The sequence below is a fragment of the uncultured Roseivirga sp. genome (genome assembly GCF_963973945.1).
GTDB lineage: Bacteria > Bacteroidota > Bacteroidia > Cytophagales > Cyclobacteriaceae > Roseivirga.
The window spans coordinates 1-57,671 of the sequence record NZ_CAXBBV010000016.1; the positions used below are offsets into that span (position 1 = coordinate 1).

Consider the following 57,671-nt stretch of genomic DNA (forward strand, 5'->3'; position numbering starts at 1 on the left):
TTGCGATTGGCTTAAGTAGAAAGGCCAAAAGTATCATTAAACAAAACCTTTGGGTGAGCTTAGGAATAGTCGCCATCCTCATTCCATCTACAATTTTAGGACTGGCCAATATCGGCATTGCGGTATTAATCCATGAAGGGTCTACCTTGGTTGTTGTTTTTAATGCGTTGAGATTATTGGCTTATAAAGAATAAAAAATTTGAAAAAAAGCACATTCATAATCAGCAGGATGGACTGCCCTTCAGAGGAGCAGATGATCCGCATGAAGCTGGAAGGCTTTAGTCAAGTAAAGCAGTTAGGTTTTGATATCCCAAATCGAAAACTGGAAGTATATCATACAGAAGAAATCTTGCCTGTGCATCAGGCTATTTCCGAATTGGGGTTAAGCGATAAGTTGAGAAAAACAGAAGAAACCGAGCTACCATTGGCCTCAGATGAATCACAGCAACGAAAAATACTCTGGTGGGTGCTGGGGATTAACTTCGGCTTTTTTATAGTGGAGATGACTACTGGATGGATTTCTCGATCTATGGGACTGGTGGCAGACTCACTGGATATGCTGGCAGACTCCATTGTCTATGGGCTCAGCTTATTTGCAGTTGGTGCAGCTATTTCACGAAAGAAAAAGGTAGCTAAAATGAGTGGCTATTTCCAAATGGGGCTTGCGTTACTGGGCTTTACTGAAGTGCTTCGTAGGTTTTTCTCTGAAGGTGAAACACCACTGTTTCAATGGATGGTCATAATCTCAATACTGGCCCTCATTGGAAACTTGGTCTCCCTCTGGCTGATTAACAAAGCCAAGAGTGAGGAAGCCCACATGCAGGCCAGTGCCATCTTTACCTCCAATGACATCATCGTTAATGGAGGAGTGATTCTGGCTGGGGTATTGGTTTATTTTCTGGATAGCAAATGGCCGGATCTGGCGATTGGAGGCATTGTTTTCGCCTTTGTGATGCGAGGGGCAATTAGGATATTGAAATTGGCGAGGTAAAAAAGTAGGTGTATCGGAAGAAAAAGTCAAAATCCCCCTTGAGTCCCCATTTTAATTTTTATCCTTATTAAGGCCGAATCGTTTAACATTTTTTAAAATCACCTTTGCTCCGTATATTTGATACAATGATCAATACCCTGCATAGAAAAAAGTTTGGCCTGAGCTACTCCCTGATGTTTACCATCTTGGGGGTTTTCCTGTTGAACCTATTCTGTGAAATTGGAATCGAACCAACATCTCTTAAAGCAAGTGCTTCTACTCATCATTCTGATGAGCATAGCCATGATGACGGTGGGCATTCTGGAGATCATAGCCATGGAACACATGGGGATGATAACTGTTGTGGTGATGTAACGTCTCAATTTTTTTCGCAACTAATAAAAGAGAAAGTACCTAGTTATACTTTCCAATCGGCAACGAAGGTGTTGTTATTTCATGCAGCTATTTTTTACACAGAAAGGCAACTGGAAAGGAGTTCTAACCAGTTAAGATATTATCATAATTTACCCCCTCCATTTCAGGATCATAATAAACAGATCTTGTTTCAAACTTTTCTTATTTAGAATACCCTAGCGGCATTGTCATGTAGGGGTCAATATTGGCCTATACCGTTATGCCCATGTCTTATTATGCTCTTTGGTCTAATTTCAGGCCTTCTGATCACTCAGTTCTATGATGGATTTCAGAAAATAGAGCCACAATACATTACATGTAAAATGTAGAAACGCAGCACTCAGAAAACGGGTGGTATGCGAAATTAATTTGATTCGAGACGCTGCTTTTTCGAAAAGAAAAGGAGCGCGATAAAATCATTAGATATCAAACATTAGTAACCACTAAAAACAAAACCATGAGAACGAAATTATTCATATTCATCGCTCTATTATTAATAGGAGCAGTATCTGTTAACGCGCAAAGTAATAACGATACAAAAGCTGTAGAAAAAGTAATGAAAGCCTATAAAGATGGTGTGGAAAGCTTGAGCACTAAAGGCTTGACAAACCTTTTTACCAAGGATTCAGAGGTGTTCGAATCAGGGGGAGTAGAAGGCACATTTGACCATTACCTAGAACATCATTTAGGGCCAGAGCTCGGCAATTTTAAGTCTTTCAAATTCTCAGATTATAAAATTGAGACCAAGTTGGATTTGCCTTATGCCTTTACCACTGAAACTTACATCTATACCATAGTATTACCAGAAGGTGACAGAACGATCAAAAAATCGGGTATAGCCACATCTGTGCTTAAGAAGGTGAATGGTGAGTGGAAGATCATGAAAACTCATACTTCATCAAGAAATGCCAAGTAACCCAAAATTGTAGGCTATGGATATTTTACCAGATTGGGCACCCAACATACACCCCATGATCATTCACTTTCCAATTGTACTTTGGTTGGTGGCTGTTTTCTTCGACTTGTTTTTTCTTATTAAACCGAATGAGTGGTTAAGAAAAACAACAATGATCATGTATGTATTGGGGGCGTTGGCAGCTTTTGCCGCATACCTCAGTGGAGACCAAGCCATCGATATGGTTTCGGTACCTATGCAAGGAGAGGTTAGTGCAGGCAAGCATTCCGACTGGGGGCATTACACCCTCTACTATTTCGCGACTTACGCAGCTATTCGCATACTGTTATTCTGGAAGAACTGGGATAAGAAAAAGTGGGTGGTTATCCTCATGTTTCTGCTTGGGGCAACTGGCGTGGGCTTAGTTGCGAAGACTGCCGATATGGGCGGTAAGTTAGTCTACAAGTACGGAGTAGGCACAAAAAAGTAAATTTTCACAACGAGATTTTAAGAAAAACACAATGAAAAAATTATCAATATTATTATATGTCATGCTTTTTATGGTAGGCTCAATTGCTCTTACTTCCTGTTCGGGAGAAAAGAAAACTGAGAAATCGGAATCGGCAGAGCATGAAGGTGCTGAAGAACACGAGCATGCAGAAGCTGCCGAAGAGCATGAGCACGAAGAAGGTGGTGAAGAGCACAATATGGCAGATATGGGAGAAGAATCAGCAAGCCATGAACATAACGAAGCGGCAGGTACTGAAGGTGGGTCTACCATGTGGATACCCAAGGGAGATGCTGCAAAGCTTATGTCATCCGACTTTCATTACATAACTGGGGCAACCTCAAATATTGCTCCTAAACTCACTAAAAACGGAAGTGACAATGTGCTTGAACTTACTGCCGATGGTACAACAACAGCCTTTGTTTTTCATAAATCCTATGGAAATATAGGCATGATTGCCTCCTTAGACGCGAGTGCGTTTAAGGGCACTGTAAGATTGATTCACCATGCGCAAAATACTGACAACTATGAGTTTGTGGCCATTAACGGCAACCATATGAAGCTTGGTAGAATTGTAAATGGCAAAGAAACGATTTTCAACGAAAGCGATTTCGATGGTGCTTCAGGCTGGCTCAACCTTAGAGTCTCTGCAGCTGGAACTCATTTCAAAGGTTATATCAACGATAAGACCATAACTCATGGTCATGGTGATAAAATGAAAAATGGCTTTGTAGGGATAATGCTTGAAGGTGCTGGTACACTGTTGCTTAAATCGATAGAGCTTGCAGAGCTCGAAGACGAGTAATTTACTAGGCGGAAAGGTGAGGTTATGAAAGTAACCTTGCCTTTTTCTATTGACCTCTTTACCAACAATTATTCTATCACTACTGTTGCTATTAACAGTAATAAGTGAAAAAAATGAATCAGTATACTTTTATCATATATCATATGAAACGTCATATATATCTCTACATCATCGCATTTATGTTCTCGGGCTTTACTTCTGCCCATGCTCAAACGGATACCGCTACCTATCACCTAACCATTCAAAAAGAGATGGTAAATAAGGCAGGAAAGGAGGTAATGGGAATGACACTCAACGGTGGTATTCCGGGGCCAACCCTTACGTTTACCGAGGGGGGCTACGCGGTTATTTATGTAAAAAATGAAATGGATGTTGAAACTTCCATCCATTGGCATGGTTTACTATTGCCCAACTTTTATGACGGAGTCCCTTATTTAACTACTCCGCCTATTGAACCAGGTCATACTCAGAAATACGAATTCCCACTTCGTCAATCAGGTACATACTGGTACCATTCGCATACCATGTTGCAAGAGCAGGCGGGTGTATATGGGTCTATCGTGATTCAGCCAAAGGAGAAAACACTCGAATACGATAAAGAACTGGTGGTTGTATTGTCAGACTGGACCAATGAAAAGCCGAATAATGTTCTGCGCTTTTTAAGAGGTGGAACAGAATGGTACAACATTAAGAAGGGAACAGCCACACCGCTCAATCAGGTGATTGCCCGTGGTGGTTTGGGAGCACAAATGAATTTCTGGAGACAGCGCATGGAAGGTGCTGATATTGCGGATATTTATTACCCTGCGTTCCTTACCAATGGTGGCGAAGTGCAGGAATACCCCGATTTTAATCCTGGTGAAAAAGTAAGACTAAGAGTAATTAATGGGGCCGCCTCTACTTCTTTTTGGATGACATTTGGTGGTGAAGACCCTATTTTGGTTTCAGCGGATGGCTTGGATGTAGTGCCTGTTGTACACAATAAGACTTTTATTGGTGTAGCCGAAACCTATGATTTTATAGTGACCATCCCTCAAAGTGGTAAAATGGAATTTAGGTCTACTGCGCAAGATGGCTCTGGCCAAACTTCAGCGTTTTTAGGAAAAGGTAGTGTAGTTTCAGCACCTGATGTTCCAAAGCCTGATAAAATTGGGATGATGATGCAAATGGCTAAAATGGACATGAAAATGGGTGCGCCTGCGCTTAAGTTCAACCCTAAAAAAGATGAGCCCTATAAAATGATGGAGAAGTGGGGAATGAAAATGAAAGGCGATATGGAAGGTATGGCCGATATGAGTAAAATGGATGACATGAAGGAAATGCAGCATGGTGAACATAGCACTCCTCCAAAAAAAGAAATGGGGGCTATGGACATGGGCAAAGATACAGCTATGGCAAATCACAACATGGCCGACATGAACATGTCGGGAGCAGAAGATATGAAAATGGAAGGTATGCAAGGCATGTCCATGTTTTCGGAATACAATTATGATTACCTGAGATCTCCAGAAAAAACGAATTACTCAAAGGATCTTCCAGTAAAGGAAGTACTCCTCAATCTTACAGGGAATATGCAAAGGTACATCTGGAGCATGAATGGTATTCCATTATCAGAAACAGACAAGATCAAGATCAATAGTGGGGAGGTGACTAGAATGACATTTAATAACCTCACCATGATGCATCACCCGATGCATTTGCATGGTCATTTCTTTAGGGTAATTAATGAAAATGGTGAATATTCTCCATTAAAGCACACTGTAAACGTGCCGCCAATGCAAAAAATCACCATTGAATTTTATGGTAGTGAAGAGACAGGGGATTGGTTTTTCCATTGTCATATTTTATATCATATGATGTCCGGAATGGCACGTATTGTAAGTTACGATACACCACGCGACCCAAGATTGGATGAATACCCTGTGTCAAAGATAATCGAAGAGACTAATCATTATTACTCCTTCAATATGTTGGATGTGGCCTCTCACATGTCAACATTGAACTTAATGACGGCCAATATTCGAAATCAATTTAACCTAACAGCTGAGTTTGGTTGGAACAGTAATTTGGAAGCTGAATTTACCTATGAGCGATACCTTTATGATTACCTCACCGTATTTGCTGGGGTGAATATAGAAAACTCTGTACCTGAAAGTTTGGATGAAATGAGTACAACAGCGGTGGCTGGTATTCGGTTTTTAACACCCTATTTGTTTAGTTTAGATGCGCGGATAGATAATGAACTGAGACCAAGAATAAGCTTAGGCAGGTCGATCATGGTCTTTCCAAAAGTTTCCGTATTTGGTTACTATGAATACCAAGCCGACTTAGGTTTTGTGAACGATTTCCAAGGGAGCACAAATTATTCAGACGAAGTAGTTTGGAGCGCGGGGGCAGAGTATATCCTCTCTAGAAATTTCTCTATTATGGGTAGTTATGATAATCGTTTTGGAGCTGGGGGAGGCTTGTCAGTAAGATTTTAGAGCAAATAGGAATGGATCAATACAAAAAAAATAGCTTATCCTTGACTGGAGCGGTCGCATTAGGCACGGGCGTGATGATTGGGGCTGGTATATTTGCTTTGTTAGGCCAAGTAGCAGAGCTATCGGGAGCCTTATTTCCGATAGCCTTTATTGTAGGCGCAATAATTTCTGGTTTCAGTGCTTACTCTTATATAAAAGTATCGAATAAATATCCTTCAGCTGGTGGAATTGCAATGATTTTGAAAAAGGCCTACGGAAAAACAACAGTAACAGCTGCCGCTTCTTTACTTATGGCATTTTCAATGATCATTAATGAAAGTCTTGTTGCTCGAACATTTGGTACTTACACCTTACAATTATTTGATGTTGAAAATACAACACTTCTAGTACCAATACTTGCAGTTGTGTTGATAGTCATTGCCTTTTTGGTCAATATTTCAGGCAATAATTTTATTGGAAAGTCTTCGCTTGCAATGGCAATCCTAAAGATTGGTGGAATAGTCATTTTTGCCCTTGGGGGGCTTTGGGCTACAGGGTTTTCTTTGGATGAAGCAATGCCAACGCAGCAAGCAGAAGACTACTCAATCACTAGTTACTTAGGGGCTTTGGCACTTTCCATTCTCGCTTTCAAAGGATTTACGACAATTACCAATAGCGGAGGAGAAATAACGAATCCAAATAAAAATGTAGGGAGAGCTATTATCATTTCGTTGGCAATCTGTTTGGTCATATATATACTTGTTGCACTCGCAGTTTCAGTCAACTTAACCATCCCTGAAATAATAGAAGCAAAGGATTATGCACTAGCTGAAGCCTCGCGCCCCGCATTTGGTAAATACGGAGTGTGGTTTACTGTTGGTATCGCAATTATAGCCACCGTTTCGGGTATCATTGCCAGTATTTTCGCAGTTTCAAGAATGACAGCAATGCTGACAGATATGAAATTGATTCCACATAATCATTTTGGAATGCCTGGGGGAATCCAGAAGCATATGCTTGTTTATATTGCTGTAATCGCTATAGTCCTAGCAGTGTTTTTTGACCTCAGTAGGATAGCGAGTTTAGGAGCCATTTTCTACCTAACAATGGATATTATTATTCAGTGGGGAGTACTAAAATTTCTACGAGAGGAGGTGAATGCCAAAGCTCCAATAGTCATTACTGCAATTATACTAGATAGTGTCGTACTCGGAGCTTTCCTGTGGCTAAAAGCAACATCAGACCCATTAATTATTTATGTGGCCCTTATTTCAATGGTCTTAATATTCATTGGAGAAAAATGGTTTTTGAAGGTGAAAAATATTGAAGCTTAATCATGAAGCAATCTCTCCATATCAAAAACATGGTTTGCCCCCGCTGCATACTTGTAGTCAGGCAGATTTTTGACGACTTAGAAATCGGATTTCGCCAGATCAGCTTGGGTGAAGTTGAACTTAATCAATCTCTTTCCGATGAAACCAAAACTGAATTGTTAAAACGCCTCGAAGAAGTGGGCTTCTCCTTGATTGATGACCGCAGAAGCAGAATGATTGATCAAATCAAACAGTTGGTCATTGATCAAGTACATCACCCATCAGAGGAGGGGCAGGTCAAATGGGCAGACTTAATACCCGAAAAACTCCATTATGATTACAAGTACCTCAGTACATTATTTTCTTCAGTGGAGGGTATCACTCTGGAGCAATATATTATTCGGCAGAAAATTGAGCGAGTAAAGGAATTGATGGTCTATGATGAGCTAACCCTAAGTCAAATTGCTGATCAGTTGGGGTATAGCAGTGTTGCGCATTTGAGTGCACAGTTTAAAAAGGTTATAGGTATGAATCCCTCTCAATTTAAAACAGCCTTTAGCCACACTAGAAAGGGTCTGGACGATATTGATTAGCTCCGATGTTTTCAGAGCACTGTATAATTTATTCAGCGTATTCTGTAATAAGGGTTTACAACGGAGTTCGGATTTTTGTTAAAGATTTATACCCATAAAATAAAAGATTGAAGCCATGAAACATACCTATCAAGTTTCCGGAATGACCTGCAATGGTTGTAGAAGTCATGTAGAGCAAACCCTCAAAGAAGTACAGGGTATTTCTGATGTTTCTGTTGATTTAGAAAAAAGAGAAGCCACGGTACACATGGAGCAACATGTGCCTATTGAGACACTCAAAGAAGCACTCAAAAATGATGGAGGTCGTTACGATATCCACCTTCCAGGGACACTTGAAAATCATCCCCAGCGAATGCCTGAAATCAAAAAACAAGATAAAGGAGGGGCTGGAAAATATTATTGCCCTATGCTCTGCGAGGGGGATAAAAAATACGATAAACCAGGTGATTGCCCTAAATGTGGGATGGATTTGGAAAAGGAGACCTCAGGATCAAATACGGTTGAATATACTTGTCCAATGCATCCAGAAGTCGTTCAAAATGGCCCAGGAAGCTGTCCTAAATGTGGAATGGACTTAGAGCCTAAAAAAACCACGGGCAATGAAGGTTCAGAAGAACAGAAGGCGTACAAAACCATGCTTAATAAGTTCTGGATTTCTGTGGTATTTACCCTGCCAGTACTATTCATTGCTATGAGTGAAATGATTGGTGTTTCCCTTTCAAATATTGCCAGCAATGAAACTTGGGGATGGATTCAGTTTGCACTTAGCACTCCTGTTATTTTTTATTCCTGCCGGAGCTTCTTTGTTCGAGGGTACAAATCCATTATCAATCGTTCCCCAAACATGTGGACACTGATTACTTTAGGGGCTGGTTCCGCTTATATTTTCAGTATTGTCGCGTTACTTTTTCCAGATGTATTCCCCGACCAATTCAAATCCGAAGGTGGGGCTGTTCATCTGTATTTTGAAGCAGCAGTAGTCATTCTTACCTTGATTTTATTAGGACAACTAATGGAAGCAAAAGCGAGGAGTCAGACGAACTCTGCCATTAAAGAATTACTCAATTTGGTACCACCTGAAGCTACTGTTATTCGAGGTGGTGAGGAAACGACCATTCCCCTTGAGCATGTCAAACTTAATGACATTATTAAAATCAAACCAGGCGAAAAAATACCTGTTGATGGAGAAATTACGGAAGGCAAAAGCACCATAGATGAATCCATGCTTACGGGTGAGCCCGTTCCCGTGGAGAGGGCCGTAGGCGATAATGTGATTGGTGGAACCATCAATGGCACCAGTACTTTCCAAATGAAAGCACTCAAAGTGGGAAGCGATACGCTGCTTTCACAAATCATTGATATGGTGAATAAGGCAAGCAGAACGAAAGCACCTATTCAGAATTTGGCGGATAAAGTGTCTAGCTACTTTGTGCCTATCGTGGTGACAATCGCCCTAATTTCTTTTGCAGTTTGGGCCATATGGGGGCCTGATCCAAGGTTGGTATATGCCTTCACAAGTGCAGTGACAGTCTTAATTATTGCTTGTCCTTGTGCACTAGGCCTGGCCACACCTATGGCCATTATGGTTGGAACGGGGAAGGGGGCGAAGCAAGGAATCCTGGTCAAGGATGCCCGAGCTATTGAGGAAATGCACAAAGTAACAACCTTGGTTATTGACAAAACGGGCACCATCACCCAAGGCAAGCCATCTTTACAAGAGGTTCAGTCAATTACAGAAAAACATACTAAAGACAATATCTTAAAGCTCGTTGCTTCTTTGGAGTCCAGCAGTGAACACCCTTTGGCCCATGCTATTGTGGTGGCCGCAGAAGAAAAGGGATTGAAGCTTCAAAAAGTCGATGACTTTAATTCCATCACTGGAAAAGGAATCACTGGGAAAGTGGAGGGAAAACAGGTAGCTATCGGTAACAAAAAGTTGTTGGAAGAATTTGACCTAAAACTGGCGTCTGAATATGAAGAAGACGTAGAGAAGAGACAACTGGAGGGCGAAACCGTCATGTTTGTCGTTATTGATAAAGATGTTGCAGGATTCATTAGCGTGTCTGATCCAATCAAAAAAACATCAGCTTCTGCAATCAAACATTTACAAGAACAGGGATTAGAGGTGATCATGCTCACAGGCGATAATAAAAACACAGCCAAAGCAGTAGCCGATAAACTTGGTTTAGATGGGTATGAAGCTGATCTGTTGCCTGAAGATAAATATGAAAAAGTAAAAGCCCTTCAAGCTGCCGGAAAGATTGTTGCCATGGCTGGTGATGGAATCAATGATGCTCCGGCACTGGCACAAGCCAATGTGGGAATTGCTATGGGGACTGGTACAGACGTTGCAATTGAAAGTTCCAGCCTGACCTTAGTGAAAGGAGAACTTGATGGAATCGTCCGGGCTCGTAAGTTGAGTACAGATGTTATGCGCAACATCAAACAGAATTTATTCTTCGCTTTTGCCTATAACGTTTTGGGAGTGCCTATTGCAGCAGGTGTCCTTTTCCCTGTATTTGGCCTTTTATTGAGCCCTATGCTTGCGGCCTTGGCTATGAGTTTAAGCTCAGTAAGTGTAATTGGGAACAGTTTGAGACTACGGTCAAATTGAAAAAGCACGGTCAGTTGTGCGGTGAGTAATTTTCCGTCTTCTGAAATGCGAGGGCAGTTTCAATGTTACTATTTATTAAAACGGAATATTTTCAAATCTGTGGGCTTTATCCCTCAGATTTGAGGTTTATTTTCCACATGCTTTTTAAAACTTGATGGCTAATCCGCTTGGTGATTCGTCTTTTAGGTCTTATTGATTTCGGCATGATCTTTTGGTTTAATGAGTTGAGGGTTAGTCGTTTTGACCCGCTTTTTAATTAAACCACACTATTATGAATAATCAGAATCAAAAGCCATCACCCTACTTGAAGTTTTCGATCATGATGCTCGTCTCATTTATGATGATGTACGGGATCATGTTTTTAAACGTGGCTGAAATTGACCACATTTTGCTGAGCACCACCCGAACTTACATGAGTTTACTGATGGTAGCTCCAATGGCTATTAGCATGATGTTATTCATGTGGGGAATGTATGAGAATAAAAGACTTAATACGGTGATTATTTCAGGGGCTGCAATCGTGTTTATTGTTGTATTAACTGCATTGAGAACGCAAACTCCAATTAAGGACGTACAGTACATGAAAGCCATGATTCCGCATCATTCTTCGGCCATTATGGTAAGCGAAAATGCAACGTTTGAAGATCCTGAAACTGCTGAGTTGGCAAAGCAAATTATTGAGGCGCAAGAGAAAGAAATTGCTCAAATGAAAAGAATCATTGAGCGGTTGGAAAAGTAACGTGGTAATTTCGGGATAAAGTAGAGAAATCCACTTTATCCCGAATTTTTGAGATTGATTTTACTGATTGATAGTTTCTTGAACGCTTCCACAATGAAGCATTCTATCACCGAAGTATGGATTATTTACTTGCTCTTCGGCTGCTAACCAATAGGCTCCTTTGTTGTTAAAGGCCATTGGACAATACTGCTTGTAGAGCACAGTTTCTGAACCAACTGCCTTTACGATTGAATACATGTTTGCAGATAGACCTTCAAATGCAATGCGTTGAGTAGCCACATCAGTGCTACCAGCTATGGCTTTCAAGTCTGCTGTTAAAGCATCGTTGTTGTTTACTTTAAGAAAATCGTTGGCGGCTTTTTGAGCTTTAGCACCATCGGTTGCTACTAAGGCATCTTTTAGCGCCAAGTAGTTTTCTACCAAGTTTACTTTCGCTGTTGATTTTTCTTCTTTGTTTCCTCCGCAGGCAACCACTGTGGCTACCAATGCGATTAATATAATTGCTCTTTTCATTATCGTTTTATGTTTGTTTCGTTTTTCTCTATTGACTATTGACTATTGACTATTGACTATTGACTATTGACTATTGACTATTGACCAATCACCGACTCCACGCTTCCGCAGGTCAGCATCATGTCTCCAAAATATGGGTTAATAATGTTCTCGTCTTTGCTTATCCAAGTCGCTCCTTTGTTGTCGTTTGCCATAGGGCAAAACTGAACGTAGAGCGGGTTATTAATATCGGTACCGAACGATTGAACCGCATTGACTAAGGCTTTAGAAAGGTTAATGAATTCTAGCCTTTGTTGGTCTCTGTCGCTACTTCCTTCTATTTTCTTAAGGCTTTCATCCATTGGGTTCAGCATGGCCATCCAGTGCATATGAGCTTCACCTTTGGTCAGGCTCATATCTACTTTAGACAGCAGTTCCTTCACTTTTACAGCTGCAGTTTTAATGCTATTGGCCTCACCTTTTACCATTTTATCCTTTAAGTCGATATAGGCTGTGGCTACTGCTCCGAGCTGTTTCTGGAATGGGGCCACTACAAGACTTTTGAAATCTTTTGATTCGGGTAAAGTGACTACAGGAAAACCAGCGTTAGAGGCTTGTGCTGTATTTTTTCTAGGATTCATCATGCTTATTTTGCCTTTGAGCTGCGACTCAGAGTCTAGCGTAAATGCACCATTGGTAACTACTTCGTCACCATCCGACAGACCAGATTTTACTTGATAATAATCTCCTGAAGCATCGCCCAAGGTTACTTCATTCAACATAAAGTATTCGTTGCCTTCTTCATTCACTTTGGTGTAAACCACAGAGCGCTCTCCAGTCCATAATACAGCCGACTTAGGCACCAATATGCCATTGCTTTGTGAATTGATGTCTACTTTTCCTTTTAAGAAAATGTCTGGTTTTAGTGCTCCATTCGCGTTATTAACATCTACACGAACTTCTACAACTCTGCTGCTTGCATTTAAAACGGGTTCGATAAAAGCTATTTTTCCAGAAAACTGCTGACTTGAAATTGATCTGGCAGTGAAGTCAATTTGCTGACCGACACTTAAGTTTTTTAAGTCTCTTTCATATACTTCAAAAACAGCCCAAACTTTAGATAGGTCAGTGATTTCTAGTAATACACCGCCTTCTTTAAGGTGATCTCCATTGCTCACCATTTTCTTGCTTATAACGCCATCATAATCAGCAAGTAAATCAAAGGTGCGCATGGGGTTATTTGAGCTTTCAATTTTCTGAATTTGCTCCATGCTCAACTTCCAATGGTGAAGCTTTTTACGCGCAGCTTCGAGCAAAATAGGGTTGGTGTTTTCTACCTTTTTGGCTTCAATGAGTTCTTCTTGCGCAGTAACCAATTCGGGAGAGTAGAGTTCGGCTATTTTGTCGCCTTTGCGTACGGTTTCACCCTCAAAATTTTTGTACAACTTTTCAATTCTGGCAGCAAAATGAGTGGTTTGTACATTCACCCTGCGTTCGTCTGCTTTTACTTTTCCGTTCAATGTTAACCCTGCTTCAACATTCCCGCTTCCAATGATGGAGGTTTGAATATTAGCCAATTGAATTGCCGCATTCGACATCTTCAATATTTTTGGGTCATCGCTTTCATTGTCGGCTGTCATAGGAATTAAATCCATACCACAGAAGGGGCAATCGCCTGGTTCGGACTGCCTTACTTGTGGGTGCATAGAGCAAGTCCAAAGGCCAGAAGCGGTTTGCTCTAACTCATGACCTTCACCTTCATGCCCATCAAGTTGAGCGGTGGGGTTGGGGCTTCCTCCTAAAAACAGTGCTCCAATAAGTAGCCCTAAACCGAGGGTTACTAAGCCTGTTATTACTATTGATCTGTTTGTTTTCATCGGCTTATAAATTAACTTTTGCTGTTCTCACCATTGAAGTCTCACCAATTTCTGTCCACGAAACATAAACATCTTCCTTGTTGCTTGTAAGCACAGGAAATCCGCTGCTTCTTGATGAGGATGATTTGGCTACTTCCATTTTTTGAAGCAACTCTCCTTTTTGATTGTATTGTGCTAACATGATTTGTGCTGCGTCATTCTTGGTTTCCATATAGCTTACCAATACCGTTTGGTCTGGCAGCATAGTAGCACCTACTCTTCCGCTTGTTATTTTCTCACTCACTACAATTGGGGCTGAGAATGTAGCGCCTGCATCGGTTGAAATGGCAAGTTTAACAGTAGGAACGCCTCCGCTGGCGGTAAACCAAGCTACCGCAGTGTTTTGACCACTTGAGGTAATGGATGGGCCATTTACTGGGCAGCCTGCTATTTTCCAATCGTCTGCATTAATGATTTGCGGTGCTGTCCATTCGCCATTTACATAGCGTACAATGGCCATATCTCTAATTTCTTCTTCGGAACGATTTCTATAAACTACTACAGGGCCGTTGTCTGTCATGGTAACAGATGTTTGGCAGCAGTCGCATACACGATTGTCTAACTCCCATTCTTCTAAAATCTCTCCTGTTTTATCAAAAATAGCGGCCCTTAGCGTCATGGCTCCACCTCCCATTGAATGGCCATCTGCACTTTCGTGTCCTTCACCTTTGGTAAATCTTCCGTCAAGCCAAGTCGCTATCATTCTGTCCTTATCAATAGGCATCATGCTCACGAATCCATGTTCTGCGGCTATGTTGTCTTTGTGTGGAATAAACGATTCCATCCAGTTATTTCCAGAATTACTAGCTGTGGTGATATGCACATCGTAATCGTAAGTGCTCTCGGTTCTTTTTTGTAGCCAGTGTGCGGCCATCCAGTCTTCATTGACAGCAATGGAAGGGAAATCTGCCCAATTCAAAAACCAGTTGTCTCCTTCTGAAATTTTTGTTGCAGCCGACCATTTTCCATTTTCTAGTTTTGAAAAAGATAGGATTGCTTTTTTCTCCTTTTTTTCAACCCACGACAAATAAACGTTCCCCTTTTTATCGGTAAAGAGGTTTGGCTCTTGGCTTCCTTCTGCGGCAGGACTATCAATATTAGTAACTGTTGGTGCGGCTTCTTTTGCTGGTTGGCATGAAGTGACGGCAACAATTGCAATGATTAAAATTGAGTAAATCTTTTTCATGGTTTAATTTTTAAGGTGGGATTTGAACAATGAAATATTTTCTGGGCTGTCCCATTCTTTGGCGCCCATGTGTTCGTAAACGAGATTACCTTCTCCATCTATAATGTATGAGGCTGGAAGAGAGTATATATTGAGCGCTTCAAGCCCCATTCCTAACTTGGCAAAATCGAACGTATAGTCATTTTTTGCAATAAAGTTTTCTATTTTATCATGCTCCTCATTAGAAACGGCAATGAATACATATCCTTCACTTTCAAGTTTTGCCTTAGCCCTTTCTATTGAAGGCATTTCTTTCAAACATGGGCCACACCAAGTTGCCCAAACGTTTACAAAGGCCATTTTCCCTTTCAAGTCTGCCACGGTCAGTGCTTTACCGTCCATGGTTTTTAAATCGAGCTTATCGAAAAATGGTTTTTCTTCTTTAGCGTTATTGCAGCCTACAAGTAGTCCGATAAGACCAAAACTCACTATATATCGAATGTAGATCATGATGTAGCTATTTTGAATGATACTTTTATTTCAGCCCAACTGATTGAAATTTCTCCGGTATTGTTATCTACAGAATTAACCTCGTAGAGTAAATGTTCCTGAATAGTTTCTAGTTTTTCAGGCACCAGCTGTAGTCTTAAAACATCCTTAGCTTGGTCATAGTTGTCGGCCAAATGCTGGTTGTAATCGGTGTTTATGATCAGTGTCCATTCAGTTTTACCCGGTATGGTAAACAAGGCGTATTTGCCTTTGCTTATCTTATTTCCATTAAGTTCTACATCGGTAGAAAATTCTATAGAAGTGGCACTGTGGGCTCCTGTTACCCATACTTCATTATAGGCCACCAAGCCTCCATAAATGTTTCTTCCTCTTACTCCTGGTGAATAATAGTCTATTTGTACCTGAGTGTTTCCAATTGTGTTTTTGGCAGAGGCTGCTGGGCTTTTGGGCTTAGCTACTTCTTCAGTGGCTGTAGGCTCTTTGAGTTCTTCAACCTGTTTCTTTTCTCCAGCGCATGCATAAAGCATAAAGCTTAGCGCAATGCTAAAAAGTAAGGTTATAGTTTTCGGTTTCATTTGAATTGGTTTAAGGTTGAACCAGTGAGGTACTCTCTCTTGTAAAGCGCCTCTCTGTGTTTGATTTTAGATTTGATTTTGGTTAGCTGTAACTGCAATAGCTTTTGTTGCGTGGCCAATAGGTCTTCGAAATTACGGTTGTCATTAGTGTATTCACTGATCAGAATACTCAGTAAAGTCTGTGTTTTATTTACCTCACTATCAATTTGATTTAGCTCTTTAAGTGCAGCCTGAATATCGAATTCAGTAGTGTTCCATGTGTTTCGTAGCTGATTTTGTAAGCCGTAGTACTGTCCTGTGATTACTTCTTTTTTAAGCTCGGCTTCTTTAATAACAGATTGATTTTTTTTGCCAAAAATGGGTAAGCTAACGGTTACCATGGGCATTAATACATCTTTACCGTTATCGGCCATGGTCATGTCTTTGCGCTTGTTTACCATCACATAATCTAAGCCTACACCTATATTGGGCTTTCTTTTAAGCTGAGCAAGAATAACCTCGCTGTCTACTGCTTCTAAATTTGCTTGAACAGCCTTAATTCCTGGTTGATTAACCAATACTGAGTCTAATGAGGCATCATGCTCGTTATTAATTTCCAACGACTCGTTGATAATTACCTCGGTAGTTAAGTCGCGATTCAGTAGGGTATTGAAATCTCCAAGTAGGCTGGCTTTTTTAAGCTCAAGTAATTCTAGTTTTGTTTGCGATTGCTCAATGGTAATCTGCACTCTTACCAAATCTGTTAATGAGACTAAACTGGCTTCGTACTTAGTTTTGGTTATGGGTTCATAGGAGCGCAGAATCCTTAGATTTTCTGTAGTAATCCTTATTTCTTCTTGAACCTCAAAAAGAAGCAACCATTTGGTTTTCACGTTAAGAAAAAGAAGGTTTTTAGCTTCTTCAAATTCTTCGAACCGAGCTTTGGCAATCATTGTTGCTGCTTGCTCTTTGGTTTTGAGCGTACCCATCCACGGAAACATCTGTGAAATAGACAACTTAAGTTGTTGAGCGCCTACACGGGTTTCTACTGGCGAAATGAAATAACCAAAACTAAGATTTGGGTCTGGTAAAACGCCTTGCTGATTTACATTTTCTAAGGCAACTAAATATTGATTGTACTTAGTTTTTAAAGAGGGGTTTTGTTCTGCAGCAATTTTAAGATAACCATTAAGATGGGTTTGGGCACTAAGACCCATTCCCATCAATATCCATACACCACAGATAAAAAAAATCTTACTCCAAGAGAAGTACCTACTTTGTTTCCTCAGTAGAGCACAAAACAATTGAATGATTAAATTTAAATATGATTTATTGCCATTCCTATTGCCAATAATAGGAACGGTGTAAAAGCTAACCTGATTTATCGAATTTGGTGACAATTGGCTCATATTGATTTCATTTTTGATGATGATCGGAACTGCGCATCCTTGTAGTAGGAGTAAAGCACAGGAACAACAAACAGTGTAATCAAGGCAATCAGCATTCCTCCAAAGGATGGAATTGCCATTGGAATCATTACATCAGAACCTCTTCCTGAAGAAGTTAAAACAGGCAATAGTGCGAGTAAAGTAGTGGCGGTTGTCATTAAACAAGGTCGAACTCTTCTTTTGCCTGCCTCAATCACCAAGGCCCTTGTTTCTTCCTTGTTTAGGTTTTCCTTTCCTTCAAAAGATTGAGAGAGGTAAGTAGCAATCAAAACGCCATCATCTGTGGCAATTCCAAACAGAGCAATAAAGCCTACCCAAACCGCTACACTTAAATTGATTGGGCTGATCTGGAAAAGGTCGCGCATATTAGTGCCGAACAAACTGAAGTCGAGAAAGCCATCCCAACCGTAGAGCCCCAACATAAGAAAACCTCCGCCAAAGGCCACTGCAATTCCGGAAAATACCATCATTGTAACCGATACCGATTTGAACTGGAAATAGAGAATCAAGAAAATAACGGCCAGTACAATTGGAATTACAATGGCAAGCCGAGCCTCAGCTCTTTGTTGGTTTTGATAATTCCCTGCAAACTTGAATGATACTCCAGCTGGAACTTTCAATTCACCCGCTGCTATTTTTTGATCAATCAATTTTTGAGATTGCTCCACCACATCAGTTTCGGCATATCCCGTCTTTTTATCGAAGATCACATAACCAACAAGGAAGGTGTCTTCACTTTTAATCATTTGCGCGCCTTGGGTGTACTCTATGCTGGCCAATTGCCCAAGCGGAATTTGCCCATTAGATGGTGTTGGAATCAGAATGCTTTTGAGCGCTTCTGGGTCATCTCTTAACTCTCTAGGGTAGCGAACTCTGATAGGATATCGCTCTCTGCCTTCAACCGTTTTGGAGAGTTCCATACCACCAACCGCTACTTGTAAATACTGCTGAACTTGTACAACGCTTAAGCCATATAAGGCCAATGCTTCACGGTCTAAATTGATGAGCAGATAAGGTTTGCCTACAATTCGTTCAGCAAAAACCGATTGAGTTTTTACCGAAGGCACTTCTTTCAGAATATCTTCAAGCTGTAGGCCGAACGCTTCAATGGTAGCCAAATCTGGTCCTTTTACTTTTATGCCCATGGGCGCCCTCATGCCAGTTTGCAACATCACAAGACGAGTTTCTATGGGTTGTAATTTTGGAGCTGAAGTAACACCCGGTAAACGAGTAGCTTCTACAATTTCATTCCAAATATCATCTGGAGAAGAAATATGGTCTCGCCACTGACGAAAGTAAGAACCATCTTCATCGGGAATTAAGTTGCCTTTTTCATCACGTACAAATTCTCCATCTTCCTTCTTAAAGCGAAGCCTTCTTCCGTTTTCATCGGTGAGGTATTCGCTTTTGTAGTTGATTACATTTTCATACATCGAGATGGGCGCAGGGTCTAGAGCACTTTCGGTTCTTCCTAATTTCCCCACCACAGATTCAATTTCAGGAATAGCGGTTACCGCCATGTCTAAATTTTTGAGCACCTCGAGATTTTGAGCCATTCCTGCGTGTGGCATACTAGTAGGCATTAGTAGGAAAGAGCCCTCGTCTAATGAAGGCATAAACTCTTTACCGATACCTGGGAAAGTGTGGTTCAGGTTTGAATAGGTTTTGTTCGTACGAACTGAGTCACCGAAAGTGGCAGGAATAAAGCCAAATACTTTATCGAAACCCTGCCAAATGGTAATTCCTAATAAAACAATGAAAGTCGGGACAAGTAAAAATTTCAATCGGTTTTGTAAACACCAGTCCAGAATTCTTGGATAGAAATGAATAAACAGATTAAAAAAGCCTAAGGTAATTCCGATAATGAGTGCAACGAAAATAAAGTTGACCAAACCACTTACTTGAGCTCCTAATGGCATCCATTCTTGACTTAGTAGTATGGTAATGGCTAATAAAGAGATAGCAATAGCCCCGTATTTCAAGAAGCTAAGAGAGGGAATGAAATGGCGAACGATATTTAAAATACCGAATGCTATCAATACCCATCCAGCAAAGGAATAGGAGAGGGTTAAGGCCCAAATTCCAAAAACAATAAGCCCAATGTTGAGTGCTAACTTTAGATTTTTGCCTTTAGGTTTAAAACCAAAGCACCAATAAGCCATTGTTGGCAGAATGATTAACGCAACAATGATGGCTGCAATCAGAGCAAAACTCTTAGTGTAAGCCAAAGGAGAAAATAATTTACCCTCGGCAGCTTGCAAAGTGAAGACAGGGATAAAACTGACAATTGTAGTTAGAACAGCTGTGATAATGGCCGATGCAATTTCTTGACTAGCCTCTAAAATTGTTTTCAAAAGCGGCTGATCCTTCTTCTCATCCAAGTGTTGCGTAATGTTCTCCGTGAGTACAATCCCCACATCTACCATAGTGCCAATGGCGATGGCAATTCCAGACAAGGCCACAATATTGGCATCTACGCCAAAATAGCGCATGGCAATAAAACACATCAGTACTGCAATCGGCAGCAAGCTGGAAATCAGAATGGAGGCCCTTAGGTTAAAGAGCATTACCAATACCACCACAACCGTAATTAGAATTTCTAGCGTTAGTGCTTCTTCCAAAGTGCCGATGGTTTCCTTAATCAACTTGGTACGGTCATAAAAAGGCACAATAGTAAGTTTAGAAACTGTACCATCTTCCAATGTTTTAGAAGGTAAGCCTTGGCTGATTTCTTCAATTTTTAGCTTCACATTATCAATTACGGCCATTGGGTTAGCTCCATAACGAGAGACTACCACACCGCCCACAGCTTCTGCTCCCGATTTATCCAAAGCACCTCTTCTGGCCATTGGCCCTAAAGAAACATGAGCCACATCTTTGACGAGAATTGGTGTATTGGAATTTGACTTTACAACCGCATTTTCTAAATCAGCAAGACTTTTAACATAGCCTAAACCCCTTACTAGATACTCTGCTCGGTTAATTTCTAAAGTTTTTGCTCCAATATCTTGGTTCGATTCCTTGACGGCTTTAACCACTTGATCTAAAGAAACACCATAACCTTCCATGGCATTTGGATCAATATCCACTTGATACTCCTTTACAAAACCACCTACAGAGGCAACCTCCGATACACCTTCAGCTGAGGCCAAAGCATACCTAACCGTGTAGTCCTGAACCGTTCTAATTTCTTGGGGATCCCAACCGCCAGAAGGGTTTCCGTTTTCATCTCTTCCTTCAATTGTGTACCAGAAAATTTGGCCTAACCCAGTAGCATCTGGGCCTAAGGCCGGTTGTGTGCCTTCGGGAAGAAGCCCTTTTGGGAGTGAATTCAATTTTTCCAGAATTCTACTTCTGCTCCAATAGAACTCTATGTCCTCATTGAAAATAATGTAGATAGAAGAAACTCCGAAAATGGAAGAGCTTCGAATGGTTTTCACCCCAGGAATTCCTAATAGGGAAGAGGTAAGCGGATAAGTGATTTGATCATCAATATCTTGTGGTGACCTTCCAGCCCATTCGGTAAAAACGATTTGTTGGTTCTCACCAATATCAGGAATAGCGTCTACAGGTACAGGGTCTTTGGGTAGGCTGATATCCCAATCGAATGGAGCGGTTACTAAGCCCCACCCCACAAAGGCCACCATAAAAAGAAAGGTGACAAGTCGGTTTTCTAAAAAGAATTTAATTAGTCTATTGATCATTGAAGTATGTGTTACAATCAGAAAATGACGGTTTTGCCTAAGAGATAGGCAGATCAGCACAAATCAATTCAATTAGATTTTATTCCAGATTAAAAATGGAATAAGATGACTTTCTAAAAAGGCACAGTTAAACCTAACCTATGATAAGGCCGATTAAGACTGTAATGCAGCAGGGATTTTAAGGGAATGGTATGCGATATAGAGGTCAAGTTTGGGGACATCGGGTGGGCCTGTGTTCTTAACTTCTACTTTTTCTTCTTGTTCGTCCATAACCACCAAGAATGTGCTGTACGGAACTTCATAAAGAAGATGATAATTGGCGTTAGGAATGTCGTTAAGTACAGAGGCCTGTTGTGTGTCTTCGATTTTGGTTAAAGACCACTCATCCTCACAACAGTCTTTCATGCTTTTATGCATTTCAGCAGACATGTTGCACTTTTTTTCCTGTTGCTTGAATAGTGCAGTCTCCTTTACTCTACCCATACAAACATGCTGACCAACCAATATTCCTGTGCTGGCTAGCAAGTAAAGTGTAGTGAATAATATGGTAACTGATTTTTTCAAGTTGGCCAAATATACGGAAGTTTTAGAATATGGTTTAAGAAAAGGTGAATCCCCTTCTATCCGATACTGTTTCCATTCTATAGTAGCGCTTACTATTTTTCCATTGATCAACCATATTAGTATATCATGAATAAGAAAATTTTACTTACACTAATGGTCTTTATAGGGCTGTTAGGCTCTGTTTCGGCTCAAAAAATCGACATGTCACTTTTGGAAGACATGAAGCCAAGGAGCATTGGCCCAGCTGGAGCAAGTGGTAGGATAACCGCCTTTGATGTAGAGCTTAATAACCCCGATATAATTTACGCTGGTACCGCTGCTGGCGGTTTATGGGTGTCTGAAAACGGAGGCTCCACTTGGGATGTTCTGTTTGATGATGGTAAATCAGCTTCAATAGGTTCTATTGCCATTAATCAAAATAATCCGAATGAAATTTGGGTAGGAACTGGCGAAGGAAACCCACGAAATAGCATGAACAATGGTGCTGGAATTTATAAGACCATTGATAAAGGAAGAACTTGGGAGTTTTTAGGATTAGAAAAAACGAACGGTATTCACAGAATTATCCTCAACCCGAATGATCCAAAAATAGCAGTAGTTGCAGCTACAGGTACACCTTGGGGCGAAAATCCAGAGCGAGGTATTTATAAAACTATAGATGGAGGAAAAACCTGGACTAAGACCTTATACATAGATGTAAAAACTGGAGCTGCCGATCTGGTAGTTGATCCTTCAAACCCAAACAAACTCATTGCAGCCATGTGGGAACACAGAAGATGGCCTTGGTTTTTTAATTCAGGCGGAACAGGCTCTGGCATATTTGTGAGTTTAGATGGCGGAGACACTTGGGATAGAATAACAGCCGAAGATGGTTTGCCAAAAGGTGATTTAGGCCGAATCGGTTTGGCTTTTGCCCCTTCTGATCCCAACAGGGTTTACGCTTATGTAGAGTCAAAATCGAATGCTATTTTCCGTTCAGATGATGGCGGCTTTAACTGGCAGCAGGTTTCAAAAGATGGGGACAGGAATATAGGCGGAAGACCTTTTTATTATGCTGATATTTATGTTGATCCAATCAATGAAAATCGAATTTACAGTATCCATTCCACTGTAACTGTTTCTGAAGATGGAGGAAAAACTTGGAGCAGTTTTGTGTCTGGTGGAAGAGTACATACCGATCACCACGCTTGGTGGATTCACCCAGAAGACCCTTCTTATATTTTAGATGGACACGATGGCGGACTTACTTATACCAGAGATCGCGGTAAGAACTGGCATTTTGTAGAGAGCCTTCCGCTTACACAGTTTTACCATGTTCGAGTAGATAATGACATCCCTTATAACATTTATGGTGGAGCGCAAGATAATGGTTCATGGCGTGGGCCAAGCCAATCTTGGTTCAGAGGCGGAATTCGTAATTTTTACTGGCAACGACTGAGTACTGGCGATGGTTTTGACATGGCACCCGATCCAAGAGATAATCGCTACGGCTGGTCAATGGGGCAGGGCGGAAATCTAAATTATTATGATAGAGTAACGGGCTTAATGAACAAAGTTCGTCCAGTTCATCCAGAAGGAGCTGCTTTACGCTTTAATTGGAATGCGGCTTTAGAAGTAGACAAGATTGATAAATCTGTAGCCTATTACGGCAGTCAGTTCTTACATAAAACCAACGACCGTGGAGCTTCATGGGAAATCATTTCACCTGATTTGACAACCAATGACCCCGCTAAACAAGATTACAAATCGGGTGGGCTTACTTACGATAATACTGATGCTGAAAATCACACTACCATTACTGCAATCGGGCCAAGTCCGAAGCAAGCAGGTGTAATTTGGGTAGGTACAGATGATGGCAATGTTCAAGTGACCCAAGATGGAGGTAAAACTTGGAACAATGTAGTGAGCAACATGAAAGGACTTCCTGCCAATGCTTGGATTACGCAAGTTCAACCTTCTGAATACGATGCCGCAGAGGCTTTTGTGGTCATAGATAACCACAGAATGCACGATTGGACGCCTTATGTTTATCATACCAAGAATTTTGGCCGCACATGGACAAGGCTTGTGGATGATACCGATATGAGAGGTGCAACCTTGAGTTTTGTACAAGACCCAATTGAACCAAAATTGATGTTTACAGGAACTGAATTTGGTCTTTGGGTAAGTATAGATGCAGGTACCACTTGGTCGCAATGGACCAATGGTTACGGTACACTTCCAACCCAAGACATGGTAATTCACCCAAGAGAACACGATTTGGTGATTGCTACTTTCGGCAGGTCTTTTTGGGTGTTGGATGATATTCGTCCGCTACGGGCAATGGCTGCCATGGGAATGAAAAATTTGTTAGATAAGCAGGTACAGGCTTTCGATGCGCCAGATGCATATAAAGCCTTTATTGGTGAATCTTTTGGCTACCGCGCCAACTTGGTAGGTGACGCCATTTTTGAAGGTGATAATCGCTCTCCAAACGCCATGATCTCTTTCTATTTTAAAGGGAAGGATGACAAAACAGAACGTGTTAAGGTTGAAATTCTTGATGACAAAGGAGTCGTTGTGAAAACCATAAATCAAAATGCAAAGAATGGTTTGAACCGTTTGGAATGGAGGCTAGATTCTGATGGAGCAGATCCATCGGCTGGCCGTTTTTCTCGTGGGCCAGATGTTTTCCCTGGTAAGTACACCATTCGCGTGAGCTATAAAAACGAGCAAAGTGAAGCCAAAGTGAATGTTTTTGCAGATCCACGAATTGAAGTGAATATGCAAGATATGGTTGCCAAAAGAGCATTTATGGAGAAGTATAATCAGTTACAGAGTAAGGTAAACTCTATGACAACTGATTTGCGAAATGCAAAAGCTGCTATTGAAAAAGTGAATGCAAGGGTGAGAGAAGAAGAAAAATCGGTGGAAGACCCAGTAATCAAACGTGGACAAGAAATGATTAAAGCCATTGACGAATTGTATTACCAGATTAACAGCAAGCCTGCACCTCAAGGGAGTTACAGTGACGGAACAGTGCTGTCAGCTAAATTAGGCTTGGTAAGAGGAGCAATGCAATCGGTTCAGTTGCCAATCACTAAAAATGATGAAACGGCAATGTGGCTCATCGAAGCAGCTATTCCTCCAATGGAAGCTAAGGTAAAGGCCCTTTTAGCAAATGACTTTGCGGCTTACAAAAGCTATGTTAATGGTTTAGGACTAAAGTTGATTTCTGATAAGTAGCTTTCATTTCAATAATACCGAGAACGGAAAAGGCCAGACTTTCTTGAAAGCCTGACCTTTTTGTTTGAGATTTTTAAGTACTACCTAATGTAGAAACTCGCTCCTAAAGTGATGTTCGACATATTGAGAGTTAAGCCATAGTTTTCTGTTCCTCCTGAGTCTTTGTTATAACCTATCATTCCATAGTTCATGTCTAGGGCGAATTTTGGTGACATAAAGTAGGTCATTCCTGGAGATAACTTAATATCTACTGCATCGTTACTGGCATTTGATCCTGCAAAGCCGTAAATGAAAGATGGCTCAAGGTATAAGTAAAAGTTTTCCACTACAGATTTATGGAAACGAGCGTAGGCGCCAACGTTAAATAGATCAGTAGTTGTTGTTCCCGAAAATTTAACATTTGTATAGCCTAATACTCCACCTAAACTTGTTGTTTCTGAAAGAAAGACACCAGCTTTCGGTGAAATCGTTACTCTTGAAACGTCCGTTCCTCCAGATGTCTCTGTTTTATTGAATCCAACATTTCCTGTAATCTGCACATCCCCTTTTTGAATCTGGGCAAAAGCCATGGTGCTCACCATTAGAATTGCCATTGTAAAAATTAACTTTTTCATGATAATGTTTTTGAGTTTTAAAAATGATTTAACCTTTAGACGGAATAGAAGGTTTTAGAACCTTCTATTTAGTACCGCAGGAAAAATAATTATTTTAACGGAAATAATAGGCTGTTAGTAATAAGCTTGAATGAAAATAGATCAATTTGAAAGTTTAATACGTCTATAATTAAAGCCTATATTTTTAGTTGTCAAAGTATTTTCGCCTTAAGAAAGTCATCTTCATTCACTGTAGCATCCTCGCTTGTATCAACATCCATATAGATTTTCCAGGTGCCATCTACTCTTTTTAAAGTCACACTGAATTTACCGTAGAGGTGTTCAGACTTGAAGCCTGCGTAGCGCGTTAGCCTATATATACCTGTTTCATAAGCCCAGTCTCCTTTTTGTATTCGATTCGTAAAACTAAACTGAATTCGCTGTTTGATTTTATGCTCGTTCCAAAGGTTAAACATATTGAGGTTGGAATCTTTGTATTCTCTACCTACCAATATTTGATTTTGATCGATGGGTATTCGGAGTACATCGTCTGTATGGATGTAATTGAAAAGACTGGCGTTTAAATCTTGATAGGCTTGCATAAAGTTATACCAAACATCCCTATTGATTTTTTCTTGTTCCGATTGCGCAAATGTGCTTGAGGAGAACATGACAAGCATAGCTCCGAGTAAAAGTTTTTTCATAATTAATGACCTTATAAAAGCAACGGGAGTAAAACTGAAATCTTGCTTTGATTGTCGGGTTTTAGGAAATAAAAAGCCAGAGTCACTTTAGTAACCCTGGCTTGAAATTCATTTTATAAAATGCTTAGCGCTTCTGAAGCAATAAACTATTCGATTTATTTTGAAGCAAATCAGGATTATTAAAGAGCGCTAATGCCTGAACATAAATCTCATTGGTCTGGTTGTAAATCTTATAGAAAGCGTTGTCGTCATAAGTATCTCTTGCCAATTGAGCTTTGATCAGATACACCAAAAAATGCTTTGACTTGCGATACTCCCTTTCCCTGAATTTAACACCATTTGCTTTTCCAATCTCAATCACCTGATTAAGCATAGCCTCGGTTACCTCAAATTCTTCATTGAATTTCTCAAAGTCCCAGTCATTCAAGTACTTGTTGTTGTCTCTGTAGTCTAGCGTAAATTCTTTCACCGAATTGCTAGAGAAAAGTCGATTTACATAAGCTGTTGCATAGGTAGTATCTAGCGGCACAAAATAGTCGGGCATGATTCCGCCACCTCCATAAACAGTTCTACCTGAAGCTGTTTCATAAGCTAAGTCTTTATTGAAATGTACACTGTCTTGGGTGAAAAGTTCACCAGAAACAAAACGTTGGTAATAATCAGAAGCATAAGCCTCTTCACCGTCATCATATGGCTTTTGAATAGAGCGGCCGCTTGGGGTGTAATAGCGAGCAATAGTCATTCGCAGTTCCGAACCATCTTTTAAGTCAAAAGGCAATTGAACCAAGCCCTTGCCAAATGACCTTCTTCCAATAATCAAAGCTCTGTCGTTGTCTTGCAAAGCACCGGCAACAATTTCTGAAGCAGAAGCACTTCCTTCATTCATTAAAACGGTAACAGCACCCTCTTCAAAAATTCCGCGTTTCGTAGCCCTAGCCTCAGTATCATATTTTGAGCCTTGTCCTTTCTGGCTTACAATCAACTGACCATCAGAAAGCAATTCATCAGAGATGTTAATAGCAGCACTCATATAACCACCTCCATTGTTTTGCAAATCCAAAATCAGTTTGGTCATACCTTGCTCTTTTAGGCTTTCTAGGGCAGATTTAAATTCAGCATAAGTGTTTTCGGCAAACTTATTTACTTTAATATAGCCTACCTCATCGTCTACCATATAGCCAGCATCTACAGAATATTGAGGAATAGCATTACGCTTTAATTTAAAATCAATCAATTCATCATTGCCTTTTCTTACAACAGAAATGGCCACTTCAGTACCCCTTGGGCCTCTTAATAGGTCGAAAACCTGACGATTGTCCATTCCAATTCCAGCAATGTTTTCGCCATCTACTTTCACTATTTTGTCTCCTGCCAAAATACCAGCTTTTTCAGAAGGGCCACCAGCCAAGGGTGTTACTACATATAGGGTGTCTCTAAGCAAGTTGAATTCAACCCCTATACCATCGAAACTTGCACGTAGCTGACTTTCGGCTATTTCTCTGTCTTGTGGAGGAATGTAAATTGTGTGAGGGTCTAGTTTATCAAGCATCTGACTGATTGACTCCTCCAATAAATCTTCTGTGTCTACCGAATCCACATAATCATGCTCTATATAATCCATCAATTGAGTGAATTTTTGTATAGAAGCACTGTATTTGCTACTTCCACTTGGGGTAGAAAAGTTTGAACCAATCCAGATGCCTACAATAAGGACAGCGGAAAGCAGTAAAGGTAAACGGATTTGTTTTTGAGAATTATTGGGTTCACTCACGGTATTGCAAAATTTTGAATTCGGTAAAATTAACTATTTCGCTCAAACAAAATATTCTGTTTGAGCATAGTAACATAGAAACGAAATGCGTTGGTTTGTGTTTAAATTAAAATTTAAGACTGTCAATCGAGATACAGATCGCTTAAAATTTATTATTTTAGCTGAATAGTCAAATTCGAATGCAAGGTATACAAGAACGGACGATCAATGATTTAGTAGCGGAAAACTATGTTAGGGCTTCGGTACTCTATTATTTTGGAGTGAATTTTTATGATAACCAAGAACGGACTTTGAAAGAGGTTTGTACCTCTTGTGGCTTAAATATCAAAACTGTAATCAGGAGTTTGGAGTCTGAAAATAAGACAAAAGAGGTGAATGAACTTAGGTTAATGGCTTACCCAATCGACCTTGTGGTAGAGTATCTTAAGCATTCTCATTCTGTATTTGTTAAAAAGCGTTTGGCTTATATTGCCCAATTAATCGATAGTTTGGGAGTGGTAAATTATCGTTACCAAAGTTTGGCGCATGATCTAAAAATGGTTTTTCCATTGTTTGTAGAAGATTTCATTCATCATATTCACGAAGAGGAAGATTCTCTTTTTGTCTACATTCAACAGCTTAGAGATTTCCTTTCGGGAGAAAATCATGGTACCAAGCTTTTCTACACCATGGAAAAAACATCCATCCATGAATTTGCTGTAGACCACGAAGAGCATGAGCACGAAATGGATGGTTTACGAAAAATCACCAATAACTATACGTATTGCGAAGAAGCAGACTTACACATCAAAGTGCTTTATGAAGAGCTGAAAGCCTTTGAAGAAGATTTGCTTATGCATGCTAAAATTGAAGATGATATTCTTTTGCCAAAGGCACTTCAGTTAGAAAAACTGGTCAAACTTCGTTTTTACGATATTATCAAACAGAATTAATGGGCAGAATCCTCGCCATAGATTATGGCAGAAAACGCGTTGGCTTGGCCGTTACCGATCCACTTCAAATTATAGCTTCCCCCTTAGATACCATTCATAGTAAGGATGTAATCCAGTATTTGAAAGATTACGATAAGGCAGAAAATATTGAAGCTTTTGTACTTGGAATGCCAATGAATTTGAATAATCAGCCTACTGACGCAACTTTGGGCGCTCAGCAATTTGAGAACCTACTTAAAAAGCAATTTCCAGAAAAACCCGTTTATTTGCAGGACGAAAGATTTACCTCCAAAATGGCCATGGACGCAATGATAGCCGGAGGGATGAAAAAAAAGGATAGAAGAGAAAAAGGAAACATAGATAAAATAAGCGCAACAATTATTTTACAGTCCTTTTTAGAAAGCAAATAGCATGATTTACCCAATAGTAGCTTACGGAGACACTGTTTTAAGGAAAGAAGCCAAGGAGTTTCATCGAGATTCTGAAGATCTTACAAAGTTAGTCGAGGCAATGTACGACACCATGAATAATGCCAATGGTGTTGGTTTGGCAGCTCCGCAAATAGGAATGTCCAAAAGGCTTTTTGTGATCGATTCCACCAAAATGGAAGAGGAAGAAGGAAAAGGTATCAAACGCGTTTTTATTAATCCTGAGATTTTAGACGAATACGGTGAAGAATGGAGTTTTGAAGAAGGATGCTTGAGTATTCCAGATGTACATGGCGATATCCTTCGTCCTGAAAAACTTACTATTCGCTATTTCGATGAGCTTTGGAATGAGCACGAAGAGGAGTTCGATGAAATGACTGCCCGAGTGATTCAGCATGAATACGATCACCTCAATGGGGTTCTTTTTACGGACTATATCAAAGGCTTAAAAAAGCAGATGCTTCGAGCAAAATTGCTTAATATCTCAAAAGGATCGATAAAAACAGACTACCGAATGCGATTCCCAAGCAAGAAGTAGTCAAGAGTGTAAAGAGAAAACTTTTATGGTTTTAACTAAAGTCGGACGGCACGTCAGACTTGGGGATTACGAATACTTCTGCGAAAAATTTGAGGCTTTAAATATTCTAAATTAAGGTCGGCACCGAAGGTCAGACCTTAATTTAGAATTAGATCAAATTCGGACGGTACGTCAGACTTGCGTACTAGTTATGGCTAAACAATGTATTCCTCAACCCTTCTTCAATCACTACTCCGTAGGAATCTTCTAAAAAGGTTTGTTCATTCACATCAATGAGATTAAAGGCAATCTCCTTTTTACAAAGCGAGCCGTTTCTCATGAGTGAATAATCCCTGAAAGATGAAAACTCCCAATCTTCTATTTTATCGACTAAGCCAGCTTTCCACGGGTTTTGGTGGATGTATTGAAAACAGATAAAAGCTTGATTCGAATCAACCATTAATTTGGATTTAGTTTTTTGCCGAAATAATGATCCTGAACGATCATGCTTTTTATTAAAATCTAAAGCATATTGACTCAGTAGTAACCTAAAGCTATTACTAAGTCGGGTAACTTCTATATTTCCTTGCTTAACAAGCTCAGTTGACTTTTCTGTTACATTAAGAAGAAAATGGAAATGGTTTGGCATCAGGCAATAGGCCAAAATATCGCAATGGGGTTTTACAAATTGTCTCACCTTTTTTAAGAACATTAGATAATCATTGTAACCTTCAAAAATAGCTTGCCTATTGTTTCCTTGGTTGTAGACATGATAGATGTTGTCTGATTGTAATTCCATAATTCTTCAAATTATGAATATTCCTTAAAAGACATAGGCCTTTATATTTCAGATCATTCGGCCTGACCTTCGGTGCCGACCTTAATTCAGAATTAGATCAAAGTCTGAATGGCACGTCAAACTGGAGGCTAGGCCAGGAAGTGCGAGTATTTCTCGAAAAAATCAGGCTTGAAACACTATAGCATCAGGCCTGACCTTTGGTGCTGGTCTGGTAGCAGGTGGCAATACTATTACTAACTAAAAGCTCCCCCCGTTCGAACCAAGGATTGTCACTAATACAATTACAAGCTTTGTTCAGAAGCATTAATCCCTATTTTTGTGGATTCCTTAAAAACCATAAAACCGAATTATGCAGCAACTCAACGATTTTCTTTCCCTGATAGATAGCTATATAGGTAGTGCAGGATGGTTCCCATTTGCTTTGTTAGGCGTGGGTCTGTTTTTCACTATTTATCTTAAATTTCCTCAAATAAGATATTTTGGCTTCGCCTTTAAAGTAGTACGTGGAAAATTTGACAGGGCTGGAGATCAGGGAGATACATCGCATTTTCAAGCTTTAACTACAGCGCTTTCAGGTACGGTTGGTACTGGAAATATTGCAGGTGTTGCACTTGCTGTTCATTTAGGAGGTCCTGCAGCATTATTTTGGATGGTAGTTACTGCCGCCATTGGTATGTGTACCAAATTTGTGGAGGTTACGCTTTCTCATAAGTACCGTGAAGTAGCCGAAGACGGTACAATGGCCGGAGGGCCTATGTACTACATGAAAAATAAGTTGAATATGAAGTGGCTTGCGGTGGTATTCGCAATTGCTACTGTTCTTTCTTCTTTCGGAACGGGCAACATGCCTCAGATCAATAGTATATCCTCAGCATTAAAATCAACCTTCGCCATTGAACCTTGGATGACAGGAGCTGTTTTGTCTCTCATTTTGGCATTTGTGATTATTGGGGGAATCAAAAGAATTGCATCAGTTACTGAAAAGTTAGTGCCAGCAATGGCTATCGTTTACTTCTTAGGTTGCTTCTCTGTTATTTTCGCAAACCTCGGAAACCTAATTCCATCCATCACTTCAATTTTCACAAGCTTGTTTACTACCACAGCGGCAACTGGAGGGTTCTTAGGAGCAACCATAATGTACGCCTTCAATGTTGGGGTAGGTAGAGGATTATTTTCAAATGAAGCAGGTCAAGGTTCTGCACCAATTGCCCACGCATCGGCCAAAGGGCATGAGCCAGTATCTGAAGGAATGGTGGCTATTTTAGAGCCGTTTATTGACACCATCATTATCTGTTCTATTACAGGTCTAACCCTTCTTTCTTCAGGTGTTTGGCAAGAAAAACATTTAAATGATTTTGCAGTAACCGACATGTCGATTTTGGCTGGGCATGATTATACAGACGACAACAAGGCTGGAAGAGTAGCCTTGAAAGAGCATTTATCTGGTGAAAACCCATTACCTGTTTTTGACGGAATGCTTCAGGTAGAAAATGGAAAAATAACGAGTAATGTAACCGTGATTCATGCGCGATCTCTGGCTGAAGACATTACTGTAAATGAATATTTTGGAGGAGGGCCTCTCACAGGAGAGGTTGCCATTTCAAATGGAAAACCAGTTGATGGAAGGATCTCTTTTTACGGAAAGTCCTTGATCCATAGTGTTCCACTTACGGCAATTGCCTTTACAAAAGGTTGGTTTGGAGAATACGGCCAGTACATAGTATCCATTGGCATTCTACTGTTTGCTTTTAGTACAGCAATTTCATGGTCTTATTATGGAGATAGAGCAATGACATTCTTGTGGGGCTCGGGCTCAGTTAAATATTATAGAATTGTATATGTAGCCGGCTTCTTTATTGCCGCCATTGCCGATACTACTATAATTTGGACTGTAGCCGCAATTGCCATTGCGGTAATGACCTTGCCAAACCTTTTGGGTATTTTCTTACTGAGAAAGGATATGAAGAGTACAATTGCTGATTATTGGAAAGGGATGAAGGAGGAATATCCTGATGAGAAAACCCCTGAATAATACTTTGGTTTAAGAATATTTTGAGCCGCCTTAAATAAACTTGAGGCGGCTCTTTTGTTTTCATTCAACTAAATTGCGCCATGAAAATTTGCTTCGCAACTAATAATAAAAACAAGCTTGAAGAAATCTCTCAGATTTTAGGAGATCAGTTTGAACTAGTGTCTTTAAAACAAATTGGTTGTTCGGAAGAACTAGAAGAAACGCAGGATACACTGGAAGGAAACTCATTGCAAAAAGCTGCCTATGTTTTTGAACATTATGGCATTCCTGTTTTTGCTGACGATACAGGGTTAGAGATAAATGCCTTAAATGGTGAGCCAGGAGTTTATTCAGCCCGATATGCTGGGCCAGAAAGAGATTCTAGTATGAACATGGCAAAGGTATTGGAAGGACTAAAATTCGCTAACGATCGCTCCGCAAAATTCAGAACGGTGATTACCTATATAGAAAACGGTGAGCCTATTCAGTTTGAAGGTATTGTTGAGGGTGACATTACAAGTAAAGTAATGGGTGAAGGTGGTTTTGGCTATGACCCAATTTTTCAACCTAAAGACTACGATAAAACTTTTGGAGAACTATCTTCAGAAATAAAGAATACGATTAGCCATAGAAAAAGAGCATTTGATAAACTTATCAAATTTTTAAAAGGCAGAGAAGGTAAATCGGTTTAGGTTACTATTTTTGCAAAATGTCTGAAAATAAGCCTTATATCATTGGAATCACAGGAGGGAGTGGATCAGGGAAAACGCGTTTTCTTCGTTCACTAATGCAGAGCTTTGATTCAGGAGTAGCCAGTATTTCTCAAGATGATTACTATAGACCAAGAGAACATCAACTGGTAGATAAAAATGGAGAGTTTAATTTCGACAGGCCAGAATCCATTGACTACGAACATTTTGCTAGCGATCTTTTGGCTTTGAGCAATTGGAAGGATGTAGAAAAGCAAGAGTACACTTTCAATAACCCTAATGTTCAACCCAAAAACATAGTAATAAAAACTGCGCCCGTAATTTTAGTGGAAGGAATCTTCATTTTCCATTATCAAAAAATTTCTGAGCTCATTGATATGAAAATTTTTGTGGACGCGAAGGATTATATCAAACTTCAGAGAAGGCTAACAAGAGATAGAGTAGAAAGAGGCTATGATGCTGATGATGTGCTGTACAAATATGAGAACCATATTATGCCGTCATATCAGAAATATATTGAGCCGCATAAGGAGCAAGCAGACATTGTAGTGCCTAATAATACTGATTTTGGAGTGGCATTGGATGTAGTAAAATCATTTATTCAATCGAAAATAAATGAGCATACTGTATGATTCTAAACTCTATTCTATAAATTTGATCCGCTAAATGAAAATAACACCGAAAATATCAGGCATAAAAAGAACCCTCTTCTACGTGTTGGGAGTGCTTGTGGCTGTATTTGTGGTGGCTCAAGAACTTATCGATTACCAGAGTTTAAGAATTAACTTGGCCTCAGAGTCAACCGATCAGCAAGAAAAGGATGATCAAGGTGATAAAAAGGAAACTGTATATGAATACACTTGTGAACTGGCATTACCATCTACGGTAGTTCAGCTTCAAGCCTTTATCCCCGTTTTCATTGGTACAGTAATTAGAGAATCTGAAGAAAAGCAGATTCGATACCCTAGTGTTCCATTGTACGATTCACCTCATTACAAGAATCTTTTCCGAAAGAAAATATCTCCGAATGCCCCATAGGCTTTCTTTTTTATTGCCTCTTATGATGCAATAAGTCCTCGCGAATAAAATAAACTTTATTATATCAATTCAGGAGTATTTGAAGGCAGTTGTCATTCATTTGCTAACTAATTTTCAAAAAAGCTCCAAACGATTAACTAACCATAAACCAAAATGAAAAATAAGAATACCATAGTCTTTTTGACAGTGATCATTACGGCTCTGTGTCTTTATTACCTCGGGATCACTTTTTTCTCTAGAGGAATCCAGCAAGACGCAGTGAACTATGCTAAAAATGAGGCAGGAGTAATAGACCAGCAAAAGAAACAATCATACCTTGACTCTATTTGGAGAGAGCCTGTACTTAATATTTTAGGCGCGGATTTTACGTACCAAGAAATCAAAGAATATGAATTGAACCTTGGTCTCGATTTACAAGGCGGAATGCATGTTACTTTGGAGGTTTCTCCAGTGGCTATTATTGAAGGGCTTGCAGGAAATAGCAAGGATCCGCAATTTAGAGAAGCATTAGCCAAAGCAGAGGAAGCGCATAAAACAAACACGCAAACACCATATGCTCAATTGTTTCAAACAGCTTATGCTGATGTAACATCTGGCGGACAGTTAAGTAGAATTTTTGCAAACGCAGCCAACAAAGGACGGATTGAATTTGGTTCAACCAATGCTGAGGTAATGAAGGTAATTAACGAAGAAGTGGATAATGCCATCGATCGTGCTTTCCAAATTCTGAGAACCAGGATCGATAGATTTGGTACATCACAACCCAACATCCAAAGACTTCAAGGAACAGGTAGAATTCAAATTGAATTGCCAGGAGTTGACAATCCTCAAAGAGTTAGAAAACTATTACAAGGTGTTGCTAAGTTAGAGTTTTGGGAAGTATATGCTCCAAGTGAAGTTGCTCCTACACTTTCTGCCATTAACGATGCGCTTTTAAAAATCGAAGCAGCAGATAAAACAATAAAGCCTACAACCGATTTGGCTTCTGAATTGAAAGCTGAAAGCACTGACGGACAAGAAAACTCTCTTGAAGAGCAATTGTCAGGTGATACTACCAAAACTGCTGAAGAAGAATTGGCTACTCCAGGTCAATCAAAATTCTTCTCTTTAATGAAGCAAGGTCCTTCTGAGGGTTTTTTCTACTCTTTAGCTGATACTTCGCAGATCAACAGAGTACTTAAAAACCCAAGTATCACAAAGCTATTCCCAAGCACATTAAAGTTCTTATGGGGAGTAAAACCTGTTGAGGGAACTGAATTACTTGAGCTTTATCCCATTAAAATGGGCAGAGGAGGTGAATCTCCTTTAACTGGTGAAGTAATTACAGATGCTCGTCAATCTTTAGACGAATATATGAGGCCAGCTGTAAGCATGCAAATGAATGCATTGGGAGCGAAAAAATGGAGAAACATTACTGGGGCGAACATTCAAAGAAGTATTGCAATTGCGCTTGATAACTATGTATATACTGCGCCAAATGTGCCAGAAGAGATTCAAAACGGGAATTCTCAAATTAGTGGAAACTTTACAATAGAGGAGGCAGACGATCTTGCAAACATTCTTAAAGCAGGTTCACTTCCAGCGCCAACAAAAATTGTTGAAGAAGCTGTGATTGGACCAACATTGGGTAAAGAGGCTCAAAGACAAGGGGTAACCTCAATTTTGGCAGGTTTGGCCATTGTGGTCATTTTTATGATTTTCTATTATGCAAAAGGTGGAATCGTGGCTAACGTAGCTTTGCTTTTCAACATCTTCTTTATTCTTGGTATTCTTGCCAACTTAGGTGCAGCGCTAACCTTACCTGGAATCGCAGGTATCGTGCTGACGATTGGTATGTCCATTGATGCGAACGTACTTATTTTCGAAAGAATCAGGGAAGAGATGCGAAACGGTATTCCGATTTTGCAAGCCATATCATCAGGTTATCAAAAAGCATACAGCTCTATTATTGATGCCAATGTAACTACCTTTCTTACCGGGGTGATCCTTTATGTTTTAGGCCAAGGTCCATTAAAGGGATTTGCTGTAACCTTAATGATCGGTATTATATGTTCTTTCTTTTCTGCAGTATTTATTACTAGGGTAATCATTACCTACATGACCAAGAAAGGAAATGACAGCAAACTTAGCTTCGACACTCCAATGTCAAAAGGTTGGTTGAACAATGTTCATTTCGACTTCTTGGGCAAAAGAAGATTGGCTTACTTAATGTCAGGTATTGTAATTGCAGTCGGTATCATATTGATGGCTACTAATGGCTTGAGACTTGGTGTAGACTTTAAAGGTGGACGTTCTTATGTAGTGAATTTTGATGAAGCTATGACAGCTTCTGATATCAAAACATCGCTCTCTGGAATGGAGACTTTTGCAAATTCTGGTATTGAAGTGAAAACTTATAATACTGCAAATATGCTTAAAATCACAACATCCTACTTGATCGAGGATGAATCAGTTGAAGCGGATGCTGCTGTAAAAGGGGCATTAACAAGTGCTTTGAGTCAGATCACTAATAAGACGTTTGTGGATGGAACAGTTGATAATGTAGAAGCAGGTCAATTTATAATTGGTGGTTCATCTAAAGTATCTCCGACCATTGCAGATGATATTAAAGACTCGTCACTTGAGTCGTTTGGTTTGGCTATACTAGCCATATTCTTCTATATCCTTATTAGATTCCGAAGATGGCAATTCTCACTGGGTGCAATTATTGCGTTGGTACATGACTCTTTAATTGTACTATCTGCATTTGCTATTGCGGGCTTATTTGGAGTTAATTTTGAGGTGGATCAAGTGTTTATAGGAGCCTTGCTAACTATAATAGGGTACTCTATAAACGATACCGTGGTAGTGTTCGATAGGATTCGTGAGAACTTACAGCTTAAGGGTTCAAAAGACTTAGTGGGTACATTTAACGAATCTATTAACAGCACCATTAGTCGTACGTTGATTACTTCAATGACCACTTTGATTGTGGTTGTGGTCTTATTTATTTTTGGTGGAGAAGTACTTAGAGGATTCTCTTTTGCTTTCTTGGTAGGTATTATTGTAGGTACATATTCTTCAATATTTATTGCATCACCAATTGTAGTTGATTTGTCTAAGAAAACATTAAGCAAAGCAGCGGATAAGGAACAAGAATATTCAAGAGCAAAGGCAAGTGCTAAAGCAGCAGCTTCTGCAAATCAGGCTTAAATTTTATAAATATTATTTTAATGAAGAGGCCGTCCCAAAAGTAATATTCAGACGGCCTCTTCATTTGAATTATCTTCTGCTATAATCCAGTTCCCTCTCGGCTATAACGCAGTACGGGATTGAAAAGCGGAGCTTTACTGGAACAGAAGTACCGCCCATCAGATATCAAGATTTCTTAAGTTATCTCCCCACTTACCTTTATATGGGTCATAGCTGCATTTGAGAGGTTTAGAGTAAATATTAGAATCACTTTCCCTAAAGGCTCTGCAATCGGTACAGATATAACGAAATTCGCAGTCTTTACAAACTTCAATCTGATCCTTTGTGATGTCCCAATATTTATGAAGAACATCATTTTTTAAATTAAGTATTTCAGCTAGGCCAGATTTATAAATATTCCCTAAAATTTCAGGCATCGAAGGGCAATTTTTTATATCGCCATTTTCGAGTAAGGAAAGCTTTTTATTTAAACAGGAATTAAATTTTTGGCTTTCCGTAAATAACTCTAGATTCACTTGAAATGAACTATGGCAAATAATTCCGCAGTTTTCGTTATTTACTATTGTATTCTTAACTACAGATATCTTATCGTAATTTTTATAATTTTTATATTCTGAGTCTGCGACATTTGCTAGCATGATATGCATAATTCTCTGGTTTACTGCGAAAAACTTGTCAATATCGTTACAGGGAAAATTTTGAAGTACTAAATAAACTCCAGCAATCTTGGTTTCTCGTATTTTTTGAAGTATTGTACATAATTTCTCATAACTCACCTGTGAATAGAATCTCAATTCAAGATATTGCACACCTAATTTAATGAGGTCGTTTACTATTTCTTCTTCCTTTTCTTCAAAATAATCACCGTACTCAATAATCATATTTGTAATTATTGAGGGGCTCTCCCAGGTGAGGTCTAATTCAGGAAATAAATGTGGCTCACCAGTAATATGTATAAGATCTTCTTTCAAAAGTTGCTCTAACTGATTGATAATTTCATCTTCATATTGTTGGCCATACACCTCGATTATTTCTTCAATTGTTTTATTAGAGTGCTCCATAAGAATCTGGTGGAGGACCTCGTCTATTTCGAAGTATACACCACGTTGTAAATCACAAACAATTACATTCTTTGCTCCCTTAACAGGAATACAATTGGCAAAAAGATTTATGTAATGAGACTTATTCATTGATGAAATGTATTTTTGAAATTGGCTTATAGGATTGTTGACAACTTGAAGATTTTGAATTGTAAACTGGAAATTCGTCTAAACCAGTAAAATTAGAAGACCCTTTTACCGAATGTTCTTTCGTCTTTGGGTTTTTAAAAAAAAGAGGCAACTCATTTTCTAAGATTTCAAACGATTCTTTTAGTGTTCCTTTTTTGTTTGTTCTTTTCATTCTGGCCTATTAAGTGTTCTGCAAGTTTTTTTTCTAAATAATAATTACATGGATAGGATACCATCCCAAATTGACCAATGGGATTGATTTCCAAGAAGTAATAATTGCCATCTGTTGACTTTATGAGATCTAAAGAACCCATGGTGTATCCAGCTTTTCTGCAAAATTTTTTCACATTGTATTCAACTTCCTTTGGAAGGTTAAAAGGCACCGTTCTATTGGGTTTTTCATCATTATAGTTTCTGAAATCTAGCTGAGTCTGTTTATCATTTTGAGAAAAGATAGCCATTGAGTAACAGGTATCACATAAATAAAAAACTCGAATTTCAAATTCTTTTAGAATTTCTTGTTGAAAAAGAGATTTAAAGAAAGAACTAGGGATATCTTCTATTTCATCGACCGTAAACCCTTTTGTATATAGAATTATACTCTCAACAATATTATTGTCAATTGAACTTGTAAAATGAGGCGTTTCAGAGATAGGTTTACAGATAATTCTTTCGTGCCTTTTTGCAAATTGACTTAGGGTTAACTTGCAAGATGTAATCACGTATTCTGGCACTGATAAATTACAAGACTTTGCTATCTCTAAATTCTCTATTTTGTTTGCTGACATTTTTTCTGGGCGCGTTGTCCAAACTTTATTATCTAGATTTAAATTTAAGAATGATCTCAAAACTCCAGTTTCTCGTCTGAGTGATGATAGTAGTGCGCTCGCATTTTGGGCTCCTAAAGCATCATAATACACCTCATTTCCTTTGTTAATTAGTTTACTAGAGGACCATCTACGATTCCAGATAATGTTAATAGCTTCAGGGTCAAAGTCTTCAAACTGTATCTGTCCATTAATAATATCTGTTTTCTCAATGAAATCATCACCATTGAGTCTGTAGTAATCTCCATTAAGTCCATCAAGCCAATTCATAACCATATCTGTTGTGTCTTCCATCTTAGACATGCTGATTATTAATATCATATCTCTTTAAGTATTTTAAAAAAAAATTAAAAAAAAGTGTTTTTAATACAACATCTAATTCTGTTTTGCTTTAGGAATAATTACTGTTTTGAAACAAGTGATGTACGGTTATTTGATAGATTCATTGAATTAATTAGAACGGAAAGATTATAAGGAGAATAAAAGCTTACTCTCCTTAATTTGTTCTCAAACAGGTTCATCCGTATCATAATCCTGATGATCATCAGCAAACTCTGAGTCAGGTACCATACCCCAAGGAATAACATAACGAGATGTATCCTTCATCCCAATGGTGTTATTTCCAGTACCAGTACGTCCGAAACCTCCGACTATTTTACCGGCCTCTTTCCTTGTAATTTCATTTTTTTTAAACAATGACTTTTTCATAAAATTTTACTTTTAAGTTCACCTACTCTATTTATTTAATCTCTCTGGAAAGTTTTCAGCTTCCCTTTTCCAGAAATTATATGCTGATATATCATTTTAAAAGTATGAAGGTTTGATTAATTATACTAGTTTATTAATAAAAAATAATCCTCACTTTAGAAATTATTAGGAGTAAATTAACTTACAGTTCAAAAGAGGTGTTAGAACAAAAGTGAGTATCAGTATATTATAAGGTGTTGTATATCTTATTGCTTATTGCGTATTTTTCAGTTTTCTTTACTCAAATATTCTATACTAAAAGTTTTAAATGAGATCATTAAACTTCCCATTTTACAAGCAACAAGAACAAAAAGATTGTGGTCCGACTAGCCTTAGAATTATAGCCAAGTATTACAACAAAACAATTCCCCTACAGCAACTACGTAAGCTCTGTGAAACCACCCGTGGGGGAAGTAGCATGATGGGGTTAAGTGATGCAGCGGAGGCCATTGGCTTTCGAACAATAGGTGTTAAACTCAATTTTAATGATTTTAAAAAGGATGCGCCATTGCCCTGCGTTGTGCATTGGAACAAGAATCATTTTGCAGTCGTTTATAAAATCAAAAAAGATCAAGTATATATATCAGACCCCGCAATTGGTTTGCTTCAATATAGCAAAGATGAATTCATAGCACACTGGATTGGCAACAACGCGGATGCCACAACCCAAGAAGGGATTGCCCTTTTAATAGAGCCCACTCCTAAATTCTATCAGGAGGACTATGAGGAGGAAAAATATTATGATATCAAGTTTATTTCTAAATACCTCTTTCAGTATAAAAAGTTATTAGTGCAACTATTTATAGGTCTGTTGGCTGCAAGTTTATTGCAGTTGGTATTTCCATTTTTAACGCAAAGTGTTGTAGATGTCGGTATTCAAAATCAAGATATTGAGTTCATATATCTGATCTTGATTGCTCAACTTTTTTTGTTTTTTGGTAGGACAGCCATAGAATTAATTAGAAGTTGGATATTACTTCATATCAGTGCTCGAATAAATATTTCTTTGATTTCTGATTTCTTTATCAAATTGATGAACCTGCCTATTTCGTACTTTGATGTTCGGCTGACTGGAGATATTCTACAACGTATCAACGATCACAAAAGGATAGAGCGAATTTTAACTACCTCTTCCTTAAATGTGCTTTTTTCATTTCTTAACCTTATCATTTTTGGAATTGTACTTTCCTTATATAATATTCAGATTTTTGGTGTATTTTTAATAGGTAGTGTGCTCTATTTTTTGTGGGTAGTAATTTTTTTAAAGAAAAGAAAAGACCTTGATTACAAACGGTTCAGCCAAGTAAGTATAGAACAGAGCAAGGTAATCGAGTTAATCAATGGTATACAGGAAATCAAGCTGCACAATGCCGAGAAGAAAAAACGTTGGGCATGGGAACATTTACAAGCTAGGCTTTTTAAACTATCAATAAAAGGGTTGGCCCTTGAACAGTACCAAAGCGTTGGTTCTTCTTTTATTAATGAGTTGAAGAACATATTGATTGTGGCGCTTTCCGCTACGCTTGTCATTAAAGGCGAAATCACTTTGGGTATGATGATGGCCATATCCTATATAGTGGGGCAGTTAAATTCTCCTGTAGTTCAATTAATAAATTTTGTCAGAGAATTTCAAGATGCCAAAATAGCACTCGATCGTTTGGCGGAAATTCATAACAAGGAAGATGAAAAGCAACATGACTTTGAAAAAAATACAGAAGTAGCTATTGATAAAGATATCATTCTTGAAAAGGTTACTTTTCGATACACCGGTTCTGATGTTGAAGTTTTAAAGGACTTGGATCTAACAATTCCAGTTAATAAAGTTACCGCTATAGTGGGCGTAAGTGGTGGTGGAAAGACCACGTTAATGAAGCTTTTACTTAAATTCTACGAACCTAGGGATGGGAATATTTTTGTCGGAAATACCGACTTGAATTCAATTTCTCAACAGGCCTGGAGAGACAAGTGCGGAGTTGTGATGCAAGAGGGTTATATATTTAATGATACCGTTGCCAGTAACGTAGCAGTTGGTGATGAAATTATAAACAAGGCCAAATTGGTGCACGCTCTGGACGTAGCTAACCTGAGGGACTTTGTTGAGTCATTGCCATTGGCTTACAATACCAAAATAGGAATGGAGGGTACAGGCTTGAGTACTGGGCAAAAGCAAAGGTTATTAATTGCCAGAGCTGTTTACAAAGATCCGAAATTTCTCTTTTTTGATGAAGCCACTTCTTCACTTGATGCCAACAATGAAAAAACCATTATGGAGAATTTGGACAAATTCTTTCAGAATAAAACAGTACTCGTAATTGCTCATCGATTAAGTACAGTTAAAAATGCACATCAAATTGTGGTTTTGGAAAAAGGAAGAATAGTTGAAGTGGGTAATCATAAGGGTTTAGTGGCGCAAAAAGGAGTTTATTACGAATTGGTGAAAAATCAACTTGAACTGGGGAGTTAGATGTCAGAAGAAAATAATCATGTTAACATTGAATTAAGATCTGAAGAAATTCAGGATATTCTTACAAGAGCACCAAAATGGATGATCCAATGGGGTAATTCAATTTTGATCTTAATAATTTTAGTAGCCTTGATGCTGAGTTACATTATCAAGTATCCAGATGTAATTACTGGGAAGGCCTTAATATCAACCAAAACTCCACCTGTATACATCATCAGTAAAGTTAATGGCCGAATTGGTAATCTCATTGTTCAAAATGGCCAAACAGTAGAAATAGGGGGTATTATTGCAGAAATAGATAATCCCGTGTCTTTTAGCTCAATACAATATCTGGAATCTTTTTTGGAGTCAGCAAAAAATTTCCTAAAAGATCCAAAAAACTATCAATTTAATTTTGATGAAAAGATTAATCTTTATGATGCAACACCTAACTATTTGGATTTAAAAAACCTTTTAGAGGAGTACCAATTTTTTTTGTTTGATAAAAGTGCAGCCCAAAAATTGGTTGAACTTAAATTCAAGAGAGACAGCTATTTAAAGTTAAAAGAAATTACGATTAGAGAAACTGAGTTAAACAAGGCAGATTTAGAATTTGCTGAGGGAAAGTTCAAAATGAAAGAACAAGAATTCAAACAAGGGCTTATTTCTCAATTTGACTTTCTTAATGCGCAGTATACTTATAATCAATCTTTGATCTCTCAGGAATCGATTAAAAAAAGTATTATTCAGATGGATATTACAAGGGCAAATTATCAATCAGAAATAAATGACTTTACTCAAAGCAGAATTGCAGAGATTAGAACATATAAAGATGAGATAAGTGGATTAATAAGCTCGTTGCAGAATTACATCATTAGATGGAACAATGATTTTACAATCAGGTCACCTGCAAATGGCAGGTTAGACTATCTAGGAAGGGTGAAAGTAAATCAGCTAATTGATTCAGGGGATAGACTTTTTGCGATTGTTTCTCCAGCAAGTGAGTATGAAGTTGAGTTAGAAATCACATCCGCTGGTTTTGGCAAAGTTAAGGTAGGCCAAGAGGTCAAATTGAAACTAGACAATTACCCTTATAATGATTTTGGGTTTATCAATGCCAAAGTGATAGGATTGCCTGTCTTGCCAAATAAAGATGTTTATAAATTGAAAGTGGAATTGACCAATGGTTTAAATTCCTCATATGACATTGATATTAAATATAGTCCTGAAATGATGGCTACAGCCGAAATCATTACTGAGGACTTACGATTAGTTGAAAGACTTTTTAGTAATTTAAGAAGCGTTTTTGAGAATTGACTACTCTTACGTTCAGGTCACCTAGGATCAAGGGATTGTACCTAATAGATTGGATACAAAATCGTGAATAACAGGTGATTAAAATCAAGTTATAAAAAGAGGCTGTCTGAAAAGGTAGTCTCTTTTGTTTTAAGAACGTGTCTCTTCTCTCATAACATTACTTTTTGTGTAACGCTTTTTTAGGACGGGACATACACTAATATTTCTTCATTAACTTTGCAGTATGAAAACTAAAGTTGAGAAGCGAATAATGATAGTGCTAGCAAGCATTATGAGTGTTTGTTTGGCGCTACAGTACGTTGTTGGAGTTGATAACTTCTCTGACCCTGTGATGGCTAAATACTGGTTGGAGTTTATCTTGTATCCATCCTGTTTAGCTACGCTTATTCTTATTTGGCGCCTTACTTTAGATAAGAAGATAGAAGGGAAGCAGCAGCGTGAAAAGAATCTTGAAGATTTAAAGCGAAACAATTGAATATAGACATCTCAACCCCAGCATTGCTTTTTCCAGCCATCACCCTCTTGCTCTTGGCTTTTACCAACCGTTTTGTGGCTCTGGCTACTTTGGCCCGTGGTTTAAGACAAAGGTATTTAGATCATAAAGATCCGCCTGCTACTATATTAGGTCAAATCAAAAACCTTAGAGTTAGGTTATTACTCATTCGTAATATGCAAGCGTTGGGAATAGCTAGTTTTTTCTGCTGTGTACTAAGTATGGTACTTATGTACTTGCGCGAACAACAAATGGCTGACCTTATTTTTGGTGCAAGCCTTTTTCTCTTGCTTGCATCCTTGGTGCTTTCTTTTATTGAGACTCAAATCTCGACCAAGGCACTTAATCTTGAATTGAGCGATTTAGAGCAGAAATCTACCAATAGAATATAAAATCGCCTGTTTTTACATTTCCCAAGATAATCTCCATTCCATAATATTTACTTATCTAGTTTTTTTGTTTCTGGCCGGCAGTACTGGTAGCGAGCAATATTATTGCTTTTATTTTAACCTGATACTGACCTCCATTTATACAGCATTTTAAGAGATTAATCACGCGCTGACTCAATCAGTGTTTTATTTTTATCAAAATACTTGTCTAAACAAGTATTTTGATTATATTTGAGGAGATTTACCATCTACTCATGGATTTCGGTAAGACTCTCTTTCACTTAAATAGCAATCTTGGCTATAATCTTTACCGCACCTATTTGCTCTTTCATCGAGAGTTGATTAGGGCTTTAAAGGGGTATTCAGTTACTCCCGAGCAATGGCAGGTACTGATTATGCTTTGGAATCACGGTAGTGTAACCCCTACTGATGTCAGTCGGGTTACACTTCAGGATTTGCCTTCAATTTCTCGCATGATTGTTCGTATGGAACGAAATGGCTGGATTGAAAAGGAAGGTAATGAAGCAGACGGTAGGTCATTTCGGATAAAACTTACTCAACGTGGTGTGGAGAGTAAGGATGAAATGATGAAATCTATGGAGATACACTTTGCTAAATTTTTAAAAAGTGTTCCCGCACAAACGAATTACAGCATAAAGCAAGAGCTGGTAAAGCTGCGCACAATGCTAGGAGATTACACACCCAAATAATGACAGACGGTCAGGTCATTTTGGAGCTGGTTTAGCTTCAAATCTCTAATGTTTAGGTTGAAACGGAGATAATCCGGTTAGGAACATAAGGTTCCTGACCGGGAAATGACTCGAATAAAAACATTTGCACTTCCTCCCTTTTCCTCCTAGATTCCAGTTCTAAAATTTACTCTCTTGATAGATTTACGAAGCGATACTCTAACCAAGCCTACTCCTGAAATGCATTCCGCTATGATGGCTGCAGAAGTAGGCGATGATATGTTTGGCGAAGACCCAACCGTAGCTGCTTTAGAAAAGAAAGCAGCCCATATGTTTGGGATGGAAGCAGCACTTTATTGTGCCTCTGGTACTATGACCAACCAGATTGGAATCCGTTTACATACCACTTTACAAGACGAAGTAATCTGCCATAAATATTCGCATATCTACCTTTATGAGAGCGGTGGAATTATGTCCAATTCAGGAGTTTCCGTTCGCTTGCTGGAGGGTGACCAAGGTAGAGTTACGGCCAAAGATGTTAAAGCTGCAATTCAACCAGATGATATTCATTCACCCGTTTCAAGAATGGTTTCGCTAGAGAACACCATGAATAAGGGTGGGGGAAGTTGTTATGATTTCGATGAAATACTGGCCATTAAAAAAGTGTGTACCGAAAATGGTTTGGCCTTCCATTTAGATGGCGCTAGGCTGTTCAATGCTTTGGTTGCTAAAAATCAAAAGGCAGAGGATTACGGTAGAACTTTCGATACGATTTCAATATGTCTTTCAAAAGGCTTGGGCGCTCCGGTAGGCTCATTGTTATTGGGATCTGCTGATAAAATTAAACGAGCCAAACGTGTGCGTAAGGTAATGGGCGGGGCTTGGCGACAAGCGGGATACATTGCCGCGGCTGGTTTGTACGCTTTAGAAAATAATATTGAGCGTTTGGCAGAAGATCACAAAAATGCTCAAATCATAGCCGATACTTTGAAAGGTTTAGATTATGTAGAAGAGATTTATCCTTGTGAAACGAATATCCTGATTTTCAGAATAAGTGAACGCTATACTAACGAGTCTTTTTTAGCGAAGCTGAAAGAGCATGATGTTTTGGCTTTTGGCTTCGGTCCTCAGCTAATCCGTTTTGTAACACACTATGATTTCACCCCAGATCATTTAACAGACCTTTTACAGGTATTAAAAAAGCTATAAGGACTTAGTTTGAACTCTATTTCAAACCCCTTTCAAGTAAATTTTAATCAAGTTACGGTGATGGTCTGCATGGTGAATGGTAAAATACATCATTTCTCTAACCGTAAGTTTCCCCAATAGTGGATGGGGAAGAATGAACTCGTTTAGTTGTGCCTCGGTCCATTTATCAAGTTTTTGATTGATGGATTCGATATTACTTTGAAGCTGATTGATGAATTTTTCTTTTTTATTGAAGTCTACTTTTTGGGGAGAAGAGGCAGCACCAGCTACTCCTCCTAAGGCAAGTTTTTCTTTATATCGCTCCACTAGCTGGTCGAAATTTTTTGAATGACGATTGGCTTTACCAAACTTAAGTTTGATCAGGAATTTTGGTAAACCCATGTCCTGATTCAACGGAGAAGTACTTTTTATCAAATGCTCCATTTGCTGCCCAGCCGACCACTTGCCTTCTGGAGCATATTCAAACTCATCTTTAGTGAGTGAGTTGCAGCTATTTACAAAGTTTGAATAAACAGAAGTAAGCCTGTTTTTAATTTGATCTTTTTCCATTGTTTCTGTCCTTAGATTGAAGGTAGAACATCTTTCTGTGATGGACAAAAAGAAAACCGAGCCATCCTTCTGATCACTCGGTTTTGCAACTAACTAAAACACTTTGTTATATACCACCTTAACTTACGGTGTATTGGTCACGAGTGGATTTAGCAGCATGGAAAATAATTTCAAGTTTCTTTAAATCAGTTATTAAGGTTGTTGTGATTGCTTTTATAAGTTTTTTATAAGCCTCCAACTTCTCATTTCTCTATCTTTGCGCGATGTTTTTGATCAAGCTTATATCGCTACTTCCTTTCTGGTTTTTATATTCAATAGGGAAAGCAATTTCTTTCATGCTTTATCATACAGTAGGTTATCGTAGGTCAGTGGTACGAGAGAACCTGAGTAAAACTTTTCCTAAGCATACAAAAAAGGAATTGTTCAAAATTGAAAAGGGGTTTTACATACAGTTCACTCAGGTTTTTATTGAGTCGATTAAGGCCTATCAGTTTAAAAAGAAAGATTGGGAAAAGCGTGTGCCGCTAGTGAATGCTCAAGCGATGCTTGAATACTTAGATCAAGGTCAGCCCGTAATTTTGCTTTCAGGTCATACCGCCAACTGGGAATGGCCTGCTTTTTCTATTGGGCAGCAGATAGGTTACCCAATGGAATTTCTATACAAGCCTGTGAAAAATCCCAAGTTTGACCAATTGATGATCAACCTGAGAACCCGCCATGGTGGGCGCGCGCTACCTAAAGATTCCGCATTAAGACAAATTATAAAACGTAAAAATGAACCGAGAATCATAGGTATATTGGCCGATCAGTTACCTTCTATTGGAGCGGATAAATATTGGATTGATTTTCTGAATCAATCGACTGCTTTTTACACTGGGCCTCAAAAGATTGCTCAAATCGTTAATTACCCTGTTTTTTATTCTGCTACTAGAAGAACATCAGAAGGACATTATGAGGTTGAGTTTAAGCCTGTCATGTCTCCACCTTATCAAAAAGGAGGGCAAGAGATTGTTCAGAAATTTGCTGAGCTACTTGAAGAAACCATTCGCCAAAACCCTTCAGATTACTTATGGTCACACAAGCGCTGGAAGTATGACCAAAAGAAAGAACAAGAGGTACTTCTGGTCAATAAATAATATCGATGAAGATGGGGCTGTCGCTACAAACTCTCCAAAAGTTTTAAACTTTTGGAGAGTTTGTTATTCCCTATTCATCTCTCAATGCTTCCACTGGATTTCTATAAGCTGATTTTAAAGACTGAAAACTGATAGTTCCCCAGGCAATAAGCAGTGCGGAACCGCCAGCAATAATAAATACCGTAGCTGTTATTGGGGTTTGGTAAGCAAAATCTGCCAACCAAGTTTTTACTGCATAATAGGCCAATGGCGTTGCAATCAGAATTGCAATGATTACCAATTTAGTGAATTCACTACTGAATAGAAGCACAATGTCTTTTACACTGGCACCCAATACTTTTCTTACGCCCAATTCCTTGGTACGCTGCTCTGAGGTAAAGGCCGCCAGTCCGAATAAGCCAATACAGGCAATTGATAAAGCCATTACGGTAAAGATATTGAGTACTGAAGTCATGCGTTGTTCGGTACGGAAGCCATTTTCAAAATCCTGATCCATAAAACTGTATTGAAAAGGAAGTCCAGGTTTTATTGAGGCCAATTCAGTTTTTACTTCATCTAAGAGCTTCGACATCTTTTCTCCAGAATTAATTTGAGTTGGGTCAACTCTGGCAGAAAGAAAAGAGGTGCCAATATCAAAGAGGTGTTCATTTTCTTTGTGCGCAATCATTAAGGGAGCGATGATCATTCGAAGATCGTTGTAATTGAAATCTTCCACTATACCAATCACTTCAAATTTTGGGTCTTCAGAACCGGGAAAGGTAACATGCTTGCCTAGCGGGCTATCGGTGTCATAGGTTTCTGGGCCTCCAAAACCTAAGGCTTTTGCCCCTGAAACATTCAGGATAACGGCATTTTCATCACTAGTTCTATTGTCATCAAAATTACGTCCTACAATAAATTGAGGACTGAGTAGATCGATATAATCTTCGTCAACCATTATGCGGTTGAGTGTGGTAACATTATTTTCTGGGCCTTCAGCTTTGTATTTATCTTCATTATAAATATTTGGAGCTACTAAATCTGAATACCCTACTTGGGTAAAGGCTGGGTTTTGTTTTAACCTGTTCTGTAAAGTAACGATACTCGAATTGTCAATTAATTCTAGGTTGTGTACTTGAAGAATGTTCTCTTTTTCGAAGCCTACATTATAATTGGCAGTGTAAGTCAGTTGTTTCTGAACAAAGAATGTGGTGATAATAAGGGCTACAGAAATGGTGAACTGAAACACGACTAAGGTGTTCCGAATTCCTTTTCCCCTAAAGCCATTGCTTACTTTGCCTTTTAAAGCCTGAATAGGTTTGAAAGAAGAAAGGTAAAAGGCAGGATAACTACCTGCAATAAGCCCTAAGCTTAAAATGAAGACTAATATTCCACCTAAAAACAAAGGATTAGATATTTCTGTTTGGAGCGAAAGTGTTTTATTGGCAATGGTGTTAAAGGGACTTATAAATAATTCGCACAGAATTAGAGCAATGGTTGTGCCTGCCAAAACGAACATTACAGACTCGAAAATAAATTGATTTGCAATCGTTTTTCGCCCAGAGCCTAGTACTTTTCTAACGCCAACTTCTTTCGCTCTTCCAGCCGAACGAGCGGTAGAAAGGTTCATGAAGTTGATACAGGAAAGTATGAGCACTAGGATTCCTACAGCACTAAATATTTTGACGTAAGCGATATTTCCAGATGGGCCGATTCTGTTGCCTGTAATAGGCGAATGCAAATAGGCTTCACGAATGGGCTGCATTGTGAGTGTCCATTTTTTGCCATCAGGAACGAATTCTGCATAAGATTCGCCAAAGGCGCGCTCTACTGCTGGAGCTGCCCACTTTGGAGGAATGGCCTGTAGTTTTGTATTAATTTTTTGGAGATCGGTACCAGGAGCAACCTTTACATAGGTTACAAATGTAGTCCAAACCCATGTCCATTGGCGTGCTTCAATGTAATGGTAAGTACTCATGGAAGTCATCATATCGAATTGGATATGAGAGTTGGACGGGATGTCTTCTAACACAGCGGTTACTTTGAATGGCCCCGCTTTTTCGCCTTGTCTTACTTCTAGTATTTTGCCCATGGCGTCTTCTTCCCCAAAATACTTGGTGGCCATGCTTTTGGTAATAATAATGCTCAAAGGTTCTACTAAGGCCGTTTCAGGATTTCCTTCTAAAACAGGAAAAGAAAAAAGATTAAAGAAATTGGCTTCGGCTGTATATACGCGTGCTTCTTTAAACGAAACAGGATCACCTTTTTTTGGCTGGTAAGTGACCAAGTTTTCGCCAGAATCGTGAATGCGCAGTACTTCAGTAAACTCAGGAATATCTTCGCGAAGCGCTATTGCTACTCCGGGAGCTGTGGAGCTAAAGCCTGTATCCCAGTCGCCCCAAATCATTGGTTGATTGATGCGAAAGACTTGATCCGCATCTTTGTGGAAGTTGTCGTAAGACAGTTCTTCTTGAACATAAAGGGTAATCAGCAGAGAAGCCGTAATGCCAATAGAAAGCCCAAGGATATTGAGGGCGGTGAATTGTTTGTTTGCGAGTGCGTTGCGCCAGGCAACCTTGAACATGTTCTTCAGCATGGGAATGAATTTAGGGATTTCTGATGGTTTGTTTCCAAAACGAGTGCCAAAAGAAAGTAGGGGTTTAATAGCTGAAATGGCCGTTTTTGTAGCGCATAGCTTTTTATTTTGTGCCGTAGAGAACAGAAGTGTTCGGTGACGGACGGTAGGGGTGTATTGAAGTGCTGATGTGTTTGGGTGTTGAAGAGTTGACGTTAAAACAACTGTCGCAGGTTCTCCGAACCTGTGACGCTTTATGGGTTTTAGGACTCTGTCCGTTTAGCACCAAGGCAATTGGTTGTTTTTGGAGGTAAGTTCTTTTTAGCGGGACAGAGTCCCTTTTTAATAGGTGGTCACAGGTTTGGAAAACCTGCGACAGAAGCTTCAGTATCCGTATCTATAGCCACAAAAAAGCCTCAATCCATTGCTGAATTGAGGCTTCTGATTTGATGTATGTAGTAAAGAATTACTCGCCTAAAATGGCAGTACTTCTTTTGATGAAATCGGTAAGGGCTTTTCCTTCCAGCAAACCTTGAGAAAGTAGGGCCAAATCAAATGCTTGTTTTGCCAAACCTTCTTTGTCGCCTTCTTCGCCAGCCTTGATGATTTTGTCCACCAATTTATGATTACCATTTACGGTTACATTATAGTTGTCTGGCATTGAACCGAACATGTTGAAACCGCCACCGCCAGTTGCTTGCATGTCTTTCATTCTTCGCATAAACTCAGGCATGGTTACAGAAACTGGAGCGTCTGATGGTGCCAAAGGCTCAATAGCCACAGTGTAAGTTTTGTTATTGATTGCTTTATCGAAAACACCTTTCACAGCCTCTTTCTGCTCGTCATTGATGACCAACTCGCGCTTTTCATCTTTATCCACCAGCTTGTCGATGTTGTCGGCATCCACACGTTTGATTTGTGTGTTTTCCATCTTAGTCTCCATGTGGTTAATGAAGTGGCTGTCGATTGGAGTATCCAATACAATCACATCATAGCCCTTGTCAACTGCATCGCTAATGAATGAGTCTTGCTTTGCAACGTTCGTAGCGTAAAGCCAAACTTTGTTGTTGTCTTTGTCTACTTGGTTGGATTCAATGTGCGCTTCGTACTCTTTCATTGTAAAGTACTTGCCTGCAGTGTTTTTCACCAACACGAAGTCTTTTGCTTTGTCATAGAATTTCTCGTCAGAGATCATTCCGTACTTCACAAAAAGACCAATGTCTTCCCATTTGCTTTCATACGACTCACGCTCTTTTTTGAAAAGCTCACTCAGTTTGTCAGCAACTTTTTTAGAAATGTAAGTATTGATTTTCTTCACATTTCCGTCTGATTGTAAGTAACTACGCGAAACGTTCAATGGAATGTCTGGTGAGTCAATTACTCCATGAAGTAACATCAAGAATTCAGGAACCACATCCTTAGTTTCGTCAGTAATAAATACTTGGCGAGAGTAAAGCTGGATTTTGTTTTTCTGTACTTCGAAGTCTTTTTTCAACTTAGGGAAGTAAAGAATACCGGTAAGTTCGAACGGGTAATCCACATTAAGGTGAATCCAGAACAATGGCTCTTCAGAGAACGGATAAAGTTCTTTGTAGAAGTTTAGGTAATCCTCGTCTGTTAAATCATTTGGTGATTTTGTCCAAAGTGGCGTAGTGTTGTTAATGATGTTATCCACCTTAACCGTTTTCCACTTCTTCTTGCCCTCTTTGTCTTCACCGTCTTCAACTTGCTTGTCTTTCTCTCCAAACTTCACTTCGATAGGAAGGAACTTGGCATACTTGGTAAGCACGTTCTGAATACGAGATTCTTCCAAAAACTCAACAGAATCTTTGTTCACGTGAAGTGTGATGGTTGTACCTCTTTCTTTTCTTGTTCCTTCAGTAATTTCGAATTCTGTAGAACCGTCACAGATCCATTTGGCAGGTTCTGCACCTTCCTGATAAGAAAGTGTGTCAATTTCTACGTTATCGGCTACCATAAAGGCAGAGTAGAAGCCTAAACCGAATTTACCGATGATTTCTTTGGCATCGCCCGCATCTTTAAACTTCTCTACAAACTCAGTGGCGCCAGAGAAGGCGATTTGGTTGATGTATTTTTTGATTTCCTCAGCTGTCATCCCGATTCCTCGGTCACTGATAGTAATCGTTTTTTTCTTTTTGTTTACGCTTACTTCTACCCTTACCTCTCCGAGGTCACCTTTGTATTCGCCTAATGCGGCAAGGCGTTTCATTTTCTGACTGGCATCAACTGCGTTCGATACCAATTCTCTTAAAAAGATCTCATGATCTGAGTAGAGAAACTTCTTGATGATTGGGAAAATATTCTCGGTGTGAATCGAGATTGTACCTTTTTCTTGCATGGCTTATTGTCAGTTTTTTTAATCCAAGTCCATTAAGACAAAGGCCATACCAAGCAGGAAGGGGTGACAGGGTGGCAGGATTGGTTAAGAGTGGGGGATGCACAGCTCTTCATTTCGCAATACGTAGTGAGTTAAATAAATTATTCTTTAATAAAAGTAGTATATTGGATTATTATTGCAATTTAGTGTATCTAATGTTCTATTGTGAAAAAAAGAAAATATTTTCGAAGTAAAAATGGGTCTAATTTTCACCTTGTCATTTATTGCTTCCTTTACCTTGTTTGCTGCTAATCACCTAAATACAGGACTTTTTTCGGATTTGTAGCAAACGTAATTTACGATTCAATTGGTGGTTCAGGTGTAATCATTTTCGCATCTAGGTGAAAAAGAGAGTATAATAAGTTTGTATGAGGTATTTTAAGATGGTTGGAATAATTCTTCTCGTAGGCGTTGTCTCGGGGTGTGGAACGAAACAGGTAGAGGATCAAAGGCTTACAGAGTTGGAAACTAAGTTGATTGAATTGGAAATGGAGCGAATTCAGGGAATCAAGGATGTGCTCGTAGAACAGTTTCAAAAAGGGTTTGAGATAAAGAGCAAAGAGGCTGATCTTGATTTAAATAACCTAACGTCTGTTCAAGGCCCTATATTCTTTCTTAAACTATCAAATAATGAATGTGAATCGTGTGTTGTTACCAGTGTTTCTATACTTAAAAAGTATAAGAGAACTAATCCAGATAAGCAGGTTTTTTTATTGGTGTCTAAAAGTAACCGGGAATTTGGATTATTTGAGAGCCAATACGACTTGGAAGGGGTTGAGTTAGTTAATATTACTCATCAGGGGCTGAAAATTTTAGAAAAATCTGAAATAAGCTACTATGGTATTTATCAAGATGGGGTATTGAAAGAAGTTTTTCCAACCGTAGATTTGATTCTAACAGATGAGTTGATTGAGTCCTTCTTCGATAAAGCTGGGTAAAGGTCTGGTGTGAGAATCTTATTTCGGATCCCTGCAAAGCTCCGCATGAAGGATCTACCTACTTATACATCACTACCCTGCTTTTGGGGTTGATGGGGTTAGAAAAATGCACATTCTGAGATTCATTCTTCATGTAACTTACTTAATCACTCCATACTTCTTAAGAATCGGCAGCACTTTTTCCATTGGTAATTTTTGAATTGTATGGCCCTCTCTTCCATTGGTAGTTTCGGCCATAAATAGGGAATTGATAATGGCCTCTTCTGTCGCTTCAATTGTTGCCATGAAAATGGAGCTCATGTGATCGTTTCTTAGAACATCTCCAGTATCAAATTTTTCTCTGGTTTGATAAGGAATTCGCATGGATTCTGCGGTGGAGGCTGCTATAACATAATCGCCACTGCCATTTGAGGCGGTGCCGCCTGTTTTGGCCAAGCCCATCATGGCTCTTTTAGCTACTCGTTCTAGCTGGCGAGCGTCTAATGGGGCATCGGTTAATACTACAATCATACAAGAGCCATCGCTTTTTTTGATTGCATTAGCAAAAGGGTATTGTTCTAATTCTTTCCCTACAGGTGCGCCATTGATGGTGAGTACGCCTCCAAAATTAGTTTGTACCAAAACACCTACGGTATATCCACCCAAGGATTCTGGTAATTTTCTTGACGAAGTGCCGATTCCCCCTTTAAAACCAAAAGCGACTGTTCCAGTGCCCGCACCAACATTTCCTTCGGGAACAATGCCTGTTCTTGCATTTTCAATGGCAGTAATCACATCGCTTTCAGAAACATGCATTCCTCTAATGTCATTCAAGTAGCCATCGTTGGTTTCGCCAACTACTGCATTGACAGATTGTACGTTTTCATTCCCTTCTAAAGCAAGCGTATATTTCACTGTTCCTTGAATACCCATTGGAACACTGAGCGTATTGGTAAGAATAATGGGAGTTTCTAGATTTCCTAGTTCTTGTACCTGACTGATACCCGCCAGTTTACCAAAGCCATTTCCAATATAGATGGCTGCAGGAACCTTGTCTTGAAAGATATTTCCTGAATGGGGTAGAATGGCGGTAACACCAGTTCTAATATTTTCCCCTTTCACGAGCGTTTGGTGGCCGACTTTTACTCCTGGAACGTCTGTGATGGCATTGAGATTGCCTCTGGCCATTACACCAATTTCAATACTATAATCGCGTGCCCTTTTCTTTTCTTGAGCATTAGAAATGGTAAAAAGAAATAGAAATGATATGGCGAAAATGTAACGTGTCATTCCCGAAAATAACAATTATTTACGGACTAACGAACTACAATAATGGCTCCCCTTTGTTCAAACTCACCTCTTTCAGGTTGGAATCTACTTTTAAATTTGATGACATAAGGATAAGTGCCAATTGGTACTAATTGGCCATTGAAAGTACCATTCCACTGGAATTCTACCACATTGCTTTGGTAAATCAATTCGCCCCAACGACTATAAATGAAAATCTGGAAGTCGGACACAAAACCATTTGGCACAACTGAGAATACATTATTTGGAGGGTTTCCTTCGGGTACAATTACATTTGGAGCCAAAATAACTGGATCACAGCTTTCAATAATTTCTATTTGGTCTACTCTTACGCAGCCTGCGGCAGTAGTCATGGTTACTTGATAAATGCCAGCAGCGTTTACAACTAAATCTTGGTCAGCACCAGCAAATGGTTGACCGTTTAATGTCCATTCATAGGTTTCGAAACCAATTCCTGCGGTTAGGGTAAGTGCGTTAGAAGAAGTTGGGCAATAGTATTCTAGATCAGGCAAAAGCCCTTCAGGAATTCCACTTCTACGTATTAAAATACTTCTTTCAATAGAACAACCGCTGTTATCACTAATAGTAACTGTGTATGATCCTTCTTCATTCACTACCAACGGGTTGCCAATTCCTGCTGCTTGACCATTGCGTGTCCATGTAAAGTTGTTGGCGTTACCAGATAGAATGTCTACAGTAAGCGTTATTGGCTGTCCGTCATCACAGGCTGGGCTTGAACTTAAAGTAGCCTCTAATTCTTCAGGGAAATCAATGGTTTCTGAGTCGGTTCCGGTACAAGTTAAGTCACCCGCTTCTCTTACGGTTACATCATAAGTGCCATCAGCGGTTACTGTAATTCTCCTAGTGTTTTCACCTGTAGACCAAGCGAAGTTGTAGGTGGCATTTGGGTTTTCATTGTTGATTTGAGCTTCTAACACCAAGGAACCATCGCAAACGTCTCCAATCTGAATAATTTCTATATCAGGCTGAACAGTGAGTGTTACAATAACTGATTCAGAAGTAGGGCAAGCTACACCTGGAGCATCCGCAGTAACGGTATAGGTGCCAGATTCGGTTGCGGTAATACTGGCTGTATTTCCTGCTGGTCCGCTGGGGCCAATCCATGTATAGTTTGTGCCATTATTCGAAGTTGCAGTCAGTGTTGTGCTTGGATTTACATCACATACCTCTGTAGTGCCAGAAATCTGAAGGTTTTGAACATCTGTTGGTTGGTTTACCACAATGTCTGCAGCAGTGGCGGTACAACCCAAAGCCGTAGAAGTTACTTCAATATTGTAAGTGCCGCCTTCGAGGCCTGAAATAACAAAGCCGTTGTTGTTTTCAACAGGGACTACTCGCGGGGTGAAACCAGGTTCATCTCTGGTGAGTACGTAGGAAACAGGGAAAACACTAGCGTCATCTAAAGTGATGGTAATGCTTCCATCGGCAGTATCGCATGTGGCATCAGTAGTGGCTATAGGTTGAACAATATTGAAATTGTTATTTTGTATTTCAATGCCTGTAAGTTCATCGGTGCAATTCGTGCTATTATCAACCACGCTTACGGAATAAATACCACCATCTAAACCAGTTACTGACACATCATTTGGTCCATCTACCGAACTGTTTTGGGCTACGGTGGCACCTGTGGCATCACTTACCGTATAGCTATAATTGCCAGTGCCTCCAATATTAAATACAAATTCACCATTTGGAGCTACTTGTGGACAGGTAGCGTCTTGAGTGCTTACTAGTGATAAATCTGGTGATCCATTAATGGTAACCACAGTCGAGTCATTGGCAAAACAACCTGGAGCAATTGGGTCTTCGATGGAAACTACATATGTGAATATACCTGGAACACTACTATCAACATCGGC

Annotated in this window: 48 protein-coding genes (1 of these 48 running past the window's edge); 28 read left to right on the forward strand and 20 right to left on the reverse strand. The window is 39.3% G+C overall.

Annotation, left to right across the window (positions count from 1 at the left end; all coding sequences use genetic code 11):
- From AAC026_RS18085 to AAC026_RS18135, 11 genes are all read left to right on the forward strand, one after another.
- Nucleotides 1-194: hypothetical protein (locus AAC026_RS18085; RefSeq protein WP_339701043.1), on the forward strand; the 194-nt coding region annotated here is incomplete at its 5' end.
- Between the two features lie 5 nt (nt 195-199).
- Nucleotides 200-991 (forward strand): cation diffusion facilitator family transporter, encoded by a 792-nt coding sequence (locus AAC026_RS18090; RefSeq protein ID WP_268123937.1) that lies wholly within the window; start codon nt 200-202, stop codon nt 989-991.
- A gap of 219 nt (nt 992-1,210) precedes the next feature.
- Nucleotides 1,211-1,345 carry a hypothetical protein gene (locus tag AAC026_RS18095; protein ID WP_339701048.1) on the forward strand — a complete coding sequence of 45 codons (135 nt, stop codon included), beginning with the start codon at nt 1,211-1,213 and terminating at the stop codon, nt 1,343-1,345.
- 496 nt (nt 1,346-1,841) lie between these two features.
- A complete protein-coding gene (locus AAC026_RS18100; RefSeq protein ID WP_339701050.1) occupies nt 1,842-2,300 on the forward strand; it encodes a nuclear transport factor 2 family protein in 459 nt (152 codons plus the stop codon).
- A 16-nt stretch (nt 2,301-2,316) separates the two neighbouring features.
- Nucleotides 2,317-2,769 (forward strand): DUF2231 domain-containing protein, encoded by a 453-nt coding sequence (locus AAC026_RS18105; protein ID WP_339701052.1) that lies wholly within the window; start codon nt 2,317-2,319, stop codon nt 2,767-2,769.
- Between the two features lie 31 nt (nt 2,770-2,800).
- On the forward strand, nt 2,801-3,592 hold the full coding sequence (locus AAC026_RS18110; RefSeq protein WP_339701054.1) for a hypothetical protein: 792 nt from the start codon (nt 2,801-2,803) through the stop codon (nt 3,590-3,592).
- A gap of 179 nt (nt 3,593-3,771) precedes the next feature.
- Nucleotides 3,772-6,075, forward strand: coding sequence for a multicopper oxidase domain-containing protein (locus tag AAC026_RS18115; protein ID WP_339701191.1), 2,304 nt, complete (start codon nt 3,772-3,774; stop codon nt 6,073-6,075).
- 11 nt (nt 6,076-6,086) lie between these two features.
- A complete protein-coding gene (locus AAC026_RS18120) occupies nt 6,087-7,388 on the forward strand; it encodes an APC family permease (RefSeq protein WP_339701056.1) in 1,302 nt (433 codons plus the stop codon).
- Nucleotides 7,389-7,390: 2 nt separating this feature from the next.
- The gene (locus AAC026_RS18125) at nt 7,391-7,960 is read left to right on the forward strand and encodes an AraC family transcriptional regulator (RefSeq protein WP_339701059.1); all 570 of its coding nucleotides are present in this window, start codon (nt 7,391-7,393) and stop codon (nt 7,958-7,960) included.
- A gap of 115 nt (nt 7,961-8,075) precedes the next feature.
- Nucleotides 8,076-10,574, forward strand: a complete 2,499-nt coding sequence (locus AAC026_RS18130; RefSeq protein ID WP_339701061.1) for a heavy metal translocating P-type ATPase — start codon at nt 8,076-8,078, stop codon at nt 10,572-10,574.
- A gap of 271 nt (nt 10,575-10,845) precedes the next feature.
- Nucleotides 10,846-11,313: a DUF305 domain-containing protein gene (locus AAC026_RS18135; RefSeq protein WP_339701063.1), complete on the forward strand. Its 468-nt coding sequence runs from the start codon at nt 10,846-10,848 to the stop codon at nt 11,311-11,313.
- A 60-nt stretch (nt 11,314-11,373) separates the two neighbouring features.
- Here AAC026_RS18135 and AAC026_RS18140 read toward each other — a convergent pair whose 3' ends face one another.
- The 8 genes from AAC026_RS18140 to AAC026_RS18175 form a co-directional block, all read right to left on the reverse strand.
- The gene (locus AAC026_RS18140; RefSeq protein ID WP_339701065.1) at nt 11,374-11,826 is read right to left on the reverse strand and encodes a DUF3347 domain-containing protein; all 453 of its coding nucleotides are present in this window, start codon (nt 11,824-11,826) and stop codon (nt 11,374-11,376) included.
- 77 nt (nt 11,827-11,903) lie between these two features.
- Nucleotides 11,904-13,682 carry an efflux RND transporter periplasmic adaptor subunit gene (locus AAC026_RS18145; RefSeq protein WP_339701067.1) on the reverse strand — a complete coding sequence of 593 codons (1,779 nt, stop codon included), beginning with the start codon at nt 13,680-13,682 and terminating at the stop codon, nt 11,904-11,906.
- Between the two features lie 4 nt (nt 13,683-13,686).
- Nucleotides 13,687-14,907, reverse strand: a complete 1,221-nt coding sequence (locus tag AAC026_RS18150; protein WP_339701070.1) for an exo-alpha-sialidase — start codon at nt 14,905-14,907, stop codon at nt 13,687-13,689.
- 3 nt (nt 14,908-14,910) lie between these two features.
- Complete coding sequence (locus tag AAC026_RS18155) at nt 14,911-15,396, reverse strand: TlpA disulfide reductase family protein (RefSeq protein ID WP_339701072.1); 486 nt, start codon at nt 15,394-15,396, stop codon at nt 14,911-14,913.
- Entirely contained in the window at nt 15,393-15,971 is a 579-nt protein-coding gene (locus AAC026_RS18160; protein WP_339701075.1) for a DUF2911 domain-containing protein, read from the reverse strand. Before AAC026_RS18160 ends, AAC026_RS18155 begins: the two co-directional genes overlap by 4 nt.
- On the reverse strand, nt 15,968-17,359 hold the full coding sequence (locus tag AAC026_RS18165; RefSeq protein WP_339701078.1) for a TolC family protein: 1,392 nt from the start codon (nt 17,357-17,359) through the stop codon (nt 15,968-15,970). Before AAC026_RS18165 ends, AAC026_RS18160 begins: the two co-directional genes overlap by 4 nt.
- Nucleotides 17,356-21,102, reverse strand: a complete 3,747-nt coding sequence (locus tag AAC026_RS18170; protein ID WP_339701081.1) for an efflux RND transporter permease subunit — start codon at nt 21,100-21,102, stop codon at nt 17,356-17,358. The genes AAC026_RS18165 and AAC026_RS18170 overlap by 4 nt, the downstream gene beginning before the upstream one ends.
- Nucleotides 21,103-21,255: 153 nt before the next feature.
- Nucleotides 21,256-21,666 carry a hypothetical protein gene (locus AAC026_RS18175; RefSeq protein WP_339701084.1) on the reverse strand — a complete coding sequence of 137 codons (411 nt, stop codon included), beginning with the start codon at nt 21,664-21,666 and terminating at the stop codon, nt 21,256-21,258.
- 126 nt (nt 21,667-21,792) lie between these two features.
- On the opposite strand from AAC026_RS18175, the gene AAC026_RS18180 reads away from it, so the two are divergent.
- On the forward strand, nt 21,793-24,891 hold the full coding sequence (locus AAC026_RS18180; protein WP_339701087.1) for a hypothetical protein: 3,099 nt from the start codon (nt 21,793-21,795) through the stop codon (nt 24,889-24,891).
- Nucleotides 24,892-24,971: 80 nt separating this feature from the next.
- On the opposite strand, the gene AAC026_RS18185 is transcribed toward AAC026_RS18180, so the two are convergent.
- The 3 genes from AAC026_RS18185 to AAC026_RS18195 all read right to left on the reverse strand — a co-directional run bounded on the left by AAC026_RS18185 (nt 24,972) and on the right by AAC026_RS18195 (nt 27,959).
- Nucleotides 24,972-25,505 (reverse strand): outer membrane beta-barrel protein, encoded by a 534-nt coding sequence (locus AAC026_RS18185; RefSeq protein WP_339701089.1) that lies wholly within the window; start codon nt 25,503-25,505, stop codon nt 24,972-24,974.
- A gap of 191 nt (nt 25,506-25,696) precedes the next feature.
- A complete protein-coding gene (locus AAC026_RS18190; RefSeq protein ID WP_339701092.1) occupies nt 25,697-26,188 on the reverse strand; it encodes a hypothetical protein in 492 nt (163 codons plus the stop codon).
- A gap of 124 nt (nt 26,189-26,312) precedes the next feature.
- Nucleotides 26,313-27,959 (reverse strand): S41 family peptidase, encoded by a 1,647-nt coding sequence (locus tag AAC026_RS18195; protein ID WP_339701095.1) that lies wholly within the window; start codon nt 27,957-27,959, stop codon nt 26,313-26,315.
- A gap of 179 nt (nt 27,960-28,138) precedes the next feature.
- Between AAC026_RS18195 and AAC026_RS18200 the strand changes: the two genes are divergently transcribed.
- From AAC026_RS18200 to def, 3 genes are read left to right on the forward strand one after another with little or no spacing between them, the layout of a single operon-like run.
- Nucleotides 28,139-28,891, forward strand: coding sequence for an iron-sulfur cluster repair di-iron protein (locus AAC026_RS18200; protein WP_339608835.1), 753 nt, complete (start codon nt 28,139-28,141; stop codon nt 28,889-28,891).
- On the forward strand, nt 28,891-29,301 hold the full coding sequence (gene ruvX / locus AAC026_RS18205) for a Holliday junction resolvase RuvX (RefSeq protein WP_339608834.1): 411 nt from the start codon (nt 28,891-28,893) through the stop codon (nt 29,299-29,301). The genes AAC026_RS18200 and ruvX overlap by 1 nt, the downstream gene beginning before the upstream one ends.
- A gap of 1 nt (nt 29,302) precedes the next feature.
- Nucleotides 29,303-29,857 carry a peptide deformylase gene (def, locus tag AAC026_RS18210; protein ID WP_339701098.1) on the forward strand — a complete coding sequence of 185 codons (555 nt, stop codon included), beginning with the start codon at nt 29,303-29,305 and terminating at the stop codon, nt 29,855-29,857.
- Between the two features lie 184 nt (nt 29,858-30,041).
- On the opposite strand, the gene AAC026_RS18215 is transcribed toward def, so the two are convergent.
- Nucleotides 30,042-30,635 carry a transposase gene (locus AAC026_RS18215; protein WP_339608832.1) on the reverse strand — a complete coding sequence of 198 codons (594 nt, stop codon included), beginning with the start codon at nt 30,633-30,635 and terminating at the stop codon, nt 30,042-30,044.
- Between the two features lie 349 nt (nt 30,636-30,984).
- Here AAC026_RS18215 and AAC026_RS18220 point away from each other — a divergent pair, with 349 nt between their 5' ends.
- From AAC026_RS18220 to secDF, 5 genes are all read left to right on the forward strand, one after another.
- Nucleotides 30,985-32,667 carry a sodium:alanine symporter family protein gene (locus tag AAC026_RS18220; protein WP_339701101.1) on the forward strand — a complete coding sequence of 561 codons (1,683 nt, stop codon included), beginning with the start codon at nt 30,985-30,987 and terminating at the stop codon, nt 32,665-32,667.
- Between the two features lie 80 nt (nt 32,668-32,747).
- Complete coding sequence (rdgB, locus tag AAC026_RS18225; protein ID WP_339701104.1) at nt 32,748-33,338, forward strand: RdgB/HAM1 family non-canonical purine NTP pyrophosphatase; 591 nt, start codon at nt 32,748-32,750, stop codon at nt 33,336-33,338.
- A 17-nt stretch (nt 33,339-33,355) separates the two neighbouring features.
- Nucleotides 33,356-33,988 carry a uridine kinase gene (udk, locus tag AAC026_RS18230; protein WP_339701107.1) on the forward strand — a complete coding sequence of 211 codons (633 nt, stop codon included), beginning with the start codon at nt 33,356-33,358 and terminating at the stop codon, nt 33,986-33,988.
- A 34-nt stretch (nt 33,989-34,022) separates the two neighbouring features.
- A complete protein-coding gene (locus AAC026_RS18235) occupies nt 34,023-34,394 on the forward strand; it encodes a hypothetical protein (protein WP_339608828.1) in 372 nt (123 codons plus the stop codon).
- A gap of 153 nt (nt 34,395-34,547) precedes the next feature.
- Nucleotides 34,548-37,586, forward strand: coding sequence for a protein translocase subunit SecDF (gene secDF / locus AAC026_RS18240; RefSeq protein WP_339701110.1), 3,039 nt, complete (start codon nt 34,548-34,550; stop codon nt 37,584-37,586).
- A 158-nt stretch (nt 37,587-37,744) separates the two neighbouring features.
- On the opposite strand, the gene gwsS is transcribed toward secDF, so the two are convergent.
- The 3 genes from gwsS to AAC026_RS18255 all read right to left on the reverse strand — a co-directional run bounded on the left by gwsS (nt 37,745) and on the right by AAC026_RS18255 (nt 40,350).
- Nucleotides 37,745-38,776, reverse strand: a complete 1,032-nt coding sequence (gene gwsS / locus AAC026_RS18245) for a grasp-with-spasm system SPASM domain peptide maturase (RefSeq protein WP_339701112.1) — start codon at nt 38,774-38,776, stop codon at nt 37,745-37,747.
- 167 nt (nt 38,777-38,943) lie between these two features.
- On the reverse strand, nt 38,944-39,963 hold the full coding sequence (gene gwsG / locus AAC026_RS18250; protein WP_339701114.1) for a grasp-with-spasm system ATP-grasp peptide maturase: 1,020 nt from the start codon (nt 39,961-39,963) through the stop codon (nt 38,944-38,946).
- Nucleotides 39,964-40,149: 186 nt separating this feature from the next.
- A complete protein-coding gene (locus tag AAC026_RS18255) occupies nt 40,150-40,350 on the reverse strand; it encodes a hypothetical protein (RefSeq protein ID WP_339701117.1) in 201 nt (66 codons plus the stop codon).
- Nucleotides 40,351-40,657: 307 nt separating this feature from the next.
- On the opposite strand from AAC026_RS18255, the gene AAC026_RS18260 reads away from it, so the two are divergent.
- From AAC026_RS18260 to AAC026_RS18285, 6 genes are all read left to right on the forward strand, one after another.
- Complete coding sequence (locus AAC026_RS18260) at nt 40,658-42,853, forward strand: peptidase domain-containing ABC transporter (RefSeq protein ID WP_339701119.1); 2,196 nt, start codon at nt 40,658-40,660, stop codon at nt 42,851-42,853.
- Entirely contained in the window at nt 42,854-44,149 is a 1,296-nt protein-coding gene (locus AAC026_RS18265) for an HlyD family efflux transporter periplasmic adaptor subunit (protein WP_339701122.1), read from the forward strand.
- A gap of 223 nt (nt 44,150-44,372) precedes the next feature.
- On the forward strand, nt 44,373-44,624 hold the full coding sequence (locus AAC026_RS18270; protein ID WP_339701124.1) for a hypothetical protein: 252 nt from the start codon (nt 44,373-44,375) through the stop codon (nt 44,622-44,624).
- Complete coding sequence (locus AAC026_RS18275) at nt 44,621-45,034, forward strand: DUF2721 domain-containing protein (RefSeq protein ID WP_339701126.1); 414 nt, start codon at nt 44,621-44,623, stop codon at nt 45,032-45,034. The genes AAC026_RS18270 and AAC026_RS18275 overlap by 4 nt, the downstream gene beginning before the upstream one ends.
- A 251-nt stretch (nt 45,035-45,285) precedes the next feature.
- The gene (locus AAC026_RS18280) at nt 45,286-45,741 is read left to right on the forward strand and encodes a MarR family transcriptional regulator (RefSeq protein WP_339701128.1); all 456 of its coding nucleotides are present in this window, start codon (nt 45,286-45,288) and stop codon (nt 45,739-45,741) included.
- Between the two features lie 174 nt (nt 45,742-45,915).
- Complete coding sequence (locus tag AAC026_RS18285) at nt 45,916-46,929, forward strand: GntG family PLP-dependent aldolase (RefSeq protein ID WP_339701131.1); 1,014 nt, start codon at nt 45,916-45,918, stop codon at nt 46,927-46,929.
- A gap of 21 nt (nt 46,930-46,950) precedes the next feature.
- On the opposite strand, the gene AAC026_RS18290 is transcribed toward AAC026_RS18285, so the two are convergent.
- A complete protein-coding gene (locus AAC026_RS18290) occupies nt 46,951-47,478 on the reverse strand; it encodes a DinB family protein (protein ID WP_339701133.1) in 528 nt (175 codons plus the stop codon).
- A gap of 263 nt (nt 47,479-47,741) precedes the next feature.
- Here AAC026_RS18290 and AAC026_RS18295 point away from each other — a divergent pair, with 263 nt between their 5' ends.
- On the forward strand, nt 47,742-48,614 hold the full coding sequence (locus tag AAC026_RS18295; protein WP_339701136.1) for a lysophospholipid acyltransferase family protein: 873 nt from the start codon (nt 47,742-47,744) through the stop codon (nt 48,612-48,614).
- A 70-nt stretch (nt 48,615-48,684) separates the two neighbouring features.
- On the opposite strand, the gene AAC026_RS18300 is transcribed toward AAC026_RS18295, so the two are convergent.
- Entirely contained in the window at nt 48,685-51,189 is a 2,505-nt protein-coding gene (locus AAC026_RS18300) for an ABC transporter permease (protein ID WP_339701139.1), read from the reverse strand.
- A gap of 445 nt (nt 51,190-51,634) precedes the next feature.
- Nucleotides 51,635-53,527 (reverse strand): molecular chaperone HtpG, encoded by a 1,893-nt coding sequence (htpG, locus tag AAC026_RS18305; protein ID WP_339701142.1) that lies wholly within the window; start codon nt 53,525-53,527, stop codon nt 51,635-51,637.
- A gap of 422 nt (nt 53,528-53,949) precedes the next feature.
- Here htpG and AAC026_RS18310 point away from each other — a divergent pair, with 422 nt between their 5' ends.
- Nucleotides 53,950-54,504, forward strand: a complete 555-nt coding sequence (locus AAC026_RS18310; RefSeq protein ID WP_339701145.1) for a hypothetical protein — start codon at nt 53,950-53,952, stop codon at nt 54,502-54,504.
- Between the two features lie 138 nt (nt 54,505-54,642).
- On the opposite strand, the gene AAC026_RS18315 is transcribed toward AAC026_RS18310, so the two are convergent.
- On the reverse strand, nt 54,643-55,773 hold the full coding sequence (locus tag AAC026_RS18315) for a P1 family peptidase (RefSeq protein ID WP_339701148.1): 1,131 nt from the start codon (nt 55,771-55,773) through the stop codon (nt 54,643-54,645).
- Between the two features lie 26 nt (nt 55,774-55,799).
- Nucleotides 55,800-57,671, reverse strand: the 3' end of a protein-coding gene (locus AAC026_RS18320) for a gliding motility-associated C-terminal domain-containing protein (RefSeq protein ID WP_339701151.1). 3,450 nt of this gene lie beyond the right edge of the window; the window shows 1,872 of its 5,322 coding nt (coding positions 3,451-5,322); the start codon falls outside the window, past its right edge — the gene reads right to left on this strand; the stop codon is at nt 55,800-55,802.

Bases quoted from the DNA above. Each gene is read 5' to 3' on its own strand.
- AAC026_RS18140 (WP_339701065.1), bottom strand. From the start codon at position 11,826: ATGAAAAGAGCAATTATATTAATCGCATTGGTAGCCACAGTGGTTGCC.
- AAC026_RS18235 (WP_339608828.1), top strand. From the start codon at position 34,023: ATGAAAATAACACCGAAAATATCAGGCATAAAAAGAACCCTCTTCTAC.
- AAC026_RS18220 (WP_339701101.1), top strand. From the start codon at position 30,985: ATGCAGCAACTCAACGATTTTCTTTCCCTGATAGATAGCTATATAGGT.
- AAC026_RS18155 (WP_339701072.1), bottom strand. From the start codon at position 15,396: ATGATCTACATTCGATATATAGTGAGTTTTGGTCTTATCGGACTACTT.
- AAC026_RS18105 (WP_339701052.1), top strand. From the start codon at position 2,317: ATGGATATTTTACCAGATTGGGCACCCAACATACACCCCATGATCATT.
- AAC026_RS18115 (WP_339701191.1), top strand. From the start codon at position 3,772: ATGTTCTCGGGCTTTACTTCTGCCCATGCTCAAACGGATACCGCTACC.
- AAC026_RS18125 (WP_339701059.1), top strand. From the start codon at position 7,391: ATGAAGCAATCTCTCCATATCAAAAACATGGTTTGCCCCCGCTGCATA.
- rdgB (WP_339701104.1), top strand. From the start codon at position 32,748: ATGAAAATTTGCTTCGCAACTAATAATAAAAACAAGCTTGAAGAAATC.
- AAC026_RS18280 (WP_339701128.1), top strand. From the start codon at position 45,286: ATGGATTTCGGTAAGACTCTCTTTCACTTAAATAGCAATCTTGGCTAT.
- AAC026_RS18200 (WP_339608835.1), top strand. From the start codon at position 28,139: ATGCAAGGTATACAAGAACGGACGATCAATGATTTAGTAGCGGAAAAC.
- AAC026_RS18135 (WP_339701063.1), top strand. From the start codon at position 10,846: ATGAATAATCAGAATCAAAAGCCATCACCCTACTTGAAGTTTTCGATC.
- AAC026_RS18310 (WP_339701145.1), top strand. From the start codon at position 53,950: ATGGTTGGAATAATTCTTCTCGTAGGCGTTGTCTCGGGGTGTGGAACG.
- def (WP_339701098.1), top strand. From the start codon at position 29,303: ATGATTTACCCAATAGTAGCTTACGGAGACACTGTTTTAAGGAAAGAA.
- AAC026_RS18295 (WP_339701136.1), top strand. From the start codon at position 47,742: ATGTTTTTGATCAAGCTTATATCGCTACTTCCTTTCTGGTTTTTATAT.
- gwsS (WP_339701112.1), bottom strand. From the start codon at position 38,776: ATGAATAAGTCTCATTACATAAATCTTTTTGCCAATTGTATTCCTGTT.
- gwsG (WP_339701114.1), bottom strand. From the start codon at position 39,963: ATGATATTAATAATCAGCATGTCTAAGATGGAAGACACAACAGATATG.
- AAC026_RS18315 (WP_339701148.1), bottom strand. From the start codon at position 55,773: ATGACACGTTACATTTTCGCCATATCATTTCTATTTCTTTTTACCATT.
- AAC026_RS18260 (WP_339701119.1), top strand. From the start codon at position 40,658: ATGAGATCATTAAACTTCCCATTTTACAAGCAACAAGAACAAAAAGAT.
- AAC026_RS18185 (WP_339701089.1), bottom strand. From the start codon at position 25,505: ATGAAAAAGTTAATTTTTACAATGGCAATTCTAATGGTGAGCACCATG.
- udk (WP_339701107.1), top strand. From the start codon at position 33,356: ATGTCTGAAAATAAGCCTTATATCATTGGAATCACAGGAGGGAGTGGA.
- AAC026_RS18270 (WP_339701124.1), top strand. From the start codon at position 44,373: ATGAAAACTAAAGTTGAGAAGCGAATAATGATAGTGCTAGCAAGCATT.
- AAC026_RS18100 (WP_339701050.1), top strand. From the start codon at position 1,842: ATGAGAACGAAATTATTCATATTCATCGCTCTATTATTAATAGGAGCA.
- AAC026_RS18130 (WP_339701061.1), top strand. From the start codon at position 8,076: ATGAAACATACCTATCAAGTTTCCGGAATGACCTGCAATGGTTGTAGA.
- AAC026_RS18145 (WP_339701067.1), bottom strand. From the start codon at position 13,682: ATGAAAACAAACAGATCAATAGTAATAACAGGCTTAGTAACCCTCGGT.
- AAC026_RS18110 (WP_339701054.1), top strand. From the start codon at position 2,801: ATGAAAAAATTATCAATATTATTATATGTCATGCTTTTTATGGTAGGC.
- secDF (WP_339701110.1), top strand. From the start codon at position 34,548: ATGAAAAATAAGAATACCATAGTCTTTTTGACAGTGATCATTACGGCT.
- AAC026_RS18120 (WP_339701056.1), top strand. From the start codon at position 6,087: ATGGATCAATACAAAAAAAATAGCTTATCCTTGACTGGAGCGGTCGCA.
- AAC026_RS18215 (WP_339608832.1), bottom strand. From the start codon at position 30,635: ATGGAATTACAATCAGACAACATCTATCATGTCTACAACCAAGGAAAC.
- AAC026_RS18290 (WP_339701133.1), bottom strand. From the start codon at position 47,478: ATGGAAAAAGATCAAATTAAAAACAGGCTTACTTCTGTTTATTCAAAC.
- AAC026_RS18190 (WP_339701092.1), bottom strand. From the start codon at position 26,188: ATGAAAAAACTTTTACTCGGAGCTATGCTTGTCATGTTCTCCTCAAGC.
- AAC026_RS18255 (WP_339701117.1), bottom strand. From the start codon at position 40,350: ATGAAAAAGTCATTGTTTAAAAAAAATGAAATTACAAGGAAAGAGGCC.
- htpG (WP_339701142.1), bottom strand. From the start codon at position 53,527: ATGCAAGAAAAAGGTACAATCTCGATTCACACCGAGAATATTTTCCCA.
- AAC026_RS18160 (WP_339701075.1), bottom strand. From the start codon at position 15,971: ATGAAACCGAAAACTATAACCTTACTTTTTAGCATTGCGCTAAGCTTT.
- AAC026_RS18180 (WP_339701087.1), top strand. From the start codon at position 21,793: ATGAATAAGAAAATTTTACTTACACTAATGGTCTTTATAGGGCTGTTA.
- AAC026_RS18165 (WP_339701078.1), bottom strand. From the start codon at position 17,359: ATGAGCCAATTGTCACCAAATTCGATAAATCAGGTTAGCTTTTACACC.
- AAC026_RS18265 (WP_339701122.1), top strand. From the start codon at position 42,854: ATGTCAGAAGAAAATAATCATGTTAACATTGAATTAAGATCTGAAGAA.
- ruvX (WP_339608834.1), top strand. From the start codon at position 28,891: ATGGGCAGAATCCTCGCCATAGATTATGGCAGAAAACGCGTTGGCTTG.
- AAC026_RS18300 (WP_339701139.1), bottom strand. From the start codon at position 51,189: ATGCTGAAGAACATGTTCAAGGTTGCCTGGCGCAACGCACTCGCAAAC.
- AAC026_RS18170 (WP_339701081.1), bottom strand. From the start codon at position 21,102: ATGATCAATAGACTAATTAAATTCTTTTTAGAAAACCGACTTGTCACC.
- AAC026_RS18150 (WP_339701070.1), bottom strand. From the start codon at position 14,907: ATGAAAAAGATTTACTCAATTTTAATCATTGCAATTGTTGCCGTCACT.